Origin of the sequence: Nonomuraea sp. NPDC048882 (assembly GCF_040649755.1) — a bacterium.
Taxonomy (GTDB): domain Bacteria; phylum Actinomycetota; class Actinomycetes; order Streptosporangiales; family Streptosporangiaceae; genus Nonomuraea; species Nonomuraea maheshkhaliensis.
Genome location: NZ_JBEZGB010000011.1, coordinates 1 through 57,671, shown reverse-complemented (window position 1 = coordinate 57,671; position 57,671 = coordinate 1). Strand labels below are relative to the sequence as shown.

40 protein-coding genes and 1 pseudogene (1 of these 41 running past the window's edge) are annotated in these 57,671 nt (G+C 66.3%); 23 read left to right on the top strand and 18 right to left on the bottom strand.

Features of this window, described 5'->3' with window-relative positions:
• The 3 genes in view from AB0C27_RS34205 to AB0C27_RS34195 are tightly spaced (at most 3 nt apart) and all read right to left on the bottom strand, a layout consistent with a single transcriptional unit that may run on beyond the window.
• On the bottom strand, window positions 1-1,828 hold the 5' portion of the coding sequence (locus AB0C27_RS34205) for a DUF5682 family protein (protein ID WP_357852623.1). Its footprint begins 407 nt before the window's first position; the window shows 1,828 of its 2,235 coding nt (coding positions 1-1,828); it begins with the start codon at window positions 1,826-1,828; its stop codon lies beyond the left edge, outside the window.
• A gap of 3 nt (window positions 1,829-1,831) precedes the next feature.
• Window positions 1,832-2,902 (bottom strand): AAA family ATPase, encoded by a 1,071-nt coding sequence (locus tag AB0C27_RS34200; RefSeq protein ID WP_357852621.1) that lies wholly within the window; start codon window positions 2,900-2,902, stop codon window positions 1,832-1,834.
• Window positions 2,899-6,426, bottom strand: a complete 3,528-nt coding sequence (locus tag AB0C27_RS34195) for a DUF4132 domain-containing protein (protein ID WP_357852618.1) — start codon at window positions 6,424-6,426, stop codon at window positions 2,899-2,901. The genes AB0C27_RS34200 and AB0C27_RS34195 overlap by 4 nt, the downstream gene beginning before the upstream one ends.
• A 182-nt stretch (window positions 6,427-6,608) precedes the next feature.
• Here AB0C27_RS34195 and AB0C27_RS34190 point away from each other — a divergent pair, with 182 nt between their 5' ends.
• Window positions 6,609-7,667, top strand: a complete 1,059-nt coding sequence (locus AB0C27_RS34190) for a hypothetical protein (RefSeq protein ID WP_357852615.1) — start codon at window positions 6,609-6,611, stop codon at window positions 7,665-7,667.
• On the opposite strand, the gene AB0C27_RS34185 is transcribed toward AB0C27_RS34190, so the two are convergent.
• Complete coding sequence (locus AB0C27_RS34185; RefSeq protein ID WP_357852612.1) at window positions 7,664-8,602, bottom strand: AraC family transcriptional regulator; 939 nt, start codon at window positions 8,600-8,602, stop codon at window positions 7,664-7,666. The genes AB0C27_RS34190 and AB0C27_RS34185 overlap by 4 nt on opposite strands.
• Window positions 8,603-8,693: 91 nt before the next feature.
• Here AB0C27_RS34185 and AB0C27_RS34180 point away from each other — a divergent pair, with 91 nt between their 5' ends.
• Both AB0C27_RS34180 and AB0C27_RS34175 read left to right on the top strand, forming a co-directional pair.
• Window positions 8,694-9,488 carry a phytanoyl-CoA dioxygenase family protein gene (locus tag AB0C27_RS34180; RefSeq protein ID WP_357852609.1) on the top strand — a complete coding sequence of 265 codons (795 nt, stop codon included), beginning with the start codon at window positions 8,694-8,696 and terminating at the stop codon, window positions 9,486-9,488.
• Window positions 9,489-9,630: 142 nt separating this feature from the next.
• Entirely contained in the window at window positions 9,631-10,251 is a 621-nt protein-coding gene (locus AB0C27_RS34175) for a hypothetical protein (protein WP_357852606.1), read from the top strand.
• A 54-nt stretch (window positions 10,252-10,305) separates the two neighbouring features.
• Here the strand turns inward: AB0C27_RS34175 and AB0C27_RS34170 are convergent, their stop codons facing one another.
• A complete protein-coding gene (locus AB0C27_RS34170; RefSeq protein WP_357852603.1) occupies window positions 10,306-10,518 on the bottom strand; it encodes a hypothetical protein in 213 nt (70 codons plus the stop codon).
• A 59-nt stretch (window positions 10,519-10,577) separates the two neighbouring features.
• On the opposite strand from AB0C27_RS34170, the gene AB0C27_RS34165 reads away from it, so the two are divergent.
• Complete coding sequence (locus AB0C27_RS34165) at window positions 10,578-12,575, top strand: hypothetical protein (RefSeq protein ID WP_357852600.1); 1,998 nt, start codon at window positions 10,578-10,580, stop codon at window positions 12,573-12,575.
• Window positions 12,576-12,613: 38 nt separating this feature from the next.
• On the opposite strand, the gene AB0C27_RS34160 is transcribed toward AB0C27_RS34165, so the two are convergent.
• From AB0C27_RS34160 to AB0C27_RS34150, 3 genes are all read right to left on the bottom strand, one after another.
• Window positions 12,614-13,387 carry a maleylpyruvate isomerase family mycothiol-dependent enzyme gene (locus AB0C27_RS34160; protein ID WP_357852597.1) on the bottom strand — a complete coding sequence of 258 codons (774 nt, stop codon included), beginning with the start codon at window positions 13,385-13,387 and terminating at the stop codon, window positions 12,614-12,616.
• Between the two features lie 181 nt (window positions 13,388-13,568).
• Window positions 13,569-14,501, bottom strand: coding sequence for a fructosamine kinase family protein (locus AB0C27_RS34155; RefSeq protein ID WP_357852594.1), 933 nt, complete (start codon window positions 14,499-14,501; stop codon window positions 13,569-13,571).
• A 184-nt stretch (window positions 14,502-14,685) separates the two neighbouring features.
• Window positions 14,686-14,946, bottom strand: a complete 261-nt coding sequence (locus AB0C27_RS34150) for an NmrA family NAD(P)-binding protein (RefSeq protein WP_357852591.1) — start codon at window positions 14,944-14,946, stop codon at window positions 14,686-14,688.
• Between the two features lie 315 nt (window positions 14,947-15,261).
• Between AB0C27_RS34150 and AB0C27_RS34145 the strand changes: the two genes are divergently transcribed.
• The 10 genes from AB0C27_RS34145 to AB0C27_RS34100 all read left to right on the top strand — a co-directional run bounded on the left by AB0C27_RS34145 (window position 15,262) and on the right by AB0C27_RS34100 (window position 25,759).
• Window positions 15,262-16,992, top strand: coding sequence for an FAD-dependent oxidoreductase (locus AB0C27_RS34145; protein WP_357852588.1), 1,731 nt, complete (start codon window positions 15,262-15,264; stop codon window positions 16,990-16,992).
• Between the two features lie 135 nt (window positions 16,993-17,127).
• Window positions 17,128-17,358, top strand: coding sequence for a hypothetical protein (locus AB0C27_RS34140; RefSeq protein ID WP_357852585.1), 231 nt, complete (start codon window positions 17,128-17,130; stop codon window positions 17,356-17,358).
• A complete protein-coding gene (locus AB0C27_RS34135; protein WP_357852582.1) occupies window positions 17,342-18,361 on the top strand; it encodes a ferritin-like protein in 1,020 nt (339 codons plus the stop codon). Before AB0C27_RS34140 ends, AB0C27_RS34135 begins: the two co-directional genes overlap by 17 nt.
• Before the next feature lie 25 nt (window positions 18,362-18,386).
• The gene (locus AB0C27_RS34130) at window positions 18,387-18,524 is read left to right on the top strand and encodes a hypothetical protein (protein WP_357852579.1); all 138 of its coding nucleotides are present in this window, start codon (window positions 18,387-18,389) and stop codon (window positions 18,522-18,524) included.
• 135 nt (window positions 18,525-18,659) lie between these two features.
• Window positions 18,660-18,749: a winged helix-turn-helix domain-containing protein gene (locus AB0C27_RS34125; protein ID WP_357853476.1), complete on the top strand. Its 90-nt coding sequence runs from the start codon at window positions 18,660-18,662 to the stop codon at window positions 18,747-18,749.
• 235 nt (window positions 18,750-18,984) lie between these two features.
• Entirely contained in the window at window positions 18,985-19,527 is a 543-nt protein-coding gene (locus AB0C27_RS34120) for an integrase core domain-containing protein (protein ID WP_357852576.1), read from the top strand.
• A 261-nt stretch (window positions 19,528-19,788) separates the two neighbouring features.
• Window positions 19,789-20,205 carry a hypothetical protein gene (locus AB0C27_RS34115; protein WP_357852573.1) on the top strand — a complete coding sequence of 139 codons (417 nt, stop codon included), beginning with the start codon at window positions 19,789-19,791 and terminating at the stop codon, window positions 20,203-20,205.
• A 201-nt stretch (window positions 20,206-20,406) separates the two neighbouring features.
• Window positions 20,407-20,820, top strand: coding sequence for a DUF4279 domain-containing protein (locus AB0C27_RS34110; RefSeq protein ID WP_357852570.1), 414 nt, complete (start codon window positions 20,407-20,409; stop codon window positions 20,818-20,820).
• Window positions 20,821-21,311: 491 nt separating this feature from the next.
• A complete protein-coding gene (locus AB0C27_RS34105) occupies window positions 21,312-23,051 on the top strand; it encodes an IS1634 family transposase (RefSeq protein ID WP_357852568.1) in 1,740 nt (579 codons plus the stop codon).
• A gap of 581 nt (window positions 23,052-23,632) precedes the next feature.
• On the top strand, window positions 23,633-25,759 hold the full coding sequence (locus tag AB0C27_RS34100; protein ID WP_357852565.1) for a helix-turn-helix transcriptional regulator: 2,127 nt from the start codon (window positions 23,633-23,635) through the stop codon (window positions 25,757-25,759).
• A gap of 277 nt (window positions 25,760-26,036) precedes the next feature.
• Here the strand turns inward: AB0C27_RS34100 and AB0C27_RS34095 are convergent, their stop codons facing one another.
• Window positions 26,037-27,254, bottom strand: coding sequence for a hypothetical protein (locus AB0C27_RS34095; protein WP_357852562.1), 1,218 nt, complete (start codon window positions 27,252-27,254; stop codon window positions 26,037-26,039).
• Window positions 27,254-29,296 (bottom strand): AAA family ATPase, encoded by a 2,043-nt coding sequence (locus AB0C27_RS34090; RefSeq protein WP_357852559.1) that lies wholly within the window; start codon window positions 29,294-29,296, stop codon window positions 27,254-27,256. The genes AB0C27_RS34095 and AB0C27_RS34090 overlap by 1 nt, the downstream gene beginning before the upstream one ends.
• Before the next feature lie 206 nt (window positions 29,297-29,502).
• Between AB0C27_RS34090 and AB0C27_RS34085 the strand changes: the two are divergent.
• The 4 genes and pseudogenes from AB0C27_RS34085 to AB0C27_RS34070 form a co-directional block, all read left to right on the top strand.
• A pseudogene (locus AB0C27_RS34085) lies at window positions 29,503-29,919 on the top strand (transposase); the annotation flags it as partial.
• A 596-nt stretch (window positions 29,920-30,515) separates the two neighbouring features.
• Window positions 30,516-33,695, top strand: a complete 3,180-nt coding sequence (locus tag AB0C27_RS34080; RefSeq protein WP_357852556.1) for a helicase-related protein — start codon at window positions 30,516-30,518, stop codon at window positions 33,693-33,695.
• Window positions 33,692-36,457 (top strand): hypothetical protein, encoded by a 2,766-nt coding sequence (locus AB0C27_RS34075; protein WP_357852553.1) that lies wholly within the window; start codon window positions 33,692-33,694, stop codon window positions 36,455-36,457. Before AB0C27_RS34080 ends, AB0C27_RS34075 begins: the two co-directional genes overlap by 4 nt.
• 2 nt (window positions 36,458-36,459) lie before the next feature.
• A complete protein-coding gene (locus AB0C27_RS34070; RefSeq protein WP_357852550.1) occupies window positions 36,460-39,378 on the top strand; it encodes a DUF499 domain-containing protein in 2,919 nt (972 codons plus the stop codon).
• A 41-nt stretch (window positions 39,379-39,419) separates the two neighbouring features.
• On the opposite strand, the gene AB0C27_RS34065 is transcribed toward AB0C27_RS34070, so the two are convergent.
• A complete protein-coding gene (locus tag AB0C27_RS34065) occupies window positions 39,420-39,965 on the bottom strand; it encodes a hypothetical protein (RefSeq protein WP_357852548.1) in 546 nt (181 codons plus the stop codon).
• 804 nt (window positions 39,966-40,769) lie between these two features.
• On the opposite strand from AB0C27_RS34065, the gene AB0C27_RS34060 reads away from it, so the two are divergent.
• Together AB0C27_RS34060 and AB0C27_RS34055 are read left to right on the top strand one after the other, a co-directional pair.
• Entirely contained in the window at window positions 40,770-41,627 is an 858-nt protein-coding gene (locus AB0C27_RS34060; RefSeq protein ID WP_357852545.1) for a DUF6551 family protein, read from the top strand.
• Between the two features lie 54 nt (window positions 41,628-41,681).
• A complete protein-coding gene (locus tag AB0C27_RS34055) occupies window positions 41,682-43,502 on the top strand; it encodes a DUF262 domain-containing protein (RefSeq protein ID WP_357852542.1) in 1,821 nt (606 codons plus the stop codon).
• A gap of 642 nt (window positions 43,503-44,144) precedes the next feature.
• On the opposite strand, the gene AB0C27_RS34050 is transcribed toward AB0C27_RS34055, so the two are convergent.
• Both AB0C27_RS34050 and AB0C27_RS34045 read right to left on the bottom strand, forming a co-directional pair.
• Window positions 44,145-45,431 carry a hypothetical protein gene (locus AB0C27_RS34050; RefSeq protein WP_357852540.1) on the bottom strand — a complete coding sequence of 429 codons (1,287 nt, stop codon included), beginning with the start codon at window positions 45,429-45,431 and terminating at the stop codon, window positions 44,145-44,147.
• Window positions 45,432-45,565: 134 nt separating this feature from the next.
• Window positions 45,566-45,973: an NUDIX domain-containing protein gene (locus AB0C27_RS34045; RefSeq protein WP_357852537.1), complete on the bottom strand. Its 408-nt coding sequence runs from the start codon at window positions 45,971-45,973 to the stop codon at window positions 45,566-45,568.
• 7 nt (window positions 45,974-45,980) lie between these two features.
• Here AB0C27_RS34045 and AB0C27_RS34040 point away from each other — a divergent pair, with 7 nt between their 5' ends.
• From AB0C27_RS34040 to AB0C27_RS34030, 3 genes are read left to right on the top strand one after another with little or no spacing between them, the layout of a single operon-like run.
• Complete coding sequence (locus AB0C27_RS34040; protein WP_357852534.1) at window positions 45,981-47,312, top strand: replication initiator; 1,332 nt, start codon at window positions 45,981-45,983, stop codon at window positions 47,310-47,312.
• The gene (locus AB0C27_RS34035; protein WP_357852531.1) at window positions 47,309-47,500 is read left to right on the top strand and encodes a helix-turn-helix domain-containing protein; all 192 of its coding nucleotides are present in this window, start codon (window positions 47,309-47,311) and stop codon (window positions 47,498-47,500) included. Before AB0C27_RS34040 ends, AB0C27_RS34035 begins: the two co-directional genes overlap by 4 nt.
• Window positions 47,497-48,849: a tyrosine-type recombinase/integrase gene (locus tag AB0C27_RS34030; protein WP_357852528.1), complete on the top strand. Its 1,353-nt coding sequence runs from the start codon at window positions 47,497-47,499 to the stop codon at window positions 48,847-48,849. Before AB0C27_RS34035 ends, AB0C27_RS34030 begins: the two co-directional genes overlap by 4 nt.
• A gap of 765 nt (window positions 48,850-49,614) precedes the next feature.
• Here the strand turns inward: AB0C27_RS34030 and AB0C27_RS34025 are convergent.
• From AB0C27_RS34025 to AB0C27_RS34005, 5 genes are all read right to left on the bottom strand, one after another.
• Window positions 49,615-50,397, bottom strand: coding sequence for a carbohydrate kinase family protein (locus AB0C27_RS34025; protein ID WP_357852525.1), 783 nt, complete (start codon window positions 50,395-50,397; stop codon window positions 49,615-49,617).
• Window positions 50,390-53,827 carry an ADP-ribosylglycohydrolase family protein gene (locus AB0C27_RS34020; protein WP_357852522.1) on the bottom strand — a complete coding sequence of 1,146 codons (3,438 nt, stop codon included), beginning with the start codon at window positions 53,825-53,827 and terminating at the stop codon, window positions 50,390-50,392. Before AB0C27_RS34020 ends, AB0C27_RS34025 begins: the two co-directional genes overlap by 8 nt.
• Before the next feature lie 243 nt (window positions 53,828-54,070).
• Complete coding sequence (locus tag AB0C27_RS34015; protein WP_357852519.1) at window positions 54,071-54,451, bottom strand: hypothetical protein; 381 nt, start codon at window positions 54,449-54,451, stop codon at window positions 54,071-54,073.
• A gap of 167 nt (window positions 54,452-54,618) precedes the next feature.
• The gene (locus AB0C27_RS34010) at window positions 54,619-56,628 is read right to left on the bottom strand and encodes a hypothetical protein (protein WP_357852516.1); all 2,010 of its coding nucleotides are present in this window, start codon (window positions 56,626-56,628) and stop codon (window positions 54,619-54,621) included.
• Between the two features lie 38 nt (window positions 56,629-56,666).
• Window positions 56,667-56,960 (bottom strand): hypothetical protein, encoded by a 294-nt coding sequence (locus AB0C27_RS34005; RefSeq protein WP_357852514.1) that lies wholly within the window; start codon window positions 56,958-56,960, stop codon window positions 56,667-56,669.
• Window positions 56,961-57,671: the final 711 nt, after the last annotated feature.

The window sequence follows — 57,671 nt, the reverse complement described above, 5'->3', positions numbered from 1 at the left end:
CTCCGCGCAGGTCGGGCGGCGCGTCCTGGCAGGCGGCGATGCGGTCGGCGACGCCCAGCGCCGCGTGCATGTCCAGGCTGAGCGGCGGGCCGGCGTGCCTGAGCGCGTCGCGTACGGCGGTCATGGCGCCGATGCGCCGCGGCTCGGCCGGTACGGACCCGCCGCGCACGCCTTCGGCCAGCCACAACGCCCGCAGGGTGGCGGCCCGGACCACGGCGCCCAAGGTGATGCTGCCACTGGTGCCGAACAGGTCGTCGTGCCGCCACATCGCCAGCGCGACAGTGAGGGTGCGGCCCAGCGCGCCCAGGTCGGCCGCCGCGGCGACGGCCCGCGCGAGGTCGTCGAGCACCCGCCCCGCCAGCTCGCCGATGCCGCACAGCGCGGCGTCGAACAGCACGTCCGCCAGCCGGTCCAGGTCGGCGTCCCTGATCCGCTCGGCGAGTACGGAGGCCGCCGCCTCCTGCGGGTCCACGCCGTACCCGCCTGCCTCGATCAGCGCGGGCAGGCGGTCGTCGGTCTCGGTCAGCGTCCACTGCTCGACCAGCTCGGGACCGCCCGCGGGGCGCGGTCCCGAGGTGCGGAGCACGCCCGGGATGCCCAGGACGCGCAGTCTGTGCAGGAAACGGCTGCGCTCGCGGCCGGCCTGCCCGTCGAGGTGGAGCCGTTCGTCGCCGGGTCCGCCCAGCTCGGCGAGCACCGCGTGGACCAGTGGCGGCAGCGGGGTCGAAGGGTGCAGGCGGCCGGTCCGGTCACCGCTGAGCGCCGCGATCATCTCCACGACGACCGGATGGTGGCCCGCCTGGAGGGTTCCCCGGGACGTCCAGGGCAGCGGGGTCTCAAGGGCCTCGCCGATCAGCGCGGTGGCCAGGCCGTCGAGCACGTCCACCCGGGCCGGATGCGGGTGGCCGCGCATCAGCGCGATCCCGTCGGCGGTGGCGCGCGCCGCGATCAGGTCGGCGGTGGACACCGGCTGGCGCTTGGCGCGCAGCCTGGCCGTCACCGCCTCGGTGAGCCTGCGGGCGGCGCCGCCGGGGCCGTGCTCCCACAGGTCCTGGTAGTAGCCGGGCGACGGCATGCCCGACTGGTAGCCGTCGAAGGCGTCCAGCCGGCGGAAAGAGTACGGCACCAGGTAGCTGCCCACCGCCGCTCCCTCGGGCGGCTCCGGCACTTCCGGCCAGTTCCGTTCGCCCTGCTCAGCCAGCCGGATCAGCGCGGGACGGTGGAAGCCGCCCGTGACCACGACCACCGGCCGCTCGCCCGCGTCGCCGGCGGCCGCCCGGACCCACCGCGCCATGTACGCCTCGCGGGCCGCGTCGTCGGGACCGGTCTCGGTGTCTCCGCGGACGAGGTCGAAGTAGGTGGCCAGCCGTTCGGCCAGCCCGTCGGCCGGTTCGATCTCGAACAGCTGGTCCCACAGCGCGTCCACGTTGTCCACGGCGAAGGCGCGGCAGAGCCGTCCGGTTACCTCGTCGTAGCGGGCCTCGGCGTCGGCGTACCGGTTGCTGCGTTCGGCCAGCGCGGGATGCCAGGCGGGCAGGTCGATGAAGCGCAGCTCGGCGCCCGCCTCGCGGCCCGCGCTCAGCGCCGCCCACTCGGGGGAGTAGTCGCACAGCGGGGTCCAGGAGCTGTGGCGCCGCTGTGCGTCGCGGTAGCTCGTGTGGACGGCGATCGGCAGCTCGTGGCCGAGCAGGAGCTCGTCCATCCGGTCGTTCATCTCCGCCGGGCCTTCGACCAGCACGTACGCGGGCCGTACGGAATGAATGGTGTCGGCGACCAGCCGGGCACAGGCGGGACTGTGGTGCCGCACGCCGATGAAGACGACCGCCATCGCTCAGCCCGGCAGCAGGTGGCGGGCGTCGTACAGGGCCTGCCACTGGTCGCCGTGCCGCCGGCGTTCCAGGTATCTGCGCAGTTTGGCCAGGTCCTCCGGGTTGTCCTTGGCGGCCGTACCGGCGAGGCAGGAGACCAGGTCGGCGGCGGTGCCCGGCTCGCCGCGCAGGAACCAGCCGCGCAGCCCGACGGCATGGGCGACCGAGACGGCCTCCGCGGTGCTCATCACCCCCGACAGCCGGTCGGTGGCGTCACCGCGCGCCGTCCGCCCCTGGCGCAGCTCGCGGAAGGTGGTGACCAGGACCTCCAGCACGTCGCGGCGCGGCGGCGCGGTGACGCCCGAACGTTCGAGCAGCGCCCCCGCCTCGGCCTCCACCAGCGCCAGCTCGGTCTCGAAGTCGGCGATCGGGAAGACGGTCTCGAAGTTGAAGCGGCGCCTGAGCGCGGCGCTCATCTCGTTGACGCCGCGGTCGCGGGTGTTGGCGGTGGCGATGACGGTGAACCCCTCCTGCGCGAACACCATCGACTCGGGACCACTCAGCTCCGGTACGGCGAGCACCCGGTCCGACAGCGGCGACAGCAGGCAGTCCTGCACCTCCAGCGGGCAGCGGGTGATCTCCTCGAAGCGCACCACCTTGCCCTCGGCCATGCCGCGCAGCAGCGGCGCGGCCACCAGCGACCGCGTGGAGGGACCCTCGGCGACCAGCAGCGCGTAGTTCCACGAGTATTTGATCTGGTCTTCCGTGGTGGCCGCGCCGCCCTGGATGGTGAGCGTCGAGGTGCCGCTCACGGCCGCGGCGAGCAGCTCGGACAGCAGCGACTTCGCCGTGCCCGGCTCGCCCACCAGCATCAGCCCGCGGTTGGTCGCGAGCGTCACCAGGGACCGGTCGATCAGCGAGGGATCGCCCACGAACTTGCGGCTGACGCCCAGCGTCTCGTCCCCGAGGACGAACCGGCGGGCGGCCCGCAGGCTGAGCGCCCAGCCGGGCGGACGGGCGTCGGTGTCGTGCTCCCGCAGCCTGGCCAGCTCGTCGGCGTAGCGGATCTCGGCGGGGGGTCGCTGGGCGTTCATCGGGCGATGTCCTTCAGGTCGCGGAGGATCTCGGAGGCGGTGATCGGATCGAGGCCGTCGAACCCCAGCTCGCCCAGGGACTGCTCGTCGGCGAAGTCGGGATCGCCGATCACGATGCCCGGATCGAGGCCGATCGTGTAGGTCCTGCCGCCGGGCACGTCCCGTTCGATCCAGCCCTGCCAGCCGGCGTCCTGCGGCGTGCCGCGCCGCCAGCCGCGCCGCTCCAGGCCGATCACCGCGCGGGTGGGGACCTTGGCGGCCTCGATCTCGGCCACCAGCGCCGGATCCGGCTCGTACGTCTCCCTGCCCAGTTGCGGGAACGGCTGCAGGATCTCGTAGTCGGCGAACACCTCGGACCAGGCGGCCAGGTCTTCCCCCAGCTCCAGCGGATGCACCACGCCCACGACGGCGTCCTCCGGCAACGTCAGCGTGTCGTCCTCGACGTCGGCGAAGGTGCGGTCCTCGGCCACGCGCAGGGTGCCGGTGAGCCGGCCTGACGGGTCGTACCGGCCCCAGACGAGCCGTCGTACGATGTGCCAGAGCAGCGGATGGCCGACGAGCAACCTTGAGAAGTCGGCGGCGCTCCAGCGGCGCCGGTTCACCATCGCCTGCTCCAGTCGGTGGATGGCGTCGCCCGCCACCGAGCGCACGTCCTTCTTCAGCCCGGCGAAGCGCCGGTGGGCGGCGGGCGCGAGCTCCGGATCGTCGTTGGCGCCCGGTTTGGGGAGGTTCTTCAGCCGCTTGCCCGAGGCATCGGCCACGAACGGCTTGAGCTGCTCGTCGAAGCCCACCACGAACTGCCTGCGGCCGTAGTCGAGGGTCAGGCTGCCGTCGGCGGACAGGCCGAAGTCGGGCACCAGCCGGTCGGCCAGCTCCTGCGGCGTCAGGCCGAGCTCGGCGGCGACCTCCTCCATCTTCAGCTTGGCCTGGTGCTTCAGCCCGCTGTACTTGACCTTCTCGGCGATGCCGTGCAGGTGCATCAGCGCGACCTCGGAGCCGATGGCGGCCAGCAGGTCCAGCCCGGCGACCGCGCGCGCGTGCCCGCCCTCGCCCGGCCAGGTCCTGATCAGCGGGGTCAGCCGGCGTACGGTCTCGTCGTCGCCGAGCAGCGCCTGCGCGTCCATCACCCAGCTCTCCTTGGCCGGGAAGCCGGCCAGCTGCCAGCACTGGAACAGCGCCCAGGCGAAGTCGGCGAGGCCGCGGCCGTCGCACGCCTCCTTGACCAGGTCGAGACCGGCGTACGGGGCGCCGAGCTTGGAGATCGCCAGCATCGTCGTCACGTGGCGGACCGCCTCGGGAGGCAGCGCGCCCGCGTCGCCGCGCAGGAGGATCGGGGTCGTGATCGCGACGTCCGTCCACTCGGGCACCGCGGGCATCCTGGCGGGCAGCGCGTCGAGCGGGTCGTTGGCGAGCAACCCGGCGACCGCGGCCTCGGCGGCGGGCCCGTACCCCGCGGCGGCCGCCGCCACGGCGTCGCGGTGACCGCCCGCGACCAGCGCCGCCAGCGCCTGCTCGGCCCGTTGCCTGGCCGTGCCGGGCTTGCCGAGAGCCGCCGGGATCAGTGCCCTGGCGGCCGCCGCGGGGTGGCGGTTCAGCCAGGCCAGCGCGGTGGCGCGGACGGACTTCAGCCGGGCCAGCCAGTCGGCCATCAGCACGGCGACCTCCGGCGCCGCGAACGGCAGTAGCACCGCGGCGACCCCGCTGGGACCGCGCCGGGCGCTGTCGAGCACCATGGGCAGCGCCGCCATCCCGAACCTGGCCACCACCCTCGGCATCCAGTCGCCGGCCCCCCACAGGTCGCCGGGGCGCCACGTCCCGATCAGCGGCGCGGCCAGGTCCTCGGGCCCGGTGACGAACAGGGCGATCTCGTCGGACCAGTAGCCGTCGCGGCCATCGGCGATCTGGTCGGCGATGTCCTTCCAGCTCCGGCGCCAGGACCGATCCCACGAACCGTCATTGGCCCGGGAACGCCAGTTGTCCTGCTCGCCAGGCGCCCACACGAGGGCCGGCTGGTCGGTGCAGGCCAGGCCGTCCACCACGACCGCCTTGCTCGCCTTGCGCGCGCGGCTCCAGGGCGGGCTGACCAGCACCTCGGGCAGGGCCTCCGGCGGAGCGACGGGGACGGTCGCGACGTTAACGATCTTGTCGATGCGTTCGGCGGCGGCCATTCCGGACCGGGTCGCCTCGTCCACCAGGTCGGGATGGGCCGCCACGTGGGCGCGCAGCAGCAGGTCCACGACCTTGCCGCCGGACTCGGCCAGCATCCGCATCGCGCGGCGGGGGAAGAGGGAGGCCGCGCGCAGGAAGGCCGGCTGGGTGTACTTCTGGTCGATGCGGTCGAGGAGCGCCCGCATCGCCGGGTCGTACGGCAGCTCGGCGAGCACGCCCAGCAGCAGCTTCTTGCTGGCGGCGTCGTAGGCGCGGTCCACCCAGGCGGTCAGCATCGGCACGGCCGCCTCGCCCACGCCGTCGATCACCGTGACGGGCAGGGCGAGGGAATCCCCGACGTAGTGATCCCGAACGTGATCCATGATCAGCTCGGCCTGCTCCGGCGTGCTGACGGCCGAGATCAGGCGGACGGCGAGAGCCGGGAGAACCTGGCTCACCTCGGCGCAGTCGGTCGCGACCCAGCCGGTCTCGGTGGGCGCCAGGCAGGAGGCCGCCACACGGTGGTGCAGCCCGCGTTCGCGGCTCACCGCCAGCGCCGCGACGACCTCGGCGTACTCGGCGTCGGACGCGGCGGCCAGCACGGCGCGGACCCGGGCGCCGATCTGCCGCGTCGGCGCCCAAGGGTCGGGGGCCTCGTCGTCGCCCAGCCGGCGGACCACCCAGGTGTCCCTGTCGTGGGCGTGATCCAGCGGGCCCAGCTCGGTCACGGCCACCGCCGCGAACACCGGGCCGCGTTCTCTCAGCCAGGCGTCGGCGAACAGGGACATCGTCTCGCGCTCGTTCCACGGCAGGGACATGGCCACCGCCTTGGCGACCACCGCCGCGCCCAGCGGCGTGCTGCCGGGCTCCCCGGCCAGGTATGCCGCGCCCGCGGACGCGAGCTCCGGCTGCGGGCACTTCGCCACCATGTCGGCGAGCTCTTTCCGGCGTTTGTCCAGCTCGGCGGCCAGTTTCCCGGGCGCGCCCGGGTCCGGCCGCTTCACGGAGACCTTCGCTCCGCCGCGGCGGGGGTGGAGCGCGCGCAACCAGGCGGCCGGAAACGTCAGCCGCTCCTCGTCGGAGGCGGCCGACGGCTTCGCCCTGGAGGCCGCCTGCGGTGAGGAGGTGGTTTCATCGGAGGCCGTTTGTGGCGAGGAGACCGTTTCGTCCTCCGTGTAGCCCTTGCGTAACTTCTCCGCCACCAGCTTGTCCGCCGCCGCCGTGGCGCCGGCGGCCGAGCCGAACGACTTGACCTGCGTCTGCCCGGCCGTACCCATCCGCCCATACCGGATGTGCAGCTCCGAGCCGTCCTGACGCACCTCCCAGAACTTGGCCGAACCCCCACCCACGAACGTCAGCGTCCGCTCCACGCTCATGCCGATACCCCCACCCTGAATCCGTCAGCCTTTGATCGACAGCGGCGAGTATGGCGTGACCGACCGACAAACTCGCACGGAACCAGATCAGGGATCGTCCGCCCGCCGGGAGCGGCTGTGGACGGCACGAACCAAACGTCGCGACCGCCTGTCCAACAGTGCATAGCGAGGGGAGGACCTCCATGACCATCAGAGCGCTGATCACCGGGTTCGTGGCCGTGGCGCTGACGATGACCGGCGTCCAGCCGGCGAGCGCGCAGGAGTCGAGCACGCTCGCCGGGAGCGTGCGGGCCGCGGAGTCGAAACCGTGGATCAAGCTGGCCGGCACGTCGGGCAAGGTCAACGACGAGGCGGGCAAGCTGCGCCTGGCCTCGTACTCGCTCGTCTTCGACGCCGGCCAGGGTCACTACGGTTACCTGCGCGAGGGCGGGAAGTTCGTCAAGACGCCGTACCGCGCGGCGCTGGTGGCGCCCGGGGAGCGGTGGGTGGCCGGGATCCCGGACTACCGGTTGTGGACGGCCCAGAAGAAGATCGACCTGATCGATCGCCGGACCGGCCGGAAGCACACCGTTCGTCTCCCCGCGCCGGTGACGTCGCCCGAGTGGTCGCAGGACGGCCGCACACTTCTGCTGACCGCGTACGACGAGCACCGTGACGGAAGCCTGACCATCATCGGCTTCATCACCCTAGACGTGGCCGATCGGGTTGCCCGGCTGGTCAAAGCAGGACCTCGCCACATCGTCTCGAACTGGTCCATCGGGCGCGAGTTCCGGTTCTTCTTCGCCGGCGGGTCCACTCGGGTGCTCGCCAGGCACAACGAGGCGGACGACTCCTCGCCCAAGAGCCGGATCGCCGTCTACGACCTGCGCGGACAGCTGCGCCGGTACTACACGGGGGTCGGTGCGCCGGACGAGTGGTCGGCCGCGCAGGTGTTCTCGCCTTCGGGGCGGCTGTTCGCCACGGTGGTCCGCGACGACGACTCGAGGGCCCAGATCCGCATCGTGGAGGCGGCGACGGGGAAGGTCGTCCACCGGTTCGGCGGCAAGGACGTCCGCGCCTTCATGGGCTGGTACGACGACGCGCACGTCATCGTGCAGCGGGAACGTGGCCGCACTCAGCTCTTCCAACGGGTCGATCTCTCCGGCGGAGCCGGCCTCGACCTGATCAGGGAGAAGCTCGTCGCCAACCCGGCCGAGTACGAGCCGCATCTGGAGCGGGTCAATTTCGTCCGCTCGGACTAGGGACCGGCTCTTTGCGTTTCCGGCCGGCCTCCGGCGGGCTCTTGCGTTTCCGGCCGGCCGGCTCCGCTCCAATGGGTCGCTGATCGGCTCCGCCGCCGGTACTCGGTGGGCGTCAGCCCGACCAGCGTACGAAAGCGGCGGGCGAAGTACGTCGGGTCGTCCCAGCCGACGGCGGCGCCGACCCGGGCGGCCGGCAAGGCCGAGTGCGCCAGCAGCGTCGCGGCGCGCTCGGCCCGCAGCCGGGCCAGGAACCGCAGCGGCGTCAGCCCGACATGCCGGACGAACAACCTGCCGAGATAGGCGGGATCCAGATTGACCGCCCGGGCGAGATCGTCCAACCGCCACGGATGGGCGGGCTCCGCCTCCAGGCGGGCGATGGTGGCGGCGACCGCCGGGGAGACGGCGGGTTCTGGTGCCTCCCGCACGAGGTCGCGGCCGTCGGCCAGGACGCCGAGCACGGTGACCAGCCGGCCCAGCACCCGGCCGGGCCGGCTCTGATCGCCCCCGAGGTCCCGTTCGAGCAGTCCGATCTCCGCGATGGCCTCCTCGGCGACGGCCGGGCCGACGGTCGTGACCGCCACGCCGTGCGTACCGGAGGCCACCGGATCGGTCCACAACAGCCCGCGCAGCATCGGGATGTCGTACAGCAGCGCCAGCTCTGCTCGCAACGCCTGGGCGGACAGGCAGCAGTTGGCGACGGTCAGGCCGGCGCAGTCCCGGAACCCATGCCAGGCGCCGGGCCGCAGCACGATGACCTGCCCGAGCCGCAGCGTCCGTTCACCCTGGCTGGTCACGTGCCGCCCGTCACCGGCTCCGATCACGGCGATCTCAAGGAAGTCGTGCGCGTGCGGCTCGACGTCGAGGTCCAGGTGGTGCACGCCTGCCAGGACGGGGCTCCCGGCGAACAGCGCATGCTCGTGCAGCGTGGCAGGCATGTCGGGATCGTACGACCACAGGCCGGGATCGGCCTAGCCCAGAACGGCCTCCCACGGCGACGCTTGTCTCAGTCAACCTTGGAGGTCAGCGATGACGACGACCACGAACGAGCACCCCGTCAGCGACATCGGCGCAGACGGCCGGGTATCGGAGGACCTGGTGGCGGCCTACCGCGAGCACGGTTTCGTCCGAGTACGCGGCGTCCTCGAACCCGACCGGATCGAGCGCTTCCGAGCCGGCGCGGCGGCGTTCCTGGAGGCCCATCGCGCGGAGAGCCTGGAGCGGCAGGGCGTCTTCAGCCAGCTCGTCAACGTCTGGCAACGCGAGCGCACGCTGCGGGAGCTCACGTTCGACCGCCGGCTCGGCCGGATCGCCGAACAGCTCGCCGGCTTCCCGCTCCGGCTCTGGCACGACCAGATGCTGGTCAAGGAGCCGCACAACAACGCCGCCACGGAGTTCCACCAGGACCGCCCGTACTGGCCGCACACGGGTGACCGGCTCCCGCTGTCGGCGTGGATCGCGCTGGTCGACGTCCCGCCGGAGCGGGGCTGCATGACCTTCCTGCCCGGTACCCAGGACCGCACCGGCCTGCGCCCGCAGGACCTCCACCAGGAGGAGGACCTGTTCGAGATGGACCCGTCGCTCCGCTGGATCCCCCGCGTCACCGTGCCCCTCCGGGCCGGCGACTGCACCTTCCACAGCGGCTACACCGGCCACATGGCGCTGCCCAACCGTACGGACCAGGCCCGGTTCGCGCACGTCATCATCTATATGGACGAGGCGACCCGCTACGGCGGAACCGGTCACGTCGTGACCGATCCCCTCGAACTCACCACGGGCGACCGCCTGGACGGCGACACTTTCCCGCGCCCCTGGGCCGAGTAGCCCGGCCGGCAGCGCTCCAGGCGGATCGAGACTTGACCTGCGACTACCTTCCGATTGCGATTGATTACCCATGGTGACACGATGTGGCGTCGTGATCTGAGCACGCATTTTTCTGAGCCCCTTTTCGCGGAGGAGGTGCGGTGTGCTGACGGGATCCGCTTCCCGCGGGCTGCCGCAGTGGTCGCGTCAGCGCAGCCCGGGACTCGCCGCGCTCGCCGTGTTGCTGGTGCTCGGCGGTGCGCTGGCCACGACTCTGCTGGTGATGCGCGCGGAAGAGCGTAGATCGGTCATCCGCGTCACCGGGCGGGTCGCCGCCGGTCAGCCCTTCACCAGCGGCGTGCTGCAGGAGGCGCGGATCGCCGACGACGGAGCCGCGTACTGGCCCTGGTCCCAGCGTGATCAGGTAGCGAGGGCCGTGGCGACGGTCACGGTGCTGCCGGGCACGCTGCTCATCCGGCCGATGGTCGCGGGCGGAGCGGTCGCGGGGAGGCCGGTCAGGCTGGGGCTGTCGCTCAAGCCGGATCAGGCCCCTTACGACCTGCAACGAGGGGAACGGGTGCAACTCATCCACATCCCCGGCCGCAGGAGCGGCGCCGACGGGCCGGTAGTGGTCGCGGAGGAGGCGGTGATCGACAGCGTGAGCTACAGATCCGGCTCAGCCGATCAGGCCACGGTCATCGTCGACAGTATCGTGGCGCCCATGGTCGCGGCCCACGCCGTCAGCGGCGAAATCGCCATCGCCGCCATACGCGCCCAACCCTGACAACGGAGAGTGGCGGCGAGGCATGACCCGGCGTTGACCGGGTCACCGAGCGCTTCACTCGGTGCGGCCCGGCGAACCGCCTGTGGCACCTGTGGCCTCTGTGGCGCCTGTGGCGACAACCGCCCAGCCCGCCGCCATCGTGGCGCCCACGAGCAGAGCCAGCGCACCCAGCGTCTGTCCATCGGGATGAATCAGCGCCTGGCCACGCACCGCCTGCCACGTCACCAGGACGATCAGACCCGCGTACGCCACGGCGGCCACGATCACCAGACCCTCGCCGAGCGAGGAGCGAGACGGCGACCCCGGAGTGATGGGAGGCTTGGACGGTGCGTACCTGGTTCGAGCCCGAAGAGGCCGAGGAGTTCGAGGCCGCCAAGGACCTGCTGATCCGGCGGTGTGTCACCTGGGCGGAGGAGCATGGGCATCCGGTCGATGGCCTGCTGCTGTCCGCCGCCGTCGACGCGCGGCACGAGAGCCGTGACGGCCGGCTGGCGTACTGGGACGGTAGGGGCATCAGGTTCTTCCTGCTGCGGTACGTGCCGTACAAGGTGACGGCCTCGCGGGAGGAGCTCGACCTCGCCCCGGAGGTGCTGCGCACGTACCTGCGCTATCTCGACGTGACGGGCCTTCGCGACCCGCGCGGCGCCACGCTCGCGGAGGCGGAGGAGATCATTGATGGGGCGCGGGCGGAGTACGCCGCCGCGCTCGACGATCCCACGCTGCGGGGGGTGGCGACGTTCTGGGCGTACACGGCTCTCGATCAGGGCGTCGATCTCACCGTTCCTGGGGCGTTCGAGCGGTTCAGGCGCGATCTCGACGCCGGACGCGTTCCGTATGACGAGCAGGCGCTCGACAAGATCATGCAGAACCGCTTCGTGAACGGCGGCATCGATGAGGAACGCGCCTTCCCCCAGCCGCCTGTCTCCCTGCCACCCGCCACCGCGCTGACGGAGGCCGCCGCGCGCAGCCGGACCGTCCAGCGGCTCATCACGCTGGCCGATTGGGTGGGCAAAGACGGCCGCGCCCTCACCGACGCGGGCAACCTCCGCGTCGCCGACGCCTTTGAGGTGTCGGCCCTGCTGGGCACCGGCGAGGACCGGCTGCGCGTCCGCAGCGCCACCGATCTGCCGCAGCTCAACCTGCTGCTCGCCTGGGCCAGGAAGCTGCGCCTGACCCGCACCGCCAAGGGCCGGCTCCTCCGCGTGGCCAAAGCGGCACCCCTGCTGCGCGACCCGGAGGCGCTGTGGCGGCGCGCGTTCGAGGTGCTGCCGGAGCTGGGCCGGGAGGTCACCGTGCCCGTCGCGACGCGGCGGCCAGAACCCATCCTGGCCGAGGTCTTCGACGAGATCCTGCCGGACGTGCTCAACACCATGTACGGGCTGGACGAGATGCCGATGGTCCGGCTCGAAGAGACGGTGTGGCTGGCCTGCCAGGAGTACTTCGTTCTCGATCAGGAGGACGAACGCCTGCGCGATCTCTGGCGTCGCGAGGCCGCCCGGGACCTGGGGCGCATGTTCGAGGTCTTGTCCGACCTCGGGGCCGTGGAGCTCACCCGCGGCCCCGCCGACCCCCTCTACGCGAGCGACCTCGACCACGACGACCAGCCCTTGCCGCCGGACGCGGTCGAACGCCTGCGCGCCGCCCTCGCCGAGCCTGAGCTCGCGCTGGCCCGCCTCACCCCGCTCGGCGTGCGCGGCGTCCGAGACCGCCTCCTCACCGAGGGCCGCGACGCTCCCCTCATCGGCGAACTGGCCACCGCCCCGCCGGCCGGGCTGCTGGGGGTGCTCGCCCAGCACTATCCGCCGGAGGACGCCGTCGCGGAGCTCCAGGGGTGGCTGGCCCGGCCGGGGCAGGACGTCGAGATGTTGCTACAGGCCGTGCGGGACTGCCCGTTCCGTACGCGGGCGGGGGCGATGCTGCGCGTGCTGGCCGACGCCCTTCCCGAACGGCGGCTGCCGCATGCCCTACGCCACGACCCGGTCCTCGGGCCCACTGCGTGGACGCAGCTCATCGAGGCCGGAGAGATGAGCCACGGGTCGTTGAGTGAGCAGGAGAACCTGCTGGTGGGGACCGAGAACTTCCTGTCGGTGCTGGAGCTCGCGGGGCCGATGGGGCTGGTGGAGCAGCTCAAGAGGATGGGGGGCGGGGACGCGTCCGAGTTCTTGGAGGCGATCCTGGCGTCGGGGCACCCTGATGTCGTGGGCTTGCGGGAGCTGCGTGGGCTGGTGGCCGAGCCGCTCCGCAAGACCGCTCGACACCCGCTCCGCCTCGTCCCCACCCGGCCACCAGGAGCCCGGGGCCGCCGGAAGAAGCGCAAACACTGACCTCGCTCCTTGACCCGCGCGACATGGCTCGGAGCGTTCTACGCGTTCGGGTCCCAGCCTGCGAGCAGTTCCATCGGCTCGGTGTCGCCGGTGGTCTCCAGGCCGTCGAGCGGGCGGCGCTCATAGAAGTAGAGGACCAGTTCGCTCGCCGCACCTCGCATCGCCATGTCGCCCGGCTCCGCGTCGGCGGCGAGGTCGTCGCAGCGGACGCCGTCGGCGTCGAGGGTCAGGCGCCAGGAGCGGCCCTCGGCCGCGTGCAGGTCGATGGTCGCCGGCTTGAACGGCCAGGGGACGGACGTCGCCGCGACGGTCGTCAGGAACTCGTCGACACCCTCGACCGCGACGTCCGCCGGCAGCGGCTGCGCTGCCCCCTGGGTGAGCTGGACGTCGTAGGTGTGGACGGCGATCTCCTGAATCTGGTGCCGGGCCACGGCCCCGCTGGTCTCCGGGGCCTGCGAGCGGCCCCACCAGGTCCAGCAGCCGCGATCCGGGCCGGCCGCACGCATCGCGTCGAGCATGAGCTCGGTCGACTCGGCGAGCCAGGCGTCCAGGGCTTCGCGATCGCGGGGCGCGGTCGGGGCACCCTTCGGGTCCGTCCTCGCCGGGGGCTCAGCGCCTGGGCCCGCCGCGACGATGGCGGCCTGGCGGCGACGGCCGTCACCGAGGTGCTGCGCCAGTTCGCGCAGCGTCCAGCCCGGGCAGGTCGGGACCTGGACGTCGAGGTCGGGGGCGGACGCGATCGCGGCGCGGAACGCGGCCGAACGGTCTTCGATCAGCCGCAGGACCTCGGGGAACTTCAAGATGTTTTGCACGTCGGTTGTGTATCACGCCGCTCCGGCCGCCACGTACCTGGCCGCGGTGGTACGCGCCACACCCTGGTGGTCATGAGCCCGGACCCGACCGGCAAGGGCCGCGTGTCATCGTCAACGGGCGCTGTCCGGGGCGGCTGGTGGTGGTGTCGAATTCGGGTGCGGGGCCTGGTTCGTGACGGCCTCATGGCGCTTTCCGGTGGGCTGGCGTGGTGGGCGCTGCGGGTGGGGCAGTGGCTCCGGGCCGGTGCCGGAACGGGGCGAGGGTGGCGCGGACGATGTCGGCGGCGCCCCAGTCAGGATCAAATTGGGCGATCACGGCCAGGTGCTGGCGTAGTTGAAGGATCGGCATGCGTTCGCGCCAGTCGCGATCGAGTCCGGTCAGCTCGGCGTACAGCTCGAAGAACACGTGCGCCTCGGGTGGCGGTGCCGTCGTCCACAGGTGGGCCAGGTCGACTTCGGCCCATGTGTACGACACGGCCGGGTCGATGAGCGCGGGCCGCCCGTCGGGGGTGGCCATGACGTTCAGCGCCCACAGGTCGCCGTGTGTCAGGCACGCGGGCTTGACTGGCAGCAGCTCGGGCAGCCGGCCGCACAGCCGCTCGAGTGCCGCTCGGTCCGCGGCGTCGAGCGCTTCCCGGACGCGACGTTCGCCGAGCCAGCGCAGCAGGCGATGCTGAGCGAAGAACTCGTGCCCGTCGTCGTTCCAGGTGTTGACCTGCCGGCGACGGCCTAGCCAGTTGTCGCGGTGCCAGCCGAAGCGGGGGTTGGGCGTGGTGGTGTGCAGGTGGGCGAGTGCATGGGCGAGCTGCTCCCAGAAGGACCCGGTTTCCGGCCGGGGCTGCAGCGTGGACAGCACGAGCAGGTCGCGGTCCGCCAGAATGATCTCGGGAGTGGCGACGCCGCCTGCGTCACGCAGTACGGTGAGCCCTTCGGCCTCCGCGGCGAAGACGTCGCTCGAGGGCGGCTCGCCGAACGCCTTGACGAACACCGATGTGCCGTCACCGCGGCGCGCGAGCCCCGCGGTCGCGGCGAGGCCTCCGGTGACCGGCTCGACCGCGGCGATGTCGGTCAAGCCCACCGCGTGCAGGCGTTCGAGCAAGAAGGACGTGGGCATGAAGTCATCCTGCCTGGTTCGTGGCCGACGATGTTGAGCACGCCGTTGGCGTCCTTGTCCAGCGCCGCGGCGACGGCCATAGCCGTGTCGTCGGCGTGAGTGAAGGAGAACACCGCGGTCCCACCACTGAAGATCGGCACCTTGCCCGCCCGGACCTGGCGTACGAACGAACCTCCCGCGACGTTCACCCGGAGGCGACCACGCGCGGGGAAGGGACGGGCGCCGTCGAACGCCTCGCGCAGGCTGCCCTCGTTGTCGAGCTCGGCCCTGACCTGACGACCTCGACCCCGAGCGCGGCCAGCTCCCTGGCCCGCGCCGAACCCGGGTTCCGGGTCAGGGCTCGCGCGGCGAACCGCCCGCCGCGGCCGTCGAGGATCGCGCGGACCAGCCCGCCTCCTTGCGCTCCGGTCGCGCCCACCACGGCGATGATCTGCTGCTCGCTCACAGAAACGGTCCCTCATGTGTTCAGGTTGATGTATCAACCGCCGACTTCGAGGTCCCGGTCCGGCTCAAGGAGTCGGAGCGGCGGGAGACGCCCGTCGCGGAGGTGGCCGCCGCGACCCAGTGGGAGAAGAGCCGCATTGTGATCACCCTCCCGCGCCAGGGCCTGGCCGTCACAGCCGCCCAGTCCGGCGACCTGGCCGAGCCGGAAGAAGTGCTCGCCGCCGACATCGTCCGCTGAGTTCGATCGCTGTTGCGGCGATCTGTCACAAATCACGACGCCGTCCGGTCTTTCAGGTGACGTAACTGAAGGAGCATCATGTACGCGTCAGAGAGCAGAATCGCCACATCCGTCCTGGTCATCGGGACCGGAGGGGCCGGGCTGCGGGCGGCCATCGAACTCGCCGAGCGCGGGGTGGACGTCCTCGCGGTCGGCAAACGACCGAAGGCGGACGCACACACCTCGCTCGCGGCAGGCGGCGTCAACGCGGCCCTCGCCACGATGGACCCCGAGGACACCTGGCAGCAGCACGCGGCCGACACTCTCAAGGAGAGTTACCTGCTGGCCAACCCCGAGACGGTGCGCATCGTCACCGAGGGGGCCGCGCGTGGCATCGAGGACCTCGTGCGGTACGGCATGCCGTTCGCACGCGAGCAGGACGGGCGGATCTCCCAGCGCTTCTTCGGCGCCCACACCTTCCGGCGCACCTCGTACGCGGGGGACTACACCGGACTCGAGATCCAGCGCACGCTGATCAACCGGGCGGCCCAGCTCGACGTCCGCGTCCTCGACACGGTGTACATCACGCGGATCCTCGTACGCGACAACGCGGTCTTCGGCGCGTACGGGTTCGACCTGACCGACGGCAGCCACTACGTCATCCATGCCGATGCGGTGATCCTGGCCGCGGGCGGCCACACCCGGATCTGGCGGCGCACCTCCTCTCGGCGTGATGAGAACACCGGAGACTCCTTCCGCCTGGCCGTCCTGGCCGGAGGTCGCATCCGCGACCCCGAGCTGGTGCAGTTCCACCCCTCTGGTCTCATCGCGCCGGAGAACGCGGCGGGCACGCTCGTCTCCGAGGCGGCACGAGGCGAGGGCGGGGTCCTGCGCAACGGGCTCGGCGAGCGGTTCATGTCCCGGTATGACCCGGAGCGGATGGAGTTGTCGACGCGCGACCGGATCGCGCTGGCCGCGTACACAGAGATCAAGGAAGGCCGCGGGACCCCGGACGGCGGCGTGTGGCTGGACGTGTCACATCTGCCGCGCGAGACGATCATGACGCGGCTGCCTCGCGTCTACCAGACGCTCCTGGAATTGCAGATGCTCGACATCACCAAGAAGCCGATCGAGGTCGCGCCGACCGCGCACTACTCGATGGGCGGCGTCTGGGTACGCCCCGAAGACCACGGCACGGGCGTCGACGGCCTGTACGCGATCGGGGAGGCGGCCAGCGGCCTGCACGGCGCCAACCGCCTGGGCGGCAACTCCCTCATCGAGCTCCTCGTCTTCGGCCGCATCGTCGGTCAGGCGGCGGCGGAGTATTCCGCGGGTCTCGACGCGCAGCGCCGCTCTGCCGAGGCGCTCGCCGCGGCGCGCGAGGAAGTGGACGAGCTCCTGTCCGCCGACGGCCCGGAGAACGTGCGCTCGCTGCAGCGAGCGCTCCGCGACATCATGACGGAGCACGCCGGAGTGGTACGCGACGAGGACGGCCTGCGCAAAGGCCTCGCCGAGCTGGCCGCGGTCGAAGCGCGCATCAGCGGGATGGGCGTGCACCCGGACATCGCCGGCTTCCAGGACCTGGCCCACGCCTTCGACCTGAAGTCCGCGGTGCTCGCCGCGCGCGCGACCATCGAAACCGCGATCGAGCGCCGCGAGACCCGCGGCTGCCACAACCGCTCCGACTACCCGGAACTCGACCCCGCGCTGCAGGTCAACCTCGTGTGGTCCGGCCCCGGATCGGTGGAGCGGGAGAGCATCCCGCCGATTCCAGCCGAGCTCGCGGCACTCATGCGCGAGGTCTCAACCGAGGGAAAACTCGTTGAATAGCCGGATCTGTCACAAAAGCCGAGGCTGCCCTGTCTTGGCTGGCGATCGGATCACGAGGGCGCGGGAGCCCGCGGGTCGGGGTCCGGACAGCCCTGATCGAGCCGATGCCGGCCGACTACATCCCATGGAGGAGACATGAGCACCTCGAACGGTGAGAACGAGTTCCTGTACGAGCTCCACATCGAGATCGAGGAGGAGCTGATCATCGCCGAGGCCAGCCACGCGGAGGACGAGGTGGGGCAGCCGATCACCGAGTGGCTGTACGACCCGACGGACGTCGAGCGCGAGAAGATCGCTCTGCGGGGGCTGCGCGACGCGGTCGAGGTGCTGGAGGACGGCGGGCGGCCGGGTGACGACGTTGCCTGAGCCGCGGATCGGCACGCTTGGCAGCCTGCGTGAGCATCTGCAGTGGGCGATCGAGCTGGAGCATGCGACGTTGCCGCCGTACTTGACGGCGTTGTATTCGCTGGATCCGGAGCGTAATGCGGCGGCTGTGGAGGTGGTGAGCGGCGTCTTCGTGGAGGAGATGCTGCATCTGGCGCTGGCGGCGAATCTGCTCAACGCCGTTGGTGGTAGGCCGCGTCTGGACATGCCGGAGATGTTGCCTTCGCATCCGCGCAAGCTGCCTCACGGTGATCTGGAGGTGTCGCTGGTGCCGTTCGGTGCGGAGGCGCTGGAGATGTTTCTGCGCCTGGAACAGCCCGCGCCGCTCGACGCACCACCGGAGGACGACGATTACGAGACCATCGGACAGTTCTACGCCGCGATCGAGCAGGGGTTGCGCTACTTGTGCGAAACGCTCGGCGAGAAGGAGGTGTTCTGCGGCGACCCGGCCCGGCAGGTGAGCGGCACCCACTTCCGCCACACCGCCGGATCGTTGTTCGCCGTCGAGGATCTGGAGTCCGCGCTCGGCGCGCTGAAGGAGATCGTCGAGCAGGGGGAGGGCAACGCCCGCGGCGAGGTCTGGGACGGTGATCAGGACGTCCTCCACCCCGAACGGGAAGAGGTCGCCCACTACTACCGCTTTCAGGAGCTCAAGCTCGGCCGCCGCTACCAGCGGGGCGACACCCCGAGAACCGGCCCGACCGGCGAGAAGGTCGGTGTCGACCCGGACGGCGTGCTGCCGATGACACCCAACCCACGGCCCGCCGAGCCGGGAAGTGCCGTACGGGCGGCGCAGGATCTGTTCGACACCACCTACAGCACCCTGCTGAACCTGCTGGAGCAGGCATTCAACGGCGACCCGAAGAGGCTCACGGACGCCACCCGCACCATGTTCACGCTCAGAGCCCAGGCGCGGGCCCTGATGGCGCTGCCCGGCGGCGCCGGTCCCACCTTCGCCTACGTGCCTCGCGAAGCACGTATATAGGTTGAATGCCTAGTGTCTTCAAGTCGTGACGGATAGCGCTCGGCGCGCGGGCAAAGAGGTGGGGTACACACCCGCAGAACAGGAGCGGCGCGGCCGTCTACGGCTGCAAGCGCTGCTGTCCAAGGGGTTGGTCCCGAAGGAGAAGCTGTCGGCCCAGCAGTGAGAGCGGCTGGAGGCCGAGCTGCGGCGCGGCCCGCTGGCCTTGGGGATACGAAGAGAACCAGCGCTGGACCCTGACCCGAGTCAAGACGCTGATCGGCCGGCTGTTCCATATCGGCTACCCCATTGAGGGGGCGAGCTGCTGCATCGTCACGGCTGGTCGGTTCAGGTCACGGCGCGGCGGGCTCTGGAGCGAGATGAGGAGGCCATCGTTGCTTGGAAGGAGTAGGTGCGGCATATGGTAAAGCACCCCGGCGGACCTGGGCGCCTACGTGTGTTTCGAGGACGAGCCCGGGCGAGGCCTGAGGCCGCCGAATGGACGCACCTGAGCGCCGGTGGGGCCCGTCCGGTGACGGTTCGCGGTAGGGGCTCCGGCCGGGTCAACTGGCCGGCCAGCTCCCTGCCTGCCTCGTCCGGATCATCAAACGCAAGATGAAGAAGGTGCCTGGCCGAGCTGCCTGTCGATGGCCAGTCGATGTGTGGAGCGATTCGATCAGGGCGGGCGAAACGCCAACGAACTACGCCGCCTGCACGTGCGGCAGGAGAACTTCACCCCCAACCACCCCATCACTTGCAGCAAAGTCGAACGCTTCCAGCAGACCACGAAGAACCGGCTCCGCGCGCAGCCCGGCCAACCGGCCACCCCGGCCGACCTGCAGGCGCTTCTCGACCGCTTCTGCGACGTCTGCAACCACCACCGCCCGCACCGATCCCTGCCGCACCGCGCCACCCCGGCAGCCATCTACGCCGCCTCGCCCAAGGCCCTGCCCGCCCGCAGCCACGACGCCGAGCTGACCACCGACCCCACCCGCGACTACCAGCCTCAGGTAAACCCCAACAATTGGAGTTCCCCTAATGGGACCCTGGCGACGGCGACGACGGATACCGCACCCCCCGCAACAACCAGACCCAGAACAAGGCGTTCAACGACGCGATCAAGGACGCCGAGCAGCAGATCGGCCGTTCACTCACGAAGGCGGAGCGCAGGCGTGTGCACAACGCGATAACCAAGAAGGGTACGGCTACCACGAGATCGTGGACGAGGTCATCGGAATGTTCGGCGACGGCAACTGCTGACCACCGTCGAGACGCGCCCATCCGCCCCACCTGGAGCCCATAGGATTGCCCATCCACAGTGCAGCGCCAGTGCCAGAGCCGTTCGGAGGGCCACTCTGTTTTCCGATCCGCCTCAGTATCATGATCGTCTGGAGGAACGTCTCCGCACTCTCCTGGGGCTGCACGCGATCGGCGTCGGGCGGGCGCTGAACATGGGGATCATCGAATTCGACCCCGCACCGTCGGACGCATTGACAGACGACAGGTGGAGCGCCTTCGCGCTCCACCTCCAATGCCCCTTCCGAATCACCTACCAGAGCCGAGTGATCCTCGGCTCCGCAGATCTCGCCTGGCGCGAAAGCGAAGTCCGCGACACCGGCAAGCCCGACAGCGAACGAACCATGTACGACTTCATAACGGACCGCCTCGATGTCACCTTCGCGGAACTACAACCCACCGTAACCACGGTGCGAATATCCCCCTTCGGCGACCTCCGCGTCGAACTGGCCCAGGAATTCACCGTGGAGGCATTCCCCGTCAGCTCCGGCCGTGCCGAGGCATGGCGTTTCCTACAAAGAAACGGCGAACACGTAGTGTTTCCACCCGAAGAGCCGGCCCACGGCCAATGAACTTCTCCCCAGGGTCCGACATACCACCGCAAACGCTGGACATCGACGCGACTCAAGCAGAACGAACCGTCCTGTCACCCCACCTTTCACAACGGCCAACACCGTCCGACTGTGCTCTTGCTTGTCGTCCTTCCAGTGCGCCGCGCGCCCCGGAAGGGTGGCAAGGTCAAGATCAAGTCGTCGTACAAGTGGAAGTAGCGCATGTTCAACGTGTACCTGCGCCTGGTCGCCGATGACGGTGACCCGGAATCGGTGACCCGGGCGCTCGGTGTCGCACCCGATGAGTCCACCCGGCACGGCCGTCCGTCCCCTAGGACGGGCAGGCCGTACGGGTTCAGTTCATGGACCCTCGCACTCGGCCGGCAGGTGGGGTCGGACCAGTTGGAGGAGGTGTTTGGCAGGCTGATGGCGTGGGGCGGCCGGGGTGCGCAAACGTTGCGCGATCTCGCCGGCGACCGGGGCTGGGAGGCGACGTTGATCGTGGTGCAGGAGTTCCGCGACGCTGAGGAGCCCCGGGAGAAGGGCATCTCGATGGGCGCGCACCTCATCGGCTGGCTGGCGGCGGCGCGGGCCGGTGTCGAGGTCGATCAATACCTCATGCTTCCGCCGGAGTGAGCTTGATCGACACGCCCGGATTCACCACCTGACCTGGGAAATGCCTCCAAGATCATCCCGTGCATGTCCCCTGATCATGGTCTTACGGCCGCATGCGAGCACCGTCGGCTGCCTATCAAGGTCCGGAAAGCAAAAGACCTGCGGCTGTAAAACCGCAGGTCAGGGGGTCATAAATGGCGATCTAGGTGAGTGCCCCCGGCAGGATTCGAGCCTGCAGCACCCGCTTTAGGAGAGAGGAGGCTGCCCAGCCTGTTCAGACGGGTTGAGCTGGGTAAATATTGTGCGAGGCGTGTGGGGCATGCAAGATCATCCCGCAAATATCCCCGGCTCCGATTCCCGAGTTCCGCAGTTCGCGGGCACATGAGGCTTGATCGTCTGGTGTTGCTGCTGGTCGGCTGGGTTGTGGATAACTTTCCGGGCGCGAAAGTGTGGGCACACGACCGTTAGCGATTCTGCTGCGCGGGCTGGGCTATGTGCGGAATGATGCGGGCATGTATCTGCGGAAGACGCAGCGACGCAACGGCGACGGCAGCGTGGTCCGGTATCTGCAACTGGCCAACAACCGGCGCATCAACGGCACCACCCAGGCCGAGGTGCTGGTCAACCTGGGCCGCGAGGACAAGCTGGATGTCGCGGCGCTGCGCCGGCTGGTCGCCTCGATCAACCGCTACCTCGGCGACGAGGACGACGTCACCCTGCCGCTCGGGGCCGAGGCCGGGCCGCTGCAGGTCGAGGCAGCCCGCCCGTACGGGGCGATCTGGCTGCTGGATGAGCTGTGGCACCGGTTGGAGGTCGACACGGCGCTGGCGAAGGTGCTGGGCCCGCGCCGGTTCCGCACCGACATCGAGCGCGTGCTGTTCGCGCTGGTGGCCAACCGCGCCATCGCGCCGTCCTCCAAGCTCGCGGCCGCCGACTGGGTGAGTCACACGGCGGCCGTACCCGGCCTGCCGGCGATGGACGACGACCAGGCCTATCGGGCGATGGACCTGCTGGTGTCCGCCGATGCCCGCGGCGAGGTGTCGCGCAGCGTGTTCTTCGCGGTGGCCAACCTGCTCAACCTGGAGGTGGACCTGATCCTGTTCGACTCCACCTCCACCTACTTCGAGCGCGACGGCGAGCCGGCCCCCGACGACGACGGCGCGGTGGGGTTGCGCCGGTTCGGACACTCCAAGGACCACCGCAAGGATCTGCCGCAAATCGTCATCGGGCTGGCCGTCACCCGCGAAGGCATCCCGGTGCGCTGCTGGGTCTGGCCCAGCAACACCAGCGACATGACCGTGATCGAGCAGATCAAGGACGACCTGCGGGACTGGCGGCTGGGCCGGGTGATCACCGTGGTCGACTCCGGCTTCTCCTCCAAGGAGAACATGGCCTACCTGCAACGCGCCGGCGGCCACTACATCTGCGGCGTCAAGATGCGCGACGGCTCGCAACAGGCCCGGGAGGCGATGTCCCGCCAGGGCCGCTACCTGCAGGTCCGTGACAACCTACGGGTCAAGGAGGTCCGGCTCGCCGCAGACCCAGGACGGCGGTGGATCATCTGCCACAACCCAGTCGAGGCCGAGCGGGATCTGGCCCGCCGCACACAGCAGCTGGAGACGATCACAGCGGAGCTGGACCGGATCGCCGCCGCTCGCGCCGCCGACGCTGCCAAGGCGAAAACCGCAGCCGCCCAGCAGGGCAAGAAGAAGGCTCCCAAGCCGATGGATGCGCCGCACCGCAAGGCCGAGTGCGCCCTACGTGACCACCCGTCGTTAGGCCGGTGGCTCAAGCAGCATCCCACGACCGGCCGGCTGTCCATCGACGCCACCAAGGTCAAGGCCGAGGCCAACTACGACGGCAAGTACCTGATCGCCACCAGCGACCCGGATCTGAGCCCCGGAGATATCGCCGTGGGTTACAAGAACCTGCTCCAGGCGGAGGCGGCCTTCCGCACCGTGAAGACGACCTTGGACCTTCGGCCCGTCTACCATCGCCTGGACGAGCGGATCATCGCTCATGTGCTGTTGTGCTGGCTGGCGCTGCTGCTCATCCGCGTGGCCGAGCGCCGCACCGGGCAGAGCTGGCCCGTCATCAACCGCGAGCTGGGACGCGTGCATCAGGTCACCCTGTCCGGTCCCGCCGGACGGCTCCGGCAGACCACCCGCCTCACACCCGCCCAGGCTCAGCTGTTCAAGGACTCCGACGTCGCAATGCCACCAAAGATGAGCGGTCTCGAACCCACCGAATAAGCCCTGAGCAGGGGAAACGCTCCGCAGAGGCGTAGGCACACGCCGCTGGTGCCACCTCACGCCCGTTTCCCCAGGTCAATCCGCAAAATCCGAGCCCTCGTCTGCCCACCAACTGCGGAACTCGGGCGATTGAGAGGACCTCCCCCACCACGGCGGCACGGTGGATGACTGCCCGCAAGTGGGTCGGCCAGTGGTCACTGGGTAGCGACTGTCGGCACTTTTCTGTTGGGCGATGACTTCCACGTGTCCACCAGTCACGAGTATGTCTGGCTCCGGCGCGTCGGCGATGCAGGACGGGCTGGCCACGAGTTCGGTGAGCGCTGTCCTGAGCACGGTGGCGGCTGGTTGTTCGACGGTGGGCGGGAGACCTGTGGTGACGGAGTTGGTTGATGTGTGAGGTCATGGGCGGGACGGCTCTGGCTATCCGATCGTCGTGGCTGGCATGTGGTGCGTCATGGTCAGCGCTGCCGTTCCTGATTAAGACCTGCGCCCCTTGCACACTTCGGACGAGATCTCGGAAATCACTTGACCTTGCAGAAACGTTGCTAGAAGCTTGTAGCAACGTTGAGAACGGGGATGGCATGGCTTCCGATGATGTAGGCGCATCGCAGCTAGGGCACCGCCTAGCCCAACTGCGCGAACAGGCAGGTATAAAGCAGGCTGAGCTTGCCAGGAGTATCACCTGGAGCCCAGCTGTCCTATCTCGCGTCGAAGCAGGCGAAAGGAGCGTCTCCGGCGAAGAGCTCCACGCGCTGCTAACGGCCATCGGCACGTCAGAGGCGGCTGCGCTGGCGGACGCCTTGGATCGCAGATGGGTCGTTCTGCCTCGGCCGGCACTCGATCACCCGGATCAGGAGCTCCTTTGGGAGGCCGAGCAGCGGGCGCTTGAACTGGAACAGCTTGCGGATGGGCCGCAGGCGCATCCAGCGTTCCGGACCCGCCTTGGGGAGTACGTAGGCGAGATTCGTCACCTGGCGGGACTCCTACTCCGCCGTGAGCACCAGATCGCTTTTATCGGGGCTATTGGGATTGGCAAATCCACGGCTATCTGCCGGGTGACTGGGCTCGAGATCGAGGATCATGCTGGACGCCATACCGTCCTTGAGACGGCTGGGGGCGGAACCACGCTCTGCGAGGTCCACCTCAAAGTCGGCCCTGAGTATGGGATCTTCGTCGAGCCGCGCACAGACAAGGAGATCCGCGCCAGCGTCGAGGATTTCGCGGACCTCTTCTTCAAGACAGCGCAGTCTATCAACGCCGACGAACTCGCCGAGGGCGTCTCACGCGAGCTCGGGCGGGCCCTCCGAAACATGGCGGGCCTCGTGCGACCAAAAGCCGTCAAGGGTCCGGATGGCAAGCGCATCAAGACCCCGGACCCTGCCGAGGTGCTCGCGAACGAATCTCCGGAGAAGCGGGACTTCGTCGTGGAAGTCCTCACACGGATGAACCTTCCCCGCAGGGACCGGCGCGACGAATGGTGGGACCCATCGAAGGGCGAAAGCCCCTTGGATTGGCTGAAGGCGACCTTTGAGAACATCAACAACGGCCGACACCCAGATTTCTCCTTGCCCGCGCGAATTGAGTTGGTTGTTCCAGAACTCCTGAACCTGGCCGAGCTCAACGTCGGCATAGTCGACACCCGGGGGATCGACGGGTCGGGTGCCAGAGCCGACCTCGAGGCGCAGCTTGAGAATCCCCACACCGTGTCGATCCTGTGCTCAGGCTTCAACGCAGCCCCGGACCAGCCTGTCCAGGACTTGCTTCGACGCGCGCGTGAGATCGACAACTCCCAAATCGATTCCCACTGTGGCATCCTCGTCCTGCCCCGTCCCGGGGAGGCGCTCGCCGTAAAGGACGAATCGGGGCTGCGGGTCGAATCGAGCGAAGATGGCTATGAGATCAAAGCCGATCAGATCAGTACGGCGCTGACGCAGTACCAGCTCGCTGAACTGCCCGTGTGCTTCTTCAACGCGCTCGAGGACGGTCCGGCGGAGCTCGAGAAATTTCTGCACGACCGCATTCAGGACACGCGCGCCAGGTTCCAGCGCCAGCTTAGTGATGTGCTGAGCCGGGCTCTCACCTTGCTCGCCAACGCAGAGGAGGAACAGGTTCGGGAGGTCCAGCGCGCTGCTGGACGGTACGTCGCGATCTGGATCGAGCAGAGTTCAGATCCGGGCAGAGTCCGCACCAACATCCCTGAGGCGCTCATCGGCGAAATGCGTCGCGCATACGCGAGCACTGTGCATGCCGCCGTTCGCCGCAACGGGGAGTGGCATTCGCTCAGTTACTCCCATCATCTCGGATTCGGTGCCCGAAAGATGGCTGTTGAGGTTCTTCAGGAGCTGGTCACTGCCTTCACGAATTACTGCCAGACAGCTTGTAAGGCCCACCCTGAGGCAGAAGAGCTCCTATCCCAGGCTGAGCGCCTGATGACATCGGGATATGACAACTTGTTGCGGAAAATGCAACAGGTCGGTGTGAATCTGTACGGGTCCCAGCTTCAGCAGGAGTCTGCGCTGTGGTGGACGTGTATGAACGAGTGGGGACGGGGAAGCGGCTATCGCGATCGGGTCCTTGACCACACCCGCACATGGTTCGACGGGGAAGATCGGCTCGAGCTCGAGGATCGGCTCGAGGCGATGCTGCGTGGAGAGTGGGAAGCGTTGCTGCGACGCATTAGATCGATCTTCGAGCTGGGTGACTCGTGACTCACTCCTGCCGGGGTGAATAGCGCCCGCTGTAGGAGAGTGGGGCTACAGCGTCTCCTCATGTAGCTTGACCTGGGTAAATAACTTACGAAGCATGTGAACCATACAAGACCGTCCCGTGTATGTCCCTGGTGTCCATCGCAGGGGAATTCACGTCGTCCGGTGGCAAACTGGTCCAGAATGGAGTGTCATCAGGTTCGAGCGCCGGGTGTGGCGCAACATGATCATGCTTTTATCGGCTCTTCATGAATGGGTTGGACTTTTGGATTGAGGGCTCCTATAGGACGATCTGCTCGACAGCCTGACCCAGCGTGTCGGGGGTACATAGCACCACTTCCTCCTGGACTGCCGGGGTCAAACCGGCACCCCAGGCGACCCCCAGCCCGAAGGGTTGACCCGCGGCTGCCAGCGCCGAATTGAACGCTCTCCGGTAGGCCAGCATGTCCACCAGCGCGCGCCGGGCGGCCGTGGCCCCCTGCTCGCCCAGTTTGCACTCGATGAGCAGCCACCTGTCCTGGCCAGATGCATCTCGCCAGTGGAGGGACAGGTCAGGCCTCAGCTCATGGACGTTGGTGAAGGAATGGGCCCTTAGGACTTGCTTGTATGCGGACGCGGCCCCCAGCGCTGGCGGTGTCGACTGGTACCACAGGGATATTTGCCGGCCGTCGTCGTGAGCGCCGTTGCTTTGCACTTTCCCCTTGAATACATAGAACGGCTTCATTTTCCAGCCGATCTTCTGGAGGCTGTCGATGACCCGGAAGGTGACCAGGAGCTCGAAAAGCGTGGATTCGACGCTTGTCACCAGGCCTGCTTGCTCGATGGCCTCCCGAATCGCTACCTTGTCCACCTGCTCGACGAGAGGCACGAGGCGGTCATAAGCCCGCAGCACGGCGCGGGAGCGATCACGGTGACGGCCGGACCTGACCTGGGCGACCGAACGGGGACTAGGCTCCACGCGGGTTATACCGGAGAGAACTTGGTTGCTCTGGTGCATGATGGCCGTGTCGCGTCGCGCGCGCACCCTCTGCGCCGCGATCTTCTTACCGACCTTTCCAGTCCAGCCGATGTTGTTCGCGGTCCGCACGACCGCGTCAAGAACGTGGACCAAGAGCTCGTTTTCCGGGGTCTGATACACGCGCTCCGCGGGCGCAGTCACGAAGACATGGGGGTTCCCTGTGATGCCGCGTAACGAATGTGTCCGGTTCCACACCACTGGGCCGTCGAGCCGTTCTGGCGCCCGCTGTTCGGCACGAGCCGATGCAGTTGGCAGCTGCCGCAGGAGTGTTGGCAGGCTGGAGAGGAAGTCACCGACCTCCTCGCACAGCAAGAATTGCAGTTCTCCGAGCCGGAGTGCTTCGGCCGCCGGCCACTTCAGCAGGGCAGCAGCGGTCAGCAGTCCCGGGATCTCCGGCTGGGAAGCGGGCGACACGTACGACCAGATGCGGTCCCGGACCTCGACGATTCCCGCGCGGCGATCCCAAGGAATTTCGCGCATCAGATACCCGTCAGTGACTCATCGTCGAAATCTGCCTGCGCCGACGCCAAGTCATGCCTCAACTCCAGACCCAGGACGTCCGCCATAGTCCTGCGGAGCCGTTCCCTGTGCCGCTCTCCCACCAGTGCTGAGACCATGCCGAACAGTTTGTTGCCTTGCTGGAGATCGACGCCTTCGAACTGGGCAAGCAGGAAAGTGTAGAAGAGCTGGAAGGTGAGGTCCTCCCGGAACGTGGCCTGGTCAGCACTGGCATCGGCGTACTCGTGCGCGAAGCGCGCCATGTCTAGGAATGTGGCCGGGCCGATGTCCTTGAGTGAGACGACCCTGTGCAGGCCGGAAAGGACATCTTCGATGATCTCAGCGTTGTGCTCTTCCGTGTTCTGGAGCTCGGCTTTCCATAGTTCCTGGAACACTTCCCGCGGGGGTGAAGGCACCTCGATGAAGGCGAAGCGGCGCATAAGGGCGAACGACATCTGGTAGAGCAGGGACTTGTCAAAGACGTTCATCGTGGCGATGATCCGCCACGACTCCGGGATGCTGACGATGTCATACCCCGCAGGGTTGAACTGGCCGCGTCCCCCGGCCGGCAGCAGCACCACGGGACGCCCGTCTTTGTCCTCGTAGGGGAGGGTGACGGTCTGCTTCGACAGGACGGTGAAGAGCTGACCGAAAGCCTTGTCGAAGTTCGACCGGTTCAGCTCGTCGATGAGCAGCCACCGGGATTCGCGGATCGCCTTGAGGAACAAGCCGTCCTGAAAGACGAGAGCGCCGTTCGTGCCACCCGGGCGGAGCCCTCCGATGGTCTCATACGTTGTCCAGTCACTTGTCGCCGTGGTGAGCGTGTAACCCGTACATAGACCGGCCTCGGTAGCCAGCTGGCAAATCCGCTCGGCCAGCGTCGTCTTGGCGGTTCCCGGGGGGCCAGTCAGGATGATGTGCTTGCCACTTCGAATCGCTGCCATGACCGAGCGATAGACGTTTGGGTCGATCTGCAGCTTGACGGGTGGTGCTGCGGCCAGTTCTTTAAGCGTGGGAACATCGAAGGGCCTGGCGGGTTGCGTCACGGGTACCTCTCCGAGGTAGCAGTACTCAAACAAAGGCGCCGATGCGTTTGCGACCGTCAGGATGTACGCGCCGAGACCGTTGCCAACCTTCTGAAGTTCCTCGGGGGTTAGGTAGTAAGAGATACTTGCCTGCACGCCATCCGGTCTTGAAGCATACGCTAGCCAGTCATCCAGCGTCCCAAATTCAGATCCGCCAGGAGGCTTGCGCCAAGAATCGCGGAAATATGCGCCAGCAGGCAGGGCGCGACCTAGTGCTGTAACTACTGCTAACGGGACCGACGCCAGCTGGTTTCGCAGATCAGTCAGTGCCTGCTCCGCTTCATTTTGCGCTTCGGGGTCGGTGAGCTGCGATCTCCCTGCTCCCATGCATATGCATATTTCAGCACCAGCGCCCGAGATAATGAGCGCTACTTGGAGCCCATAAGACTTGTTAGATGCAGCTATCGGAAATATGCAGCACCAGATGTCCTTCTGTATAGTTGCGTTGGCTTGATATTGGCTTGTGAAGGGTTTGAGTGGAACGTCGATCTCTGTGTTTTCACTGAGCCAGCTAGCAAGCTCCTTGAGGCGGTTCCAAATGTCTTTGTAGTGCTCCCTGTCGGGTGATGGTGGATATTCAGAAGTCCACTTATTCGCGTCCTGGTAGCGTACGAATAGCGAGCAGTCGCTGTGGTCAAAACGCACATCGATCGCAGTCTTTTTAGGGCTGCGGATTTCAAATCCTAGCGCCCTAAGTCTGCTAGTAGTTTGCTCTCCGCCGCTGAATTTGTTGGGCAGCGGCCCTAGCTCGGTATATTGATATCCATGAGCAGCTGCAAGCAGTGGTTTCGAGTCGTACTCGTGACCGTCGTATGCCACAACGAACTTGCGTGATCGATCGAAGTCGTACTTGGTGAGAAATTTCTCTCGCCCTAAGCGGTCGTACTCCTTTATTGCTTCTAGGACGGCATCGCGGCTGGTGACATCCTTGGGCCCCATAGCCTGATCATACTAGGACATATCTGTGCACTGCGGGTCAAGATGTTCTCCCTCGCGTGATGATGCAGGTGGAGAGCTGACGAGGCGTAGCGCGGTGGAGTAGCAGGGGAGAAACTGTCGCCAGAGTCACTAAGCTCTACCATTCTGACGGCGCTCGCGCCGGGTGCGGATGAGTCGGCGAGCCGGCCCCGGGTTTGGTTGAACCAGCCTCCTGGCGCAGATTTCGAGCGCACTAAGCCCGCAATCTGGCGACCCGGGTCCCGAAGAGTGCCCAGCCGTGGGTGTCGACGATGCTGCGACACCGTCTTCGAGCAGCCCGATGCCGCCTGGGTGCGGGCCTAGCACCGCCAGGTCGTCTAGGCGCTGGAGGACAAGTGCCTGGAGGCCGCCGAGCATCTGGACGAGGCGCGCGAGGACATTCAGGCTTTCACCGCCCACCCCAAGATGATGTGGCGGCAGATCAGATCTGGTCTGACAATTCGCAGGAGTGGCTGAACAAGGAGATCTGCCGCACTGACGTGGACGGCACCCCGGGACGTGATCATCCGGCTGGTCGGCGCGGTACTGGCCGAGCAGCACGACGAGTGGACCGAGGGCCGCGCTTTCTCGGCCTAGGGATCCTCGCTGAATGCCGCAAGGCCGCTGAGAGAAAGGCGAATGAAGACGATGGTGATATCAACGTGACGAATGGTTTTATTGCTGCTTAAATGGGATTTAGATCGCAGAGGGGTTAAATTTCATACACCACGATCTTGGGCGCGATCGAAGGTCGCAGAGATTCCCGGTCGCCTCATGACGATCTCGCAAGGTCAACGGCTTTACAGGGCTTCGTCTGATGCTAAGCAGTTGTAGCGGTGACCTGCAGCGATGTGCGCTCCTCCCCGATTCCTGTGCCCTTGGCAGGTTCGCAGAGCTTTCGTGCCGCAGTCGACAGCTCGCCCTATAGCAGTCCGCGCGCGCCTCATCGCCGTGGCATCAAAAGCACCCAGCGTCCGGTCATCAGCTCCGCCCAGCGAAAGGCGTGCTGAGCGCCTTTAGCCTTGGGATTGCGCTAGTTCACCTCCACTGGGAAGATAAGGTCAGTACGCGAACGGTGCGGATGGCGAAGGGCCCCGATTGTGATGCGCCCCTTCAGCACGTATGGGGCGAGCGACCGTAGCAAGGGGGGACTGTGACCGGGCATGGGGCCCAGTTGCCGATTACGGGAACGCAATTAGCCGTGGACGGTCAGCTCGTCACGGTTGTCATGGCCACTCCCACCGTAACCGGGGTGGACCTGGTCATTCGTAAGCCCGATGGTTCTCTGACCGACGCCGCCCTCACCACGGCAGAACTTGCCGCGGCATCGATTCCGGCCAACGACGCGGGAGGAAATGCGGAAAGGGCGCTTACTGGTATGTGGGGACGCTGGATGCAGCATGCCGTCCCGCGCATCCGCTCCGCAGTACTTGCCACTCGGCCGCTGAATCCGTTCGCGCACCAGGACGAGGCCGTTTTCAGCTACATGCTGGCACAGCCGCGTTTGAGGTTTCTACTCGCCGATGAGCCAGGCACCGGCAAAACGATCATGACTGGTATGTACATCGCTGAGGGGACCCGGCGCGGGCTCATTCCCGGCCGTACAGTCGTCATCGTCCCCGCCCACCTGATCGAGAAGTGGCGCCGCGACCTACGCCGCTACTTCGCCATCGAGGCGGGCCGGCTCACTCCAGAAGTAGCGCGCGACCCGAGGGATCTCGACCCGCGCGTCAGCGTCTGGGTCGTCAGCATTGATCTGTACACGTATAACCACGACGTACGGCGCAAACTTGCTGGCGGCCGAGCGTCCTGGTCTCTGACGGTCTTCGACGAGGCACACAGGCTGACCCCCACTTCGCAATACCTCGGCGCTGGCCGGGAAATCGCCCAGCGGACCCACCACCTGCTCCTACTGACCGCGACGCCGCATCGTGGCAAGGAGCACTTCTTCCGAGGTCTGCTCAACCTGCTCGACCCCACCCTCTACCCGTGGGACCCCAGACAGGCCGAGTACGACACCGCTTTGCGACCCAGCGCGCTGTCTTTCTTACGGCGCATGAAGGAGGAACTGAAGGACCTTGAGGGGAACAAGCTATTCCCGCCCCGCTACGCCAAGACTGTGCCGGTGTCGCTGAGCCCGCATGAGTACGCCGCGTACACGGCCGTAATGGATTACGTCGACACGCATTACGCCGACAACGCCACCCTGGCACGCTCCATCTATGGCAAGCGGGCTGCCTCCGCATTGACCGCTGCGGCGGCCACCATCGGTCGCAGGCAGGAGGCGCTGCGAGGGGCAGCGTCCGGGAGGACCGGCGGCCCTGTTCCGGCCGAGTTCACCGATGGTACCGGTGCCTTCACCCTCGCTATAGAAGACAACGACGCCTGGGACCGGGGTGAGGATGTCCTCGTCGCAGCTCGCTCCAAAGATAAGGCTGAGGAGTTGTCCGCGCTCGACGGCGTGCTCGCCACCATCCTCGAAGCCGAGGCACAGGGGCCCTCGAGCAAATGGCAGCAAGCTCAGGGGGTTCTTACCCGCCACGGCATCCGGCCCGGGGACGGCCAGTTGCTCATCTTCACCGAGTTCGCCGATACCGCCCGCTGGCTCGCGAAGCTGTTCGTCGACCAAGGCTTCACCGTCGAGACCCTGGAGGGAGCCGTCGGGCACGCCGACCGCGACAAGCTTCAGCAACGTTTCCTCAACGGGGACTTCCAGGTTTTGGTCTCCACTGACGCTGGCGGTGAGGGTATCGACCTCCAGTCGGCGCACATAATGATCAACTGGGACATCCCCTGGTCACTGGTGCGCCTGGAGCAGAGGATGGGCCGGCTACACCGCATCGGTCAAAAGAAGGCGGTGCACATCTACCACCTGGTAGCGCCTGAGACTCGTGAGGGTCGCGTGCAAGAGGTCATGCTTACCAACCTCGAGGCGGCCGGGGGCGCCCTGGGAGGTCGCATCTTCGACCTGCTCGACGCGGCTGCCGACCGTACCGGGTTCGATTACACCAAAGCGCTCATCGAGGCGCAGTCCAGCGCCACGGCCAACGTCCATGTGCCGCGCGCCGATGACCTCATCGCAAGCGCTCGGGAACTCGTGGCCGATGAAGACCGGCTGCGGACACCGGCCAATACCGAAGCAGCGATGGAACGCTTCCGCGCGGACAGACTTGAGGCTATCAACCCCGTCATCGTCGATGCGTTCGTCGACCAGCTCGCCCGCTCGCAGAACTGGCGCCTTGCTCCCGGGCCGGCCAAGGGCCTGCGCCGGGTGGCCTCCCGGCGTCCGCTCCCAGCCGCACTTGGCGGGGAACACGAGCGGCTGGTTGCGGCCGACGGCGCGTCGGTCCGAGAGGCCATCAACGACGGCGCTACCGACCTGGACGACGTCGTAGTCCTAGGCCCTACCGAGGAGCCTTTCAACGACCTCGTTGAGCTTGCGCTCCGTTCCGGCGAGGCCGACCTGGTGCGCGGTGCACACCTGGTCGATACCGCATCGCTGACCGGATACACCCTCTTGCTCTACGACGCGGAGGTGGAAGTACACGACGGACTCCGTCGAGTCCGCCGGAAAACGCCACTGCTGGTCCGATACTCCGGCGCGGGTGGTTTCTCAGCTGGTTGGGAGTCGCTGATGAACCTGCGAGCGGCCACCACCGAGCACGAGGGCGCCCCCTCGCTGGCACCGTCTATGCGCAGCGAAGGTCTCCGCGAAGCGCAGCGGCTCCTCGGTGAAGAGGTCGCCCGCTACCAGCAGGAGCGCCGGGCATGGGTGCGGAAGGCGCGTGAGCAGCTGGACCAGGTCGAGTACCGCTATCTCGAGGAACTCGAGGAGTTGGCGTTCGGTGTGCGGCGCGAGCGGATGGCTCTCTTTGACGACCTGAAGCAGGAGCGGCTTATGCAGCTGAGCCAGATTGAGCGGGTCAACCCCACCGCTCCACGGCTCATCGGCTGGGTCAACATCGCCGGAGGTGCCCGCGCCACCGAACTAGGCCACGACCCAGACAGCGAGGCGTTGGCCATAGCGACCGTCCTCGCAGAGCTCGAGAGGCTCGGCTTCATCGTCGACGACCGGCAGACCGCGAAGGTTGGCTATGACCTGTTCGCCCGGCACAAGTACCGCGGCGAGCAACGCCTCGTGGAGGTCAAGGGCTTTGCTACGCACCTTCGCCCGGTCTGGCTGGAACAGCACGAATGGGCACAGGCGCAACAGCGGGGCGAGGACTACTGGCTCTACGTTGTTGAGAACTGCGCCGTGTCCCCAACAGTCGTTGTTCGCGCCCAGGACCCCGCCAGCAAGCTCGCCCATGGGCCCAGGCACATCGAACGATTCCAGATCAAACTCGCCGACTTGAGAAAGCTCATGGGAGACGGCCAGTGACCGACCAGGCCCAGCCCCCGGCGACCACCAGGCCGTCGGACACAGCGCGCGACGTAACCTCTCGCATGATCGACCGCTGGTTTCCCTGCGCCGCCGTGGACGCGGCCGTAGGGACCCCGACAGGGTCGGGCCGATCGGAAAAGGCTCTATTCACATGGTTCGCGTCTCGACCGATTGCTCAGGCGCGTGCCGCTGTGCTAAGCACGCTGCTGCCCGAGGACGATTCTCTGCACCCTGACGTCGAATCTGCCATCATAAAGGGCGACAAGGGGGCCCTCGAGCGTCTGCGCAAGGTCATCTCCGCTGACTATCCCGAACGCCATCCGGTTGTTCTTGATATCTTCTCTGGCCGCGGCATTATTCCGTTGGAAGCTGCCCGGTTGGGAGTTATGGCGGTTGGCACAGACCTCAGCTCTGTCGCGACGCTGGGTGGCCGACTCTTGGCCGATTTCGCTTTGCGCGACTGGTCGGCGGAGCCTTCTCTTCCATTTGCTGTCGATGAAGCCACGCAGGGCCTCTTCAGAGATGCGGAGCCCAGACTATTGGCCGACGTCCGCGTAGTGCTTGCCGAAGTGGGGCGCAGAGTGGCTGTAGCCCTGGATGCATACTACCCGAGGAACTCGGAAGGCCATTACCCCTGGGCGTACCTGTGGTCCATCACCATTCCGTGTGACCAGTGCAAGCGCCGGTTCCCGTTGGTCGGCACGATGGCCCTGCGCCACCCATACAGGCGGACCGAAGACGTCGGTCAAGCGCTGCGGATCGTCGCTGACGGAGAGGAGTGGCGCTCGGAAGTCGTCGACGGTGCGCCGCACCAGTTGCCGACGTTCGCGGCCGCGCCCGGAAAGAAGGGCAAGAGCGCGAGGTGCGTCTTCTGCAGCCATGTGCACAGCCTTGATGTCGTCAAGGCCAAGGGGAACGCTGGTGAATACAAGGACGCCCTGCTGGCGGTTGCAGAGGAGTTGGATGGCGGCCCGCGGAAGACCTTCAGGGTCCCCTACGCCGTGGAAGTGAAAGCTGCGGCGGCGGTCAGGCTGGACAATCTGGAGCCCTTCGGCGGTTTCACGGCCGTGCCCGATGAGCAGATTCCACCCGGGAATCAGGACACCATCCGGGCCAGCGCCTACGGGTTTCATAATTACGGGTCACTCATGAACGCTCGCCAGACACTGCTGTTCGTCGAGACGGTCAGAGTCGTCCGTCAGCTTCGCGCTGAGCTGATTAAGAACCACAACAGCGCTGAATACGCAGCGGCGCTTGCTGGCTATGCTGCCGCCAATGTGCCGCGGATGCTGAAGCATGCCACACGCGGAGCAAAGTTGCGGTCGCACGGGAACACGAGCGGTACCGGCCAAAACAGAGTTCAGATTGACCACATATTCTCCGACGAGAGCAAGGTGGCCTTCGGCTTCGACTTTCTTGAAGCGGGACCTGGCGACGGACCTGGAACGTGGGCAAGTGTCAGCGAAAGCGGCATCAACGCCTTGAAGAAGGTTCTGGAGGAGTCCAAGCACGGCCGGCCGGGACGGTTCCGTCGGGCGTCCGCAGTTGCTCTGCCGTTCCGGGACAGGAGCGTCGACGCAGTGGTCACCGACCCGCCGTATTACAACATGATCGACTACGCCGACGCTTCCGACGTGTTCTATGTGTGGCTCAAGCGGTGTCTGTTCGATGTCTTCCCCGACTTGTTCGACACCGACGGTCTCCAGGACAAGTCCGAAGAGATCATCGTCAAGCGCGGGAACGCACCCGGTGAGCACCGCACAAAGGAGTACTACGAGCAGATGCTCAGCCGCGCCTTCGTGGAGGCGAAGCGCGTCTTGCGGCAGGACGGACACCTCGTAGTCGTCTTTGGACACTCCGATCCCGACGCCTGGCATCGGCTGCTGAGTGCTCTGCACGAGGCGGGCTTCGTCGTGACCAGCTCATGGCCATCCCGTACCGAGACTGCCTCGACCGGTGTCGCCAGCATTAAGGTGACCGTCACGATCGGCTGCCGTGTGGCCGCACCGGACAGGCAGGTCGCAACAGCTGCCCAGGTCGACCGTGCGGTGACCGAGGCGGTCAAGACGGCGTGCCGAGAGTGGGACCGTGACGGACTTGCGCTCACCGACCAGCTGATGGCCGCCTACGGCCCAGCGATGGGTATCTTCGGGCGCTACAGCAGAGTCCTCAAGCCCGACGGCATCCAGGCTGAGCTCGACCGTTACCTGACCCTCGCCCGTACCGCGGTCCGGGACGCCACCGCTCTCAAGCTCGACGAGCTGCCCCTGGATACCTTCGACGCACCCACCCGATTCGCCGTCTTCTGGCAGCGGCTCTACGGGCGCACCAACGTACCGAAGGGTGAGGCCAGATTCCTCGCGCAGGCGGACAACCTGCGCCTGGAGGAACTTCGAGGCTCCTTGCTGACTGAGAGCAAGGGCGGCTACAAGCTACAGCTCAACGCCCCCGAAACTGTCTCGGCACGTTCGTCGACGTTTGAGGTGGCTCGTGCGATGGCCGCTGCATGGGACGCCGGTGGCACCGAAGCAGTAGCCGCGGTGATGGCGCACTCAGACCGCCAGCCTAACGACGTACACCTTTGGGCCGTGGTTGGCGAAATCGTTGCGCAGCTGCCGCCGAGCGACGCCGTCGCCAAGGCCCTCACCGCCGTCCAGCGCAACGCCGGCACCATCGGGAATCTCGTGCAACGAGTTGCCGCCGAGGCCCAGTCTCAGGACGCCCAGATCGCCCTCATCGACCTGACGGAGGCGCACTAACTATGAGCACTCAGCCACGCGCCACCGAACACTGGGCGGACGTCCTAACCCTGCGTCCGGAGGTCCGCGCCTCCGACGGCTCCGTTGGTGAGCTGCAGATGTCATTGCATAAGGCCGTCTACCAAACCGTTGATGTGCCCTATCGCAAGGTCGACTACTACATCGACATCACCCAGCCCACGCCGAATCTCATCGGCTTTTTCAGCCAGATCGCTCGGAGGCTCGGGAGTAACGCAGATGCCGCCGCGCTGTTCCACCTTGACCAGGGCATGGGCGGGGGGAAGTCACACGCACTCGTCGGTCTTCACCATATGGCGAACAAGCCCGAGGAATTCTTTTCCACAGCCTTCGGACAGCTCATCAGGCGCGAGGCCGAGTTCGCGGGTACTGAGGTGAACCTCAGTGGCTCCCAGGCCATAACACTCACCGCTGACTACTTCTCGCCCGGCAAGCCTACTGAGACCTTCGGCCCGGCAACTAATCTGTTCGAACGTTTTATCTATGCCCTGGTTGATGGAGACCTCGACCGGTATCACCACTGGGTCAGCATGGGACCCAACAAGGCCACCATCCAGCAGGCACTGACCGACGCCGGCTGCCCCGTGCTCATCCTGCTTGACGAGCTTATGGACTATGTTCTCGCGCTTGCCGACGCAGAGCACGTGGCTTCCATGCCCAGTGAGAAGGCGTTCCTCAATGCGCTCATGGACGCCTGCGACGACGTTCCCCGGGTCGCGTTTGTGGTCGTGATGATTCGTTCCGAACTTGACGAGCGCGGCTACCCCTTTCAGGCCGAAGACTTTCGGGACTACGTTGCCCAGCGCCTGGTCCGCAATGGGACTACGGTGGCCGTTACCGAGGCGCAGGACTTCGCTTCCATCATCCGGCGGCGCTTGTTTGAAGTGCCGACCGATGGCCAGCTGCCCACCACAGCCCTCGGTGAACAGTACGTCGCCGACGCCGCTGGGTCCTGGCGCGATTCAGTGTTCGACAAACTCGGAGCCAACCGTGGCACGGTGGGCCTGCCGGACCGTGTCGGCGGCAGTTACCCGTTCCACCCCGAGCTGATGCGGGTGGTGCGTGACGAGTGGTCCCAGGTGCAGGGCTTCCAGCGGGTCCGGTCCACCGTTGCCATCTTCGCGCGCACCGCGCTGCACTGGGTCACCGAGCATCGCGCTGGGCGCTGGGCGCCCGCACTCATCAGCGTCGGTGACATCCCCCTGACCGTCGCTCTCGAGCAACTGCTCTCCTCGGGTCTGCTTCTTGGCAACGACCGCGCCATTCAGGGCTACCGCGCGGTCGCCGGAACCGACGTAACCAGTACCGACGGGACCGGCGGACGCGCGGTCAGCGTGGACGCAATCCTCACAAGCAGCGGTATCACACTTGGCCAGCCCGCTCCCGCGGTTCGGATGGCCAGTGCACTGTTCTGCTACTCGCTCGTCGGGCGCGCCCAGGGACGACGCGGCGCCACCAAAGCAGAGTTGCTCGCAGCAATCTTCGAGCCCGGCCGTGATGGGGCCCCAGCCTTCACGGCGGCCGAAGAGGTCTTCAATGCCCTTACCAGCGATGAGGGTTTGGGCGCGCTCGAGGTCTACAGCCCTCCAAATGCACCGGCTCGGTACTACCTATCCATCAAGCAGACCCTGCGGATGTACTTCACCGCCGCGATGGCGTTGGTCAAGCCCGAGGACCGCGACGCGCTCATGTGGGAATTCGCTCAGAAACTGGCGAGCAAAGGCCCCTTTGACGAGGTCACGCTGGTCGACCGGCCCGCCGACGACTCAGCGGCCTTGGACGTCATCTTCGAAGGAGTCGACTCCACCTCCAACCGTCTTGTGATCTTGGATCCACGGCGATGGACGCTGCTAAACGGCAAGGACACTGCCAGCCGCGCGGACATCGAAGCACTGCTCGGGCTGGGCCCGAAGGGACTGCGCGTCGATAACGCCGCGAGTTGCGTCGTGGCGTGCGTCAACACCCAACGTCGCGACGTCGCGCGCAAGCGTGCAGGGGAGTACCTCGCGTGGCGCTACGTCATCCGCCAGATCGACGACACCGACGATGAACTGACCGAGGCAGGCGCCAAGCTCTCCGAGGTCGAGGGGAAGCTGAAGCAGGACGTCGCCAAGGCCTACCAGCATTACGCCTACCTGCTGCGTGCAGGCGGCCTCAATGTCGAGTTCAGGCGCTTCGACGAAGATACCCGCAGCGCGCTTCGTGGCGACAACGTCTGGGCACAACTGGTCATCGACGGCCGAGCGACCCAGCCCGGTGGCCTCGCTGCTGACTACGTCGCCGCCCTGTTGGAAACCTTCGATCGCGCCCTGACCCCACGCGAGCTCGTTCAGGCCTTCTATAAGAACCCCAGCTTCCCCTTGGCGCCATCGACCGACGAGATCCGCCGCGTCATCTTCGACCTCGTCACAAAGGACTGGGAGCTCGTAGATTCCGACGCCAACCGTCTTGCGGTGGCCTCGCCGGGGCAAATCCAGATCAACTCGATCAGCCAGTCCCTCCGGCGTAGGACTTCCGAGCCGGAGTCCCCAACGCCGACACCTTCGGAGAAGACTGACGACGAACCATCACTGGTTAGGATCAAGCCGACAGGCCCATCGACGACCACACCTGTCACCCCACCCACACCTACGCCGGAGGTGACCCAGGGCTCCACGGTCTACAAGCGGTACGCAGTCGAACTGTCCAACCGCAGCATCACCTCACCGGAGAACCGCGACCAGATCTGGCAGCTGCTGAAGGAGCTTGCAAAGACGCTGGACCCTGCCAATCCGCAAATTCCTGACCACCAGCTCATAGATTTCAAGGTCATCCTGACCACCCAGGAGGGGCACCAGGGCGGCGTGACGGATAAGGCCCGCCACATCGGCGCAAAGGTCACCGAGGAGCTCGACGACTTCTAAGAATCCGCCAAACAGCCCTCGCATCTCTGCGGTGCCGACCGTCAGCGCCTGTGCAGTCCCCGCGGCACTGGTAGCCCGGTGCCGGAGTCGAGCACGAGGCGGTCGCCGAGTGGTCGCGCCAGCATGACGGTGATCGTAGCCGTCTTGAGGATGTCCAGGCACACCTCAACGGAGTTGGATCTTCTCTCGTTCACGTCGACGACCACCACTCGGCCGGTCTCGTACGCACGTGCCCCGTGAATGGTGTCGCAAGCGCCATGGCCATACCGAAGAAGCAGTTCGTTCGGCTTGCCGGCGACGAGGTCGAACGCCATCACCTCTTCGACGTCCCCCTGCACCCGCTCGGGACGGGCGGTGACGGCTGAGGGGTCGACCGCCACATGGACCTTCTTCTGCTCGAACCCCTCGACGGTGAACAGCCAGGCGGCACCTGGATCGTGCCGCGGCTGGTCTCCAGTGGGAGACTTGCCCAGCCGGGCGCCGGGCACCCGGAGCGGGCGGCATCCCTTGGCCGGGCACTCGTCTTCGATGAGGTCATCCGGTTTGCTGAACTCCGCGTACGCGCTCGCCGCTGTGATGAGCGGCACCTATGAGACCCCGCCGTCCGCCATTGCACGTCGGCGCGATCCGGGGAGTCGGTGGGGAGTTTGGCTGCCAGTTGCCAGGCGCCGTTGTGCGAGCTTCTATTCACCCAGGCCGGGATTTGGCTTACGTGGTTCCATCCTTGTGGGTTCAGAACTCCCAGGGCGACGAACCCTTTGCGCCAGGCGCAGTCGTGGGCCGAGCCCTGCCAGTGCTCCGCCACCTCCTGGGCGCGATCGTCGAACTCGTCAGGCGACAGGCCGTGGGACCTACCGGGCGAGGCCTGACGGCCCTCGCCGCAGGAAGACAGGAGCAGCACCAGGGATAAGCACGCGATCACTCTTCGCATGAGACCTCCTCCACTCCCATGGTCAGCCAACGCCCGGCGCCTCCGCTTGGCTTTCCGGGTTCTGACGATCTCCTCCCGAGGACGCACTTGAACAGCCCCGGCCCCGCACGGTGAGCGTCGGAGTCGGCGATCGTCACTTCCTCATGTCATAAGAAAAAGTGCAATTGGGATAAAGGCTGACATGGCGCCCACGGCGGCCACATCTTAATCGCGGGCGCCGACTGGAGTTATCCGCATGCTCGCTGAGATGATCTCGGAGGAGATGTCCATTTGCGCAAGCGTGCGCCACGTAGCCGTTGCATTCGGAGCGGTCGGGTAAGGTGGATTTGGTAAACATGCCCCTTCGGCTGCTGATTGTTCTATAGCCTGGTCATGCTTCAGCGCCGTCTCCCGCATCCGGGAGCTGACTCTGTGTCGCCGTCATCCCCGCTGGGATGCTGACACGAAAGGAGTGGGGCCTATGTCCAATAGGGACTACAGCTACGATATTTCAGACCATTCGATCGAGTATGTCGAGGTGGATCCGAGGGCCATCAAGTTCGATCCACGTGCACAGCGCAGCCTCAACAAGGCACGTGCGCAAGCTATCGCTGAGAAGTTGGTCCCAACCGCGCTCGGGACGCCGATCCTCTCGCGGCGTGATGATGGCCAGTATGCGGTGGACGGAATGCACCGCGTCTACGCCTGTCAGCTCATTCTGGCGGGGAACGTCAACGTCAGGGACAAGGTCCGTGAGGACGTCCAGACGATCACCTGTGAGATCCACTCCGGCCTGTCGATGGCGAACGAGGCGTCTCTCTTCATCATCAAGAATAAGGAGTCCTCGAAGGTCGGTCCGACGGATGAGTTCAGGATCGGTGTTCTAGCTGGGCACCCGCTGTTCGTAGACACGAACATTGTTCTTGAGAAGCATCAGCTCAAGGTCGGCAGCCGCACCACCAACGCGGTGCGAGGTATCAAGGGAATCCTTGACGTTGTTAAGGAGTACGGCCCCAACATCCTGGATCAGTCGCTCGCCGTAGCTGAGGAGGCCTGGGGTCGCACGCCTGACACGTGGCACTCCGTCACCATCGGTGGCATCGCTATCGTGCTGAACCGGCATCCCGACGTGGTTAAACCCCTGGAACTAGCGCGGAAGCTCAAACGTCAGGGCGATCCCCTCTCCTTCAAGGCGAAAATTCAGACCATCGCGACAAACGGTAACACCCGTCTCGACGGCACCAAGGGCCGGCTCAAGGCGGCCCACCTAGCCGTTGCTGCTGCTTGGAACTCGAACCGTCGCGTAAACCGCATTCCTGTTCCGAACATCTTCGAGTAGCCCCGGGAGCATGAGTAATACAAGCAGACGCCACATCACGTCGAGGGAGTAGGAATGCCGGAGCCAGTAGTCAACGTTGACCTAATTCCCGTCGAGAGCCAAACAAGAACTATACAGACCTGTTTTCAACAGTGTCTCTACGAGGTCCCGAATTTTCAGCGTCCGTACAGCTGGTCTACAGACCAGCTAGAAGATTTTTGGGATGATGTTGTTCTAGCACGAGGCGATTTCTTTTTCGGTTCTACCGTAACATGGGTAAGCCAAAAAAGAGAATTGTTCAACGATACATATTCAATCATCGATGGCCAGCAGCGCCTCACGACGAGCACGATCATCCTATCGGTGATTCGCGATGCACTGCTGGATGTCAGCAAAAAGAATGATGCGACAGAAGGCGTATCGCTATCCGCAAAGAGCCAGGCGAATGCCACACAAAAATACATTATTGCGACCGACGATGATGGTGTCCCGCATCGGGTCTTGGTCCGCCCGGAGGCTATGTTCTACGAACATATTCAGAACCCGAGCGCGATTCCCTCCGGCGTTAAATGGAATGGCAGTGCGCAGCGCATCGGAGAGGCAAGGAAATTCTTCGAGGGTAGAATAATAAACGTCCTCAGTGGCCGATCTGCCGAGGAGCAGGTTGACCGACTCAAAGCGATTAGGGCGAACGTCCTAAAGGCTCGGGTAATCCAGGTGGAACTAGCTTCAGAGGAAGATGGGTTCCTAATCTTCGAGACCCTAAATACGCGAGGGGCCGATCTCCTACTCTCCGACCTGGTGAAAAACTTGCTAATTCGGGGCGGCGCCAGGGATGTTCCTGACCGAAAGGCGATTGCTACGCGCTGGGAGAGCATCGTCAATAGAGTGCAAGATGGTCGTACCAGTAATGATGTAGTCGACCGGTTTATCTGGCAGTCCTGGAACTCTCGCCGCGACGCAGCCACCGAGCCAGAGCTATTCAAGAAGATTAGCAGTCTGGTGGGATCAGAATCCACGAAACATCTGTCTTATTTGCAAGAGCTCGAAGTGGATTCTTCGACATATGAATGGCTTGAACAGGAGCATGTCCAGGTTCAGCAGGCTAAGCACGGAGGCAGCCGCAACGCTCTCGCCGTTCCGGAGGTCGTTGATAGCATTCGCGCACTTGCAATCTTCAACGTCTCGGTGGCAAACTCAGCCGTGCTTGCTGCCGCCCGAAAATACCAAGAAACGAATCTCCTAAGCCGATCCCGGCTTATCGAGGTTATGCGCCTCCTGGAGAACTTCCACTTCCAATTCACGGCCCTGACAAATAGCGGGTCAACTGGCGGAACGCGCGGGCGCTATAACAGATTCGCGGTTCTCCTTGAAAAGGCCGAAAACAAGGATAAAGTCGCAGTCGCGATCAAGGATTTGAGGGCGAAACTGCGATCAAGTCTTCCCAGCCGCAGTCTGGTCACCAAGGCGTTTGAAGAAATCTTCTATGCACCCTCCCTGCGACTTAACCAGGCGCAGAAGTTGCGATCACGCAAGATTTTTGTAGCATACGTTCTTATGACTTTCGCCAAGTCGCACAAGTTGTTGCCGGCTGGGCAGAATCTTGAGACGTGGTCGATTGAACACATAAAGCCTCAGTCATTGGGTACGGACAACACAAAGAATCCCGTCTACTCAATCGGAAACCTCACGCTACTTACATACGCACTAAATAACGATCTCGGAAACGCTAAGCTGCCCATCAAGTTGGCCGCTCTTCGTAGCGGAAGCGCATATTTTGACCCGGAGCTTGAGTCGTGGTCGGCTAATGTAGCCGAGTTCCCATTGGACGATCAGATAGCGTCTCGCGGTGCCCGGTTGGGTGAGGAAGCGCTGGACAAGGTGTGGAGTATTTAACGCCCATAACTGGTGTCCGATCGGGAGGGATGCCCTACCGCTAGCCTCTCTGTTTTTCAAGGGCAGTACTCTCTGTCGTGAGGTTGGGCGGAATCAACTAGAGACGTCGAGGATCTTGCAGCGCCCGATCACCTCGGGGTGGAGTTCCCCACCGGAGGCAAAAAAGCGTCATGCACGAACAGTCGGCGCTTTGGCGGCCATCAGGGCCGGCCCGCCCTTTCTTGCTCCTGAGCATGTGTCTCACCGCTGCAGGGCGCTGCCCGTCGTCCTGCCTCTGGCGCGGCAGGCGGCGGCGCAGCCGGGACCGGCCGAAGAGCCGCACGCCCGGCCGCGACGGCCGCCCTCAGCGCCGCCGTCGCCCGCAGGGCGGCGGCTTGAAACCGTAGAGAAAAGTCTCATCCAGTAGACCAAACATGGCTCTGACCTGGGCTTTTCTGTCGTTAGGACGCGCGGGAAGTCTCGGTTGATGCATTACAGAGTGGGCTGTTGCTGCTCGGCCGCCCAGCGCGAGTCGCCGGATCGCCTTCAAGGCGGTGGCCGGGGACGCGGTGGACAACTCTGGCGCGTAGGGCGGTCGAGTCTGAAGGTTGGATCATGTGATGGAACCATGCGGGAGGCCAAGACGGCAGTTTCCGAGGGACCTCAGCTCCGTACGAGCAGGCCCCGGGCCTTCAGCTTGAGGATGAGCCCGTGCGGCAGCGCGGGACAGTTGTGCACCCGGACCTCCTTGAGAGACGGGAGGGCCGCGACCTGGCCCAGATCGCGCAGCTGGTGGCAGGAGCCGAGGTCCAGCGTACGCAGGGCGGGCAGGTCGAGCTTGCTTTCGCCGAGGGTGCGCAGGTTGTGGACGTAGACCAGGCGGAGCTCCTCCAGGTGGTGCAGCCCGGAGAACGGGGTGAGGTCGGTGAGCTGGTTCAGGCCTTGGACGGTCAGCTCGCGCAGGGCGGGCATGCGGGCGAGCGCGGAGAAGTCGCGCAGGTCGGTCGCGTAGATCAGGGAGATCCTCGCCAGCGACGGGTGGCCCTCGAGCCCGTCGAGCGAGGCGAGCCGCTGGTGACTCTGGATGGTCACCGAAGTCAGCGCGGGTAGCCGTGACAGCGGGCGCAGGTCGGGCAGTGGGGCGTGCGGCAGGCCGAGGGTCGTCAGCCGGGGGTGGTGGCCGAGGCCGCTCAGGCTCTTCAGGCCGGTGCAGCCGTAGAGCCCGAGCGTCTCGAGTGCGGGCATGGCGGCGATGCCGTCGAGGTCGATGAGGCGGGGGCAGTCCAGAGTCAGCTTGGTGACGGAGTGGAGGTCGCGCAGCCCTGTCAGGCTGTTGATCTCAATGTGTGAAAGGTTCAGCTCTGTCAGCGCGGGCAGCCCCGACAGCCCGCTGACGTCGTTGATGGACCGGCAGTAGGTCAGGTCGAGCCGGCGCAGGTGGCGCAGCGCGGGCAGCGGGGAGAGGTCGGCGACCCTGCGGCAGTGGGCGATGCGGAGGTTCGTCAGCCCGGCGAGCGCGGACAGGGGTTTGAGGTCGCTGACGTTTCCGCAGTCGTCCAGCTCCAGCTCGCGCAGCCCGGTCAGTGCGGCCACCTCGGACAGGTCTGTCAGCTTCTTGCACTCTTCGAGGGCGAGGGTGTCGAGCATGGTCAGATGGCGCAGTCCAGTGAGCGAGTCGCGCCTGCTCAGGCTCAGCTTCGTGCGGCCCTCGGCGATGAAGGCGGGGGCGAGCACGCGCTCGGCGAAGCCATCGGGATCGAGCGCTCGGTGCCAGAGATTGAGCAGGTCGTCCGAGGTTCGCTGCGCGATCTCGGCGTAGTCGGCGGCCAGATCGAGCGCCTGGGCGTTGCGCGAGCGCAGCACGAGTTGCCGGACGGCCATCCAGGCCTTGGCCGGGGACGCGTTCGGTAACTGGGCGCGCAGGGCGGTCACATCGGGTGGCTGGGTCATGCCCGGAAACGATAGGGGGCGGGGCCGACGCTTTCGGATCAGAACGAGAAACCGGGCGGTCTGAGCGGCGGATATATCGCCGGATCGGCTGCGGGCGTCGCGGTTGATGCTTGACGCTACTGGCTCGGACTGGCTCAGCCGATGTGCGGACTGCCGCCATGGAGGTAGTGGCTGATCCTGAAACGCATGGAGTCGTGCATGCTGTAGTCGCCGACCTGGTGCCGCGGTACCCAGCGGACCTCTCGGGATTCACTGCTCGGCGTCGGCTCTCCAGCGACGGGTCGGGCCGTGAGGACGAGGGAGAACTCCTGCCGAACTTCGTCGTTGCTGGTGTAGTGGATGACGTGGTTCGGGTCGCTGTAGGTGCCGACCAGGCCCGTGATCTCGCAACTGATCCCGGTCTCTTCGAGAGTCTCCCTAATGGCTGCCTGGGGGATGGACTCGCCGAGGTCGATGGCGCCGCCGGGTAGGGCCCAGTTGTCGTTGTCGGACCGGCGGATGAGCAGCAGCTCGCCGGCCATCTTGCACCACCCACACGCCATAGCTGGGATGATCTCCCGACTCCATGACCCCGACTACGACCGCTGGGCCTGCCAGATCAAGCGCACCGGCGGCTGCCGACAGCCCATCCACCTGCGCGGCAAGGTCGAACACTACGACCAGGCCACCGGCCGACTTCTCCACCGCTACAGCACCACCACCGAGCCCAACGGCGTCCTGCGGGTGCCGTGCAAGACCCGCCGTGTCACTCGCTGCCCGGCCTGCGCCGAGGTCTACCGCGCCGACACGTACCAGCTCGTCCGCGCCGGCCTTGTCGGCGGCAAGGGCGTACCCGAGACGGTCAAGTCGCACCCGTGTCTGTTCGTCACTCTCACCGCCCCGTCGTTCGGCGCCGTACATACGCGGCGAGAGAAGAACGGCAAGACCCTGCCCTGCCATGCCCGCCGCAACGCCGAGACCTGCCCGCACGGGCAGGCGATGTCCTGCACCGATCGACACAGCTCGGACGATCCGCGGCTCGGGGAGCCGTTGTGCGCCGAGTGCTATGACTACGACGGATCGGTCCTGTTCAACGCCATCAGCCCGGAGCTTTGGCGGCGCTTCACCCTCGCGCTACGCCGCCGCTTCGCCAGGCTGAACGGCCTGACCGTCAAAGCCATGCGCAGCCAGGTGAGCATCGCCTTCGCCAAGGTCGCGGAATACCAGCGCCGCGGCGTCGTCCACTTCCACGCCGTCATCCGCCTCGACGGACCGAACGGCCCCGACACCCCGCCACCGGCCTGGGCAACCGCTGACGACCTCGACCAGGCTGTCCAACACGCCGCCGCCGCGGTGACAGCAGAGGTCAAGCCTCTGGGGCGTGCCTTCCGGTGGGGGACCCAACTCGACAGCCGTCGCATCACCCTGGACGGAGATCTCACCGACCAGGCTGTAGCCGCGTACATCGCTAAATACGCCACGAAGGCGGCCGAGTGCGTCGGCACGCTGGATCGGCGCGTCCAACCCCTCGACGACCTGAACGCTCTGCCGGTACGGGAGCATGCCCGTCGGCTGATCGCCGCCTGCATGCGCCTGGGCAACCGCTCCGGGCTGGCCGATCTCCGGCTCATCCACTGGGCTCACATGCTCGGCTTCCGCGGCCACTTCTCCACCAAGAGCCGCCGCTACTCCACCACGCTGGGCGCCCTGCGTGCCGCCCGCGAGGAGCACCGGCGTACCGAAGAGATCACCACTGGGCGCCTGCCGCTCTTCGACGAGGACACCGTTCTGGTCGTCGCCCATTGGCAGTACGCGGGACAGGGGCTGTCCCTGGGCGAGCAGCTCCTCGCAGCGGCGCTGACTGGCGTCCCCCTCCCGAGCGTCGGCGGTGGTCCTCGATGAGCAGGAACGACCAGTTGCTGACCGTGCCGGAGGTCTGCGCCGAACTGGGCGGGGTCTCCCGCCGCACCTTCTACCGCTGGCGCGAACTGGGCCGCGCGCCGGTCTGCGTCCAACTGCCCAACCTCGAACTCCGCGTCTGGCGGAGCGACCTCATGACCTGGCTCGACGCGCGGCGGGAGGGCAAGTGAAGACCACGTACGACGTGAGGCTCGGCCAGGTGCAGCAGCGTGCCAACGCCTTCATCGCGCGCTGGCGGGTGGCCGGCAAGGGGAAGTCCAAGAGCTTCCGCACAAAAGGGCTGGCCAACGCCTTCCTGTCGGACCTGCGGCAGGCGGCGAAAACGGGGGAGGAGTTCGATGTTGCCAGCGGCCTGCCGGTGTCGATGGTGGCGGCTGAACCGGAGGGGCCGTCGTTCCTGGAGTTCGGGCAGGCGTATGTCTTGCGGCGCTGGAACTCCTCGGCGGCCCGGACCCGCGAGACGGACGCGTACGCGCTGCTCACATTGATCCCCGCCCTGGTCAAGGACGCTCCTCGCCGCCCCGCTGCCGAGGCATTGCGCGAGGTGCTGCGCATTCACGCTCTCCTGCCGGAAGGCAGGCGCGTCGCGCTGGACCCGTCGCAGGCCGCGGCGTTGCGCTGGCTGGAAGGGGCGTCGCTGCCCCTGACGGCGCTGGGGGAGGCGGACGTGCTGCGCACGGCGCTCGATGCCATCTCGGTCACGTTCGCTGGCACTCCGGCTGGGGCGAACACCGTGCGCCGCAAGCGTGCCGTCCTGCACCACCTGCTGGAGCACGCGGTTGAGCAGAAGGTGTTCGGCACCAACCCGCTGGACGGCATCAAGTGGTTGGTGCCGAAGGCGGTGACGTCCGTCGATCCTCGGACGGTCGTCAATCCCGCTCAGGCTCGGCTCCTCCTGGACGCCGTGCCCAAGGTCGGCCGCAAGCGAGGCCCGAGGCTCAAGGCGCTGTTCGCCTGCATGTACTACGCGGCGCTCCGGCCTGAGGAGGCGGCCGATCTGCGGCTGAGGAACTGCACGCTGCCTGAGGAGGGATGGGGGCTGATCGTGCTGGAGAAGGCCCGGCCGCAGGGCACGAAGCGGTGGACGAACTCCGGTGATACCCACGAGTCGCGCAGTCTCAAGCACCGCGCCGACAGGGAGACGCGAGAGATCCCGATCCCGCCCGTCCTCGTCGAACTGCTGCAGGAGCACATCGCGACGCACGGCACTGCCGAGGATGGGCGCATTTTCCGTACGAGCACCGGTGGCACCTACTCCAGCTCCGCGCACTCCTACGTCTGGCAGGAGGCACGGAAGCTCGCCCTCACTCCGGCCCAGGTCACCTCGTCGCTCGCCGCCCGCCCGTACGACCTGCGCCATGCGGCCGTCTCGCTCTGGCTCAACGCGGGCGTCCCGGCCGTCGAGGTCGCGAAGCGTGCCGGCCACAGCGTCGATGTCCTCCTGCGGGTCTATGCCAAGTGCATGGACGGGCAGCAGGACCAGATCAACGGCAAGATCAACGACGCTTTGGACGACTGATCCCGTTCTCGACAGGTTTGGCCCCGGCCTGGCCGGGGCCTTGACCTTCGACACCCGAGTCATTCCCGCTGGAGCCCGTCACGTTGCGCCACCCTGGCATGCACGGGCCGCGAGAGGAGGACCATGGACAGTGATCAGAACCCCTCCGAAGAGCCGCGCCGAGTGGGGCGTCCGCCGTATGGTCTGCCGATACGTGACCGGCGCCGGTCCGCCGCCGCGTCCGACTCGCTCGGCTGGAGACGGTACGCAACCCCGATCCCGCCCGCTCCTCGTGGCCGGCGTCTTCGGCTGCCGCGGTTCGTGATCGTCGCCGGGCTGCTCGGGAGCATCAGCGTCGGCGTCTGGTCGATCTCGTGGCATGCCAACAGCTCCACGCCTCGTACGACGGTCGTCGCGATGCCGACCCCCCGTGCTGAGACGGTCGTCCCTCCTTCCTCGCAGTCTCCAACCTCCTCCCCTTCCAGCTTGGCGCCTGGAAAGCCGCCGTCTTCGGCGGAACCCAAGCCGCGTCACAAGGCGGAGAAGAACGACAGGAAGCGCCGACGAGCAGCACCGGTTGTGCCGCGTCCGGTTCCGCCTCCCGCGAGCAGCCACGTCGAACGGAAGGCACCGGCGCCTCGTCCCAAGCGTGCGGAGGAGCGTCGACACGTGCACCGTGAGCCGCGGAAGGTCTCGCCGTACGTCGGTTGGTGCGATGAGCTGTTCCCGCCGTCCCGTCCTGAGCATCGGATTCGCAACCAGGCGTGCCGTGCTCTTCTGGGATAGCTATAGGCCCGTGTTCGGCATGGACGATTTCGTTTGAACGGTGGTGGCAGCCCAGGTGAGGCCCAGTTTTACGCCTTCCGCGAGGGTCCGTTTTTGGGCGAGTTCCCAGAGGAAGCCGGCGGCGAAGGCGTCGCCTGCTCCCGTGACGTCCACCGCCTCTGTGGGGATGGCCGCGTAGTGGGTGCGCTCGCCTGATGAGTGGACGGTGACGCCCTCGGCCCCCTCGGTCACGATGGCGGTGGTGTCCTCGGGAATCGTGGAGAAGTCGTTGTGGGACCCGATCAGGTAGCGCATGGCGGGGGTCGTGCCCGGGGGGACGCTGGTGACGAGGGCTCCTGCGGCTGCCATTGTCTCGGCTGGGATGGTGAAGGGGGCGTGCCAGGCGGCGAAGTAGACGATGTCTCCGGGGGCGACCTCATCGACGGGGATCGTGATGGCGTGCAACAGGTCGGGGTGGATGCCGATGATCGTACGTTCGCCGTCCGGTTCGATGAGCAGGACGACTGAGGACGTGTGCCCTGGCAACACCTGGACATGGTCGATGCCGACCCCGGCTACCGTGAGGGTCGTCGTCATGTTGCGGCCGGCGGCGTCGTCCCCGACGTAGCCGACCATGTGGACGCGGCCTCCTGCTTGGCTCAGCGCGACGGCGACGTTGGCTCCTGTGCCGCCGGGCCGCTCGACGCTCTCGCTGGCCTGGACGAAATGGCCGCTGGGTGGGATGTGATCGACGTACAGGGCCAGATCCCAGGCAATGGGACCGATGATCCAGAAGTCAGCCATGCGCGGCCTGCCGCGTGGCGCGCAGTCCTTCGGCGAGGGTGTTCAGCTGTGGTGGGAGCGCGACTTGCGGTGTCCAGGGGATGTCCGCCGTGTCCTGGCGACAGTTCAGAATGCCTCCGACGATTGCAGCCACGGTGTCAGTGTCCCCACCGAGGCTGACCGCGTACCGCATGGCTTGTACCGGATCGTCGTGAAGGTGCAGTACGTGGAGGATCGCGCCCAAGGTGTCCATGACGTCCAACGACACCCCGCCTGGGCTGGGCACCCATCCTGTGGGGATGGGGATCGCGAAATGATCCAGCTCTTCGCAGGCGACGGCGATGAGGTCCTCGGCGGGGCAACCCTCCAGCGCCCACGATCCCATGGCCGCCACTGCGCAGGCGGTGGCGAGGGCGCGCGGGTCGGCGTGGGTGGTTCTCGTCATGCGTACGGTCAGGTCGCGGCGGCGGTCGTCCTGCGTGGCGGGCATGGCCCAGCCGATGGGGAGCACTCGCATCATGGCGCCGTTGGTTGCTCCGCCCTCGGCTGTCGCTGCTCCGGTGGTCGTGAAGCGTTCCACCGCTCTGCGAGTAGTGGGGCCGGCGCCGCGCATGGTCGGAAGGGCTGCGGCCAGGGCTTGGAGGAAGGCCATCTCTGAGCCGCCGGTGTCGATGAGGCTCCGGGCGAGCAGGATGAGTTGTTCCGTGTCGTCGGAGGTGCTGCCGAGCGGCCAGTCTCCTCGGGCGTTGATCGTGTCGGTGAGGTGGATGTCCTGGGGCGATTTGCCCTCCCAAGGGACGCCGAGGGCGTCTCCGCAGCAGAAGCCGGTGAGGCCGTTAAGGATGCGCTGCGCGGGCGGGACTGCCTGGTCCGGGAAGAGCTGCGTGAGAACGCCGAAGCCGCCCCAGGCGATGGCGCGGCGGCCGCGGTCGGCGTACTGGACGCGTTTCCGGCCCTGCGGGGCGAGGCGGGCCAGGGAGAGGCAGGCCGACGCCACGTCGTATGGAGTGCCGTGATGTTCGAACTCCTGCAACGCCTGCACGGTCAGCTCCCATGCGGCCGTCTCGTCGCCTTCGGCGCGGCGGACGTCGGCTTCGCTGTGGGTGACCTTGGCGGCGAGGAGGCCGTCGCCGAGGTCGCGGGCCATGCGGCCGGCTTCGGCGAGGGCTTGCGCGGCTTCCCGCACCTGGCCGAGGCCGCATCGGGCCTTGCCGAGGCTGTGCAGGGACTGGGCGATGCCGCGGGCGTCCTCTGAAGCCTTGCGGATGGCGAGGGCTTCGGTCTGGCTGTCTAGGGCGGTCTGCCAGGTGCCTGTGGCTTCGGCGACGAGTGCCGCGTCTTGGAGCAGGCCGGCGTACAGGGCCTGGTCGCGCTGATGGATGGGACGAGCGGCGACGTCCCTTAGGGCCTGAGTGATCAGGGTGTCCGCTCGTTCCACGTTGCCGGAGAAGTATTCGATCTCGCCGAGGAGCTTGAGCCACGGTGCCTGGTCGGTGGAGGTGCTCATGCCCTCGGTGGCGTTCCTGCGGCCGTCCGCGAATCGCCCTCGGTACAGCTCGATCTCAGCCAGCCGGAACAGGAAGCCCTCGCGGGCGTCCTCGCCGGTGAGGGCCAGGGCCGCGTGTGCCAGCTGTTCGGCGTGGTCGAAGTCGCCCCGGCAGAAGGCGACCTCAGCGCGTACCAGGGCGGCGTGCGCTGAACTGAAGGGGAGACCGTCGATCAGGGCTTCGGCCTGGGCCCAGTTGCCGAGGCCGAGATGGGCGCGAGCCACCCGGTACAGGCAGCGGCCCTTGTCCTCGTCGCGGTCGATGCGCAGGTCACTGAGGAGGTTGGCCAGGGCGCGGCAGCGGTCGAAGCGTCCTGTGGCGAGGCTGCGGTCCATGAGCGCGACCCAGGCTGCCACTCCTTCGCCGGAGTCGAGGTGGCTCAGATGGTAGGCGGCTTCCAGCTCGGCAGTGAACTCCTGGCGTTCGCCGTAGTGCCTGGCCAGCACTTCGTGGGCCTTGCGTACCTCGTCCGGGCGGACGCGTTGCAGTGAGCGTCGCAGGATGGAGTGCATGGTGTACGCGCCGGTGCCGCTGGTCGTGCCGCCTCGGATCGGTGAGATGAAGGAGTAGGCGGTCAGCTTGGCGAAGGCGCTGCGGTCGGACGGGAAGTCGAGCGCTTGGCCGAGGTGGTGGAAGGTGTTGGCGGTGAAGGAGCGGCAGGCGCTGACGGCGAGGATGCCGTACTCGGCTTCGGCGGGTGTCCATTGGAGCAGGCGGCGGGCGAGGTCGCGTTCCTTGTCAATCAGTGCTGCGAAGCCGCCGGGGTCGAGGCGGGGGCCGGCGGCCAGGGCCACGTCCGCGCATAGGCCGAGAAAGTAGGGGTGTACCTCGTTCGGTGCGGTGGAGGCGTAGGTGACGAGCGCCGTGCGCATGGCGGGGTCGGTGACGCCGGCGAGGGTGAGGTACTGCGTCGCGTCCGCGGTGGTGAGGTGGCCGACCAGGCGGTGATCAATGTACTGCTCGGGGATGGGGAAGACGGGCGCCGACGGCCACGGCGGGCGGGTGCGGCCTGCCACGATGGCGACGATGCCGGCGCTCAGGTCGAGGTGGCCGAGCAGGCAGCGTAGCCACTCGTCGCGCATGAGCTTGTCGGCGTGAATGAGGCTGTCGGCGTCGCCGATGGCCTCGCCGAAGAACGCCTCGTGGGTGTCGAAGAGGAGCACGATCCTGGGGTGGTCGGCGGTGGCGTCGTTGAGGTCTTGGGCGAACAACCGTGGCAGCTCATCCAGGAGGTCCGGCTCGGGGACCAGGGTCAGGATATGGTCGGCGTCCTCGTGGGAGACCCTGCGTCGCATGCGGCGGCGGGTGAAGGTCTCGTCCATCCGCGAGTTGAGCAGCTGTAGGAGCTGGTGGCCGACGCGCAAGACCGGCAGCGTCAGGACGGCGTCGGCGATGTCGAGCGCGATGTCCACCTCGTTGCGAGGGAACAGCTCGGGGATGCGGTGGGCGATGTCGAAGCCCAGCTTGTGCAGGTATGTGATGGCGGCGAAGTCGAAGCGCGGGGTGGCGATGCGGTGCTGGGCCAGCTGGCGCTTGAGCATGAACAGCGCCGAGAACGCCTCCTGCGGCCGGTTCTCGCCAGCCGGGCGGGCGCCGAAGTCGATTCTGGCCACCGGCACCTGTTGGCCGTGCTCGGCGAGGCGGTCGAGCAGTCCGGTGTCGGGGGTGTCGCTGATGTCCGGCCAGCGGTCCGTGTGCAGGCAAGCGCGCTTTTCCAGGTGCCGGAGGAGTAGCGACTTGCCGTTGCCGCCGAGGCCGTACAGGTAGAGGATCCGCTCCGGGGATGGGTCGTCGTTGATGAGGGTGACGACGTGGCGGGTCAGCTCGAAGCGGTTGGCGAAGAGGTCGAGCGAGCGGTCGTGCGCGACTATTGAACGGGCTGCGCCGTCTGGAAAGATCGGCATGGGTCAGCCCTGTGTGTTTATGGGTAGCAATGTGGTGTCCCGTCCCGGGTAGACGAGTGGTGCAACGGCGTTGTTGCCCAGGACCCTTCACGGAGGGCCGCTGTCCCGCTTGGTTTTACACCTCCGGCCGGTTTGCTTCTACCTTCTTGGCTTTTCCGTTCTGCTTCTCGCGGGGTGGCGAGCAGGCGATGGTCTTCTGCGAGGGTGATGGGACATATAGTTCAATTCGGGCAATAGAGAATATTAGGCAAGAAGCAGAGGCTTCAGTTGGCGGACGAACTCGACGACGTCTGCCTTATGGTCTCGGCCTGGTCCGCCGCGGACAATCTTGATATCGAGCACCTTGGTGACGTCTCGCGTCCAGGCTCGCGCTTGCGCGCCGATGATGTTTCCGTCTGTATCCGTGATGGGAGCGCTATATCCGGGGCCGGCATCGGTGGGGAGGTCGGTGCCTTTGTCTGCAACCTTAGAATTTTGTAGGGCATCTATAGTTGAGGGGAATGGGTTGTGCAGCTCGACGGACAGCAGTGCCTTGTCTTCAAGCGCCGGGGACTTGCTGATGACGCAGTGCGAGAAGTGGGTGATCGAGGCGGAGCCGCTCGCGTAGAAGTCGTCTCTGCCCAACGCCCGCGCTATAGCCTGGTGAGAGAGAATCCCGCACTTTGCTTCTGCTGGAGGAGCTGTCACGTTACCCAGCGGACGACGATCCGCAGGAGGCGGTGGAGGTGAGGATGAGCATGACGCCGCGACAGAGAGAGCGACTGCCAACAGCGTTGTGACGAACGGTCCTCTCATGGCTTCGCTGCTTCATAGCGAGATGACGGCAGTTTGAAGCCGTCGTGGACGGCCTGGGCCGTGTTATTGAAGATGCCAGCGGCCGTCGAATGCTTGAGCCACTCGTCGTACGCGTACGCCTCGTCTGCATCCATCTGGTCGGGCGGCTTTATGCGGCCGTCTATGAGGAAGTTTCCCGTCGAACGCTTGGCGGAGTTCTCGAAAGCGTGAGGGTGGCTGCTACCGGGCGCGTTCTCATCGCCGAACAGGCCATGGCGGAGCATGACGTTGGCTGTCAGGAACTTGAACAGATTCTGGCTTTGTGTCAACTTGTCCGCTGCTTCATCGCGAGCCTTTTCTCCTCTGGTGGGCTCCTGATTGTCGCTCACATAAGCCTCAACAAAGTCGTAGACAGCGTTCACGCCGTCTCCTGCAGGGGTGAGCGCAAGTTTGGTGGTGCGTTTTATACCATCTGTGAAAGCCTTCTCCCATTGGTCCTTACGGTCTGCCTCGTTGATGCTGGCCATATTCGCAGAGTCGACCAGGAAGTAGAGTGATTTGCTCAGTGCGGTTACTTTCGCGTTGAAGAAGTCGCCTGGGTTTCCAGACATTGTGTCCTTGATCAACTTTTGGCGGTATGCACTCTGCTCTGCCTCCGTCGCGTTGGGGTTCTGTTTCTGCCAAGTGGCGAACTCGGCTTTGATCTCGTTCGCGACTTCCGACCCGCGTGCGTTTAGGACGCGAAAGCTGTACTCTCCGTTGCTCTCTACAACGGTTTTGAAGGCGTCCGGCTCCTTGGCTGCCCAGATCAGTACACTTTTCAGTTCCTCGCGATGGAATCTGGCGGCGTGATCTTGATGGCCGGATAGGTTCGGGTCAGTGTCAGGTAGCGTCACAACGCCAGGCGTCTCAAGAATGTCGCTGTTGGCCACCCGGTGAACGTCGCTCATGTAGTCGGAGACGATCCGCGCGAAGCTTTGCCGGGTTTCGGGAAGGGACCTCTGCACCTTTTCATCTGACCAGAAGTGGACTGCCCAGGACGCAATGAGAGCAGACTTGTATCCCCGTGAGGTTCCTGGTGGTTGGCCGTGGTCACGGTAAGTCGTGCTGGCTGCCTCGATCGCTTTGCCGAGTGCCGCGCCTCTGTCGCCCCAGTAGGTCTGACGTATCAGGAAGGCCAAGGGCTTGCGTGCGGGATCGGTGAAGAAGTCCTGCGCGACTCTGGGATTGTTGGCCAGGGCGGTGGCCAGGCCGGGGCCGAACGCGAGCATGTTCTGTCTCTCGGAGGTTGGCTTCCGAGCGTTGTCGTACACCTTGTTGGCGAGGTCGAGAAGGAACGCATCATCGAAGGCGCCGTGCTGCAGGAGCTTGCCCACGATGGCGTCCTCCAGGCCCGCGATGCCGTCGGTATGGCGGATCAGCTCATCGGCGTAGCCCTTGGGTAGTCGCATGTTGCCGACGCCCCGAGAGGCCGTACCCAGAGTGACGCTGAGCAGCTTCGTCAGATGTTCCAGCTTGTCGGAAGGCGGCCCTGGCCGGCGCTCGTCGAGGGGGTTGCGAACCGAGTCGTAGAGATCTCCGAGGATGGCCTTGAGCTCTGCGGGTGGGATCTCCTTGGCTAAGGCGACTGCGAAGTATGGATCGTGCTGATGTTTTTCCAGCAGCTTCAGCGTCTCCGGCGATATCACCTTCTGTCCTTTGACGCCGTCCGCGTCCTTTCTCGCCTGCCGAAGCTGTTCGGCGGCGGATTTGGCGGCCGCCGCGCCGCCTGCGGGCGAGCTCGACGCCCACAGCGTCTCGTCCGCCCAGACCACTCCCTTGTCGAGCCCGATCTTCTGCGTAGAGACGATCAGGTCAAGCCTGCGCTGGAGACTGGGCACCTCTCGGCCGATCTGGAACCCGATATCCCGCAACAGCCCTGGCCCGGGCAGGCTGGTGCCGATCGACCTCAGAGCGTTGTAGAGCTGTGCGTCTACTTCAGACCATGACCGCTCGGTGCGTTTCATCTCAGCGATCAGCTGCGTCATGAGCTCAGGGTCGATGCCGACCCGGTTGGGAGATGGACTCACCGGAGGTTCCCGTTAGGGGGCTGTAGAAACGGCTCTCCTGGCCACTGGCCCGGTTGCCGCGCGGGCTCTGGTTCCGCGGGTATGGATTCGACCAGCGCGAGTGCCCGCTGAAAGGCGCTCTTATACGCGGCTTCCCATGTATGGCAGTCCTTGATGAGCTTGTCGGCTGCCTTGCCCTTCATCGCTCCGCTCTCCAGCAGGCCGATGAGCTTGCGCACGTCGTTGGCATGCTGGTCGCGTAACTGTTCGATCGTGCGCCGAGCGGCGGCGATCTGTTCCTGGGTCGCCATCAGTCGGGATCCTTGGATCTTGAGGACGACTATCTATGGGATCAATGTGACGATAGAGGGCTGTAGTAGAACCGTCGAGCTGAACTGCTCATATGGCATACACCCAAACATTTTCCCGGCCGATGCGTATCACTTCTGGCGGTAAACACCTCGGCCGCATCCGCGACCATGCGTCCAGCTTGATGTTCGTGACCGGGCCGCACCTTCTGCCGCCCTGGGTGTTGCGGGGCATCCGTCACGCAGGTGACGCCGGACGGCTGCGCTGGGCGGCGTCTCGTGGCGTCCTCGCAGAGGCGCGCTTCACCGTGGATTTGTTGTAGCCATTCCCTACGCTCCCAAGCGCGCCACCGATCTCAGGGCATCCAGCATCGCCTTGAAGGCATCCGATCGCACCGCTGTATCGCGGACGGGGTCGGCCACGTCATCAGGGGACGATGCCCAGGTGGGACGGGGGAGAGCTCGCCAAGATCATCCCCCATATATCCCCAGAACGCTGTCCTACGGCTGCATATGGCTGCTCTCGGCTGCCTTGGAGGCTCCTGGGAAGCAAAAGACCTGCGGCTGAGAAACCGCAGGTCGGAAGGCGAAAAGCCTGGTCGAGATGCGTGCCCCCGGCAGTGTGCTGGTTCAGGACATAGGAAACCCATGTCGCAAGACATAGGAAACTTCAACAGAGTGTGTCTCGGGACATAGGCAACCATCGCGATCATG

Coding starts and splice junctions, on each gene's coding strand:
- AB0C27_RS34115 (WP_357852573.1), top strand. CDS start 19,789: ATGGGGATCATCGAATTCGACCCCGCACCGTCGGACGCATTGACAGAC.
- AB0C27_RS34195 (WP_357852618.1), bottom strand. CDS start 6,426: ATGAGCGTGGAGCGGACGCTGACGTTCGTGGGTGGGGGTTCGGCCAAG.
- AB0C27_RS34050 (WP_357852540.1), bottom strand. CDS start 45,431: ATGACCCAGCCACCCGATGTGACCGCCCTGCGCGCCCAGTTACCGAAC.
- AB0C27_RS34180 (WP_357852609.1), top strand. CDS start 8,694: ATGACGACGACCACGAACGAGCACCCCGTCAGCGACATCGGCGCAGAC.
- AB0C27_RS34005 (WP_357852514.1), bottom strand. CDS start 56,960: ATGGCGACCCAGGAACAGATCGCCGCCGCTCGGCGCACGATCGAACAG.
- AB0C27_RS34190 (WP_357852615.1), top strand. CDS start 6,609: ATGACCATCAGAGCGCTGATCACCGGGTTCGTGGCCGTGGCGCTGACG.
- AB0C27_RS34155 (WP_357852594.1), bottom strand. CDS start 14,501: ATGCCCACGTCCTTCTTGCTCGAACGCCTGCACGCGGTGGGCTTGACC.
- AB0C27_RS34140 (WP_357852585.1), top strand. CDS start 17,128: ATGAGCACCTCGAACGGTGAGAACGAGTTCCTGTACGAGCTCCACATC.
- AB0C27_RS34055 (WP_357852542.1), top strand. CDS start 41,682: ATGCCGGAGCCAGTAGTCAACGTTGACCTAATTCCCGTCGAGAGCCAA.
- AB0C27_RS34020 (WP_357852522.1), bottom strand. CDS start 53,827: ATGCCGATCTTTCCAGACGGCGCAGCCCGTTCAATAGTCGCGCACGAC.
- AB0C27_RS34040 (WP_357852534.1), top strand. CDS start 45,981: ATGATCTCCCGACTCCATGACCCCGACTACGACCGCTGGGCCTGCCAG.
- AB0C27_RS34025 (WP_357852525.1), bottom strand. CDS start 50,397: ATGGCTGACTTCTGGATCATCGGTCCCATTGCCTGGGATCTGGCCCTG.
- AB0C27_RS34035 (WP_357852531.1), top strand. CDS start 47,309: ATGAGCAGGAACGACCAGTTGCTGACCGTGCCGGAGGTCTGCGCCGAA.
- AB0C27_RS34045 (WP_357852537.1), bottom strand. CDS start 45,973: ATGGCGTGTGGGTGGTGCAAGATGGCCGGCGAGCTGCTGCTCATCCGC.
- AB0C27_RS34105 (WP_357852568.1), top strand. CDS start 21,312: ATGTATCTGCGGAAGACGCAGCGACGCAACGGCGACGGCAGCGTGGTC.
- AB0C27_RS34110 (WP_357852570.1), top strand. CDS start 20,407: ATGTTCAACGTGTACCTGCGCCTGGTCGCCGATGACGGTGACCCGGAA.
- AB0C27_RS34070 (WP_357852550.1), top strand. CDS start 36,460: ATGAGCACTCAGCCACGCGCCACCGAACACTGGGCGGACGTCCTAACC.
- AB0C27_RS34185 (WP_357852612.1), bottom strand. CDS start 8,602: ATGCCTGCCACGCTGCACGAGCATGCGCTGTTCGCCGGGAGCCCCGTC.
- AB0C27_RS34145 (WP_357852588.1), top strand. CDS start 15,262: ATGTACGCGTCAGAGAGCAGAATCGCCACATCCGTCCTGGTCATCGGG.
- AB0C27_RS34010 (WP_357852516.1), bottom strand. CDS start 56,628: ATGACGCAGCTGATCGCTGAGATGAAACGCACCGAGCGGTCATGGTCT.
- AB0C27_RS34120 (WP_357852576.1), top strand. CDS start 18,985: ATGGCCAGTCGATGTGTGGAGCGATTCGATCAGGGCGGGCGAAACGCC.
- AB0C27_RS34100 (WP_357852565.1), top strand. CDS start 23,633: ATGGCTTCCGATGATGTAGGCGCATCGCAGCTAGGGCACCGCCTAGCC.
- AB0C27_RS34090 (WP_357852559.1), bottom strand. CDS start 29,296: ATGGGGCCCAAGGATGTCACCAGCCGCGATGCCGTCCTAGAAGCAATA.
- AB0C27_RS34200 (WP_357852621.1), bottom strand. CDS start 2,902: ATGAACGCCCAGCGACCCCCCGCCGAGATCCGCTACGCCGACGAGCTG.
- AB0C27_RS34060 (WP_357852545.1), top strand. CDS start 40,770: ATGTCCAATAGGGACTACAGCTACGATATTTCAGACCATTCGATCGAG.
- AB0C27_RS34095 (WP_357852562.1), bottom strand. CDS start 27,254: ATGCGCGAAATTCCTTGGGATCGCCGCGCGGGAATCGTCGAGGTCCGG.